This window comes from Micropepsis pineolensis (genome assembly GCF_055392125.1).
Map to the genome: position 1 here is coordinate 2,186,456 of NZ_AP042408.1, position 57,671 is coordinate 2,244,126.

49 protein-coding genes, 1 tRNA gene and 5 pseudogenes (2 of these 55 running past the window's edge) are annotated in these 57,671 nt (G+C 52.5%); 8 read left to right on the forward strand and 47 right to left on the reverse strand.

Annotation, left to right across the window (positions count from 1 at the left end; translation table 11 throughout):
* Positions 1-1,771, reverse strand: the 5' portion of a protein-coding gene (rnr, locus tag ACZ5RI_RS09715; protein WP_464512029.1) for a ribonuclease R. Its footprint begins 482 nt before the window's first position; only the first 1,771 of its 2,253 coding nucleotides appear in the window; the start codon lies at positions 1,769-1,771; the stop codon falls past the left edge of the window.
* The gene (topA, locus tag ACZ5RI_RS09720) at positions 1,768-4,485 is read right to left on the reverse strand and encodes a type I DNA topoisomerase (protein WP_464512033.1); all 2,718 of its coding nucleotides are present in this window, start codon (positions 4,483-4,485) and stop codon (positions 1,768-1,770) included. The genes rnr and topA overlap by 4 nt, the downstream gene beginning before the upstream one ends.
* 240 nt (positions 4,486-4,725) lie before the next feature.
* Between topA and ACZ5RI_RS09725 the strand changes: the two genes are divergently transcribed.
* Positions 4,726-4,968, forward strand: a complete 243-nt coding sequence (locus tag ACZ5RI_RS09725; protein WP_464512037.1) for a hypothetical protein — start codon at positions 4,726-4,728, stop codon at positions 4,966-4,968.
* On the opposite strand, the gene dprA is transcribed toward ACZ5RI_RS09725, so the two are convergent.
* Positions 4,965-6,092 (reverse strand): DNA-processing protein DprA, encoded by a 1,128-nt coding sequence (gene dprA, locus ACZ5RI_RS09730; RefSeq protein ID WP_464512046.1) that lies wholly within the window; start codon positions 6,090-6,092, stop codon positions 4,965-4,967. The genes ACZ5RI_RS09725 and dprA overlap by 4 nt on opposite strands.
* Before the next feature lie 132 nt (positions 6,093-6,224).
* Between dprA and ACZ5RI_RS09735 the strand changes: the two genes are divergently transcribed.
* A complete protein-coding gene (locus tag ACZ5RI_RS09735) occupies positions 6,225-6,992 on the forward strand; it encodes a class I SAM-dependent methyltransferase (protein ID WP_464512054.1) in 768 nt (255 codons plus the stop codon).
* Between the two features lie 5 nt (positions 6,993-6,997).
* On the opposite strand, the gene plsY is transcribed toward ACZ5RI_RS09735, so the two are convergent.
* The 3 genes from plsY to ACZ5RI_RS09750 are packed head-to-tail and all read right to left on the reverse strand — an operon-like array spanning position 6,998 to position 9,884.
* Positions 6,998-7,618 carry a glycerol-3-phosphate 1-O-acyltransferase PlsY gene (plsY, locus tag ACZ5RI_RS09740; protein WP_464512060.1) on the reverse strand — a complete coding sequence of 207 codons (621 nt, stop codon included), beginning with the start codon at positions 7,616-7,618 and terminating at the stop codon, positions 6,998-7,000.
* A complete protein-coding gene (pyrC, locus tag ACZ5RI_RS09745; protein ID WP_464512064.1) occupies positions 7,615-8,904 on the reverse strand; it encodes a dihydroorotase in 1,290 nt (429 codons plus the stop codon). Before pyrC ends, plsY begins: the two co-directional genes overlap by 4 nt.
* Positions 8,904-9,884, reverse strand: a complete 981-nt coding sequence (locus ACZ5RI_RS09750) for an aspartate carbamoyltransferase catalytic subunit (RefSeq protein WP_464512067.1) — start codon at positions 9,882-9,884, stop codon at positions 8,904-8,906. Before ACZ5RI_RS09750 ends, pyrC begins: the two co-directional genes overlap by 1 nt.
* A gap of 327 nt (positions 9,885-10,211) precedes the next feature.
* Between ACZ5RI_RS09750 and guaB the strand changes: the two genes are divergently transcribed.
* Positions 10,212-11,690, forward strand: a complete 1,479-nt coding sequence (gene guaB, locus ACZ5RI_RS09755; RefSeq protein WP_464512071.1) for an IMP dehydrogenase — start codon at positions 10,212-10,214, stop codon at positions 11,688-11,690.
* Positions 11,691-11,770: 80 nt separating this feature from the next.
* On the opposite strand, the gene ACZ5RI_RS09760 is transcribed toward guaB, so the two are convergent.
* Genes ACZ5RI_RS09760 through rfaE1 form a run of 3 tightly spaced genes read right to left on the reverse strand, consistent with a single transcriptional unit; the run spans position 11,771 to position 14,388 of the window.
* On the reverse strand, positions 11,771-12,313 hold the full coding sequence (locus ACZ5RI_RS09760) for a D-glycero-alpha-D-manno-heptose-1,7-bisphosphate 7-phosphatase (RefSeq protein ID WP_464515583.1): 543 nt from the start codon (positions 12,311-12,313) through the stop codon (positions 11,771-11,773).
* Between the two features lie 10 nt (positions 12,314-12,323).
* The gene (locus ACZ5RI_RS09765; RefSeq protein ID WP_464512073.1) at positions 12,324-12,905 is read right to left on the reverse strand and encodes a D-sedoheptulose 7-phosphate isomerase; all 582 of its coding nucleotides are present in this window, start codon (positions 12,903-12,905) and stop codon (positions 12,324-12,326) included.
* A gap of 13 nt (positions 12,906-12,918) precedes the next feature.
* Positions 12,919-14,388 (reverse strand): D-glycero-beta-D-manno-heptose-7-phosphate kinase, encoded by a 1,470-nt coding sequence (gene rfaE1 / locus ACZ5RI_RS09770; RefSeq protein ID WP_464512077.1) that lies wholly within the window; start codon positions 14,386-14,388, stop codon positions 12,919-12,921.
* 177 nt (positions 14,389-14,565) lie between these two features.
* Here rfaE1 and ACZ5RI_RS09775 point away from each other — a divergent pair, with 177 nt between their 5' ends.
* On the forward strand, positions 14,566-16,224 hold the full coding sequence (locus ACZ5RI_RS09775; protein ID WP_464512081.1) for an electron transfer flavoprotein-ubiquinone oxidoreductase: 1,659 nt from the start codon (positions 14,566-14,568) through the stop codon (positions 16,222-16,224).
* 1 nt (position 16,225) lies between these two features.
* Here ACZ5RI_RS09775 and ACZ5RI_RS09780 read toward each other — a convergent pair whose 3' ends face one another.
* The 8 genes and pseudogenes from ACZ5RI_RS09780 to ACZ5RI_RS09815 all read right to left on the reverse strand — a co-directional run.
* Positions 16,226-17,155 carry an NAD-dependent epimerase/dehydratase family protein gene (locus ACZ5RI_RS09780; RefSeq protein ID WP_464512085.1) on the reverse strand — a complete coding sequence of 310 codons (930 nt, stop codon included), beginning with the start codon at positions 17,153-17,155 and terminating at the stop codon, positions 16,226-16,228.
* A gap of 91 nt (positions 17,156-17,246) precedes the next feature.
* A complete protein-coding gene (gene rfbH / locus ACZ5RI_RS09785) occupies positions 17,247-18,605 on the reverse strand; it encodes a lipopolysaccharide biosynthesis protein RfbH (RefSeq protein WP_464512089.1) in 1,359 nt (452 codons plus the stop codon).
* 26 nt (positions 18,606-18,631) lie between these two features.
* A complete protein-coding gene (gene rfbG / locus ACZ5RI_RS09790) occupies positions 18,632-19,708 on the reverse strand; it encodes a CDP-glucose 4,6-dehydratase (protein WP_464512093.1) in 1,077 nt (358 codons plus the stop codon).
* Positions 19,709-19,711: 3 nt separating this feature from the next.
* On the reverse strand, positions 19,712-20,482 hold the full coding sequence (gene rfbF / locus ACZ5RI_RS09795; RefSeq protein WP_464512097.1) for a glucose-1-phosphate cytidylyltransferase: 771 nt from the start codon (positions 20,480-20,482) through the stop codon (positions 19,712-19,714).
* Between the two features lie 45 nt (positions 20,483-20,527).
* Positions 20,528-21,211, reverse strand: coding sequence for an HAD family hydrolase (locus ACZ5RI_RS09800; protein ID WP_464512100.1), 684 nt, complete (start codon positions 21,209-21,211; stop codon positions 20,528-20,530).
* The gene (locus tag ACZ5RI_RS09805) at positions 21,195-23,069 is read right to left on the reverse strand and encodes a thiamine pyrophosphate-binding protein (RefSeq protein ID WP_464512103.1); all 1,875 of its coding nucleotides are present in this window, start codon (positions 23,067-23,069) and stop codon (positions 21,195-21,197) included. The genes ACZ5RI_RS09800 and ACZ5RI_RS09805 overlap by 17 nt, the downstream gene beginning before the upstream one ends.
* Before the next feature lie 86 nt (positions 23,070-23,155).
* Entirely contained in the window at positions 23,156-24,688 is a 1,533-nt protein-coding gene (locus ACZ5RI_RS09810) for an N-acetylneuraminate synthase family protein (protein WP_464512106.1), read from the reverse strand.
* A 92-nt stretch (positions 24,689-24,780) separates the two neighbouring features.
* Positions 24,781-25,118, reverse strand: a pseudogene (locus ACZ5RI_RS09815) (transposase); the annotation flags it as partial.
* On the opposite strand from ACZ5RI_RS09815, the pseudogene ACZ5RI_RS09820 reads away from it, so the two are divergent.
* A pseudogene (locus ACZ5RI_RS09820) lies at positions 25,041-25,985 on the forward strand (transposase). The pseudogenes ACZ5RI_RS09815 and ACZ5RI_RS09820 sit on opposite strands and share 78 nt — an antisense overlap.
* 121 nt (positions 25,986-26,106) lie before the next feature.
* Here ACZ5RI_RS09820 and ACZ5RI_RS09825 read toward each other — a convergent pair.
* The 4 genes and pseudogenes from ACZ5RI_RS09825 to ACZ5RI_RS09840 form a co-directional block, all read right to left on the reverse strand.
* Positions 26,107-27,348 carry a glycosyltransferase family 9 protein gene (locus tag ACZ5RI_RS09825; RefSeq protein WP_464512109.1) on the reverse strand — a complete coding sequence of 414 codons (1,242 nt, stop codon included), beginning with the start codon at positions 27,346-27,348 and terminating at the stop codon, positions 26,107-26,109.
* Between the two features lie 742 nt (positions 27,349-28,090).
* Complete coding sequence (locus ACZ5RI_RS09830) at positions 28,091-29,044, reverse strand: hypothetical protein (RefSeq protein ID WP_464512112.1); 954 nt, start codon at positions 29,042-29,044, stop codon at positions 28,091-28,093.
* A gap of 151 nt (positions 29,045-29,195) precedes the next feature.
* Positions 29,196-29,375 (reverse strand): DUF6360 family protein, encoded by a 180-nt coding sequence (locus ACZ5RI_RS09835; RefSeq protein WP_464512123.1) that lies wholly within the window; start codon positions 29,373-29,375, stop codon positions 29,196-29,198.
* Positions 29,362-30,117: pseudogene (locus tag ACZ5RI_RS09840) on the reverse strand (transposase). The gene ACZ5RI_RS09835 and the pseudogene ACZ5RI_RS09840 overlap by 14 nt, the downstream one beginning before the upstream one ends.
* A gap of 232 nt (positions 30,118-30,349) precedes the next feature.
* Here ACZ5RI_RS09840 and ACZ5RI_RS09845 point away from each other — a divergent pair.
* Positions 30,350-30,661, forward strand: a pseudogene (locus tag ACZ5RI_RS09845) (transposase); the annotation flags it as partial.
* Between the two features lie 12 nt (positions 30,662-30,673).
* On the opposite strand, the gene ACZ5RI_RS09850 reads toward ACZ5RI_RS09845, so the two are convergent.
* The 17 genes and pseudogenes from ACZ5RI_RS09850 to murA all read right to left on the reverse strand — a co-directional run bounded on the left by ACZ5RI_RS09850 (position 30,674) and on the right by murA (position 46,631).
* Complete coding sequence (locus ACZ5RI_RS09850) at positions 30,674-32,062, reverse strand: MATE family efflux transporter (RefSeq protein ID WP_464512131.1); 1,389 nt, start codon at positions 32,060-32,062, stop codon at positions 30,674-30,676.
* Complete coding sequence (locus ACZ5RI_RS09855) at positions 32,052-33,161, reverse strand: glycosyltransferase family A protein (RefSeq protein WP_464512137.1); 1,110 nt, start codon at positions 33,159-33,161, stop codon at positions 32,052-32,054. Before ACZ5RI_RS09855 ends, ACZ5RI_RS09850 begins: the two co-directional genes overlap by 11 nt.
* Positions 33,162-33,166: 5 nt before the next feature.
* A complete protein-coding gene (locus ACZ5RI_RS09860; protein WP_464512142.1) occupies positions 33,167-34,180 on the reverse strand; it encodes a glycosyltransferase family 2 protein in 1,014 nt (337 codons plus the stop codon).
* A 2-nt stretch (positions 34,181-34,182) separates the two neighbouring features.
* Positions 34,183-35,061 (reverse strand): annotated as a pseudogene (locus tag ACZ5RI_RS09865) (transposase); the annotation flags it as partial.
* Positions 35,062-35,246: 185 nt separating this feature from the next.
* The gene (locus tag ACZ5RI_RS09870) at positions 35,247-36,524 is read right to left on the reverse strand and encodes a hypothetical protein (protein WP_464512146.1); all 1,278 of its coding nucleotides are present in this window, start codon (positions 36,522-36,524) and stop codon (positions 35,247-35,249) included.
* Complete coding sequence (locus ACZ5RI_RS09875; RefSeq protein WP_464512149.1) at positions 36,517-37,560, reverse strand: glycosyltransferase family 4 protein; 1,044 nt, start codon at positions 37,558-37,560, stop codon at positions 36,517-36,519. The genes ACZ5RI_RS09870 and ACZ5RI_RS09875 overlap by 8 nt, the downstream gene beginning before the upstream one ends.
* Positions 37,561-37,686: 126 nt before the next feature.
* On the reverse strand, positions 37,687-38,565 hold the full coding sequence (gene rfbA, locus ACZ5RI_RS09880; RefSeq protein ID WP_464512154.1) for a glucose-1-phosphate thymidylyltransferase RfbA: 879 nt from the start codon (positions 38,563-38,565) through the stop codon (positions 37,687-37,689).
* A gap of 2 nt (positions 38,566-38,567) precedes the next feature.
* Positions 38,568-39,470, reverse strand: a complete 903-nt coding sequence (gene rfbD / locus ACZ5RI_RS09885) for a dTDP-4-dehydrorhamnose reductase (protein ID WP_464512158.1) — start codon at positions 39,468-39,470, stop codon at positions 38,568-38,570.
* 1 nt (position 39,471) lies between these two features.
* Entirely contained in the window at positions 39,472-40,533 is a 1,062-nt protein-coding gene (gene rfbB, locus ACZ5RI_RS09890; RefSeq protein ID WP_464512161.1) for a dTDP-glucose 4,6-dehydratase, read from the reverse strand.
* Positions 40,534-40,558: 25 nt separating this feature from the next.
* Positions 40,559-41,347 carry a glycosyltransferase gene (locus tag ACZ5RI_RS09895; protein WP_464512165.1) on the reverse strand — a complete coding sequence of 263 codons (789 nt, stop codon included), beginning with the start codon at positions 41,345-41,347 and terminating at the stop codon, positions 40,559-40,561.
* A 103-nt stretch (positions 41,348-41,450) separates the two neighbouring features.
* Positions 41,451-42,029 (reverse strand): transcription termination/antitermination protein NusG, encoded by a 579-nt coding sequence (gene nusG / locus ACZ5RI_RS09900; protein WP_464512169.1) that lies wholly within the window; start codon positions 42,027-42,029, stop codon positions 41,451-41,453.
* 146 nt (positions 42,030-42,175) lie between these two features.
* Positions 42,176-42,754, reverse strand: coding sequence for a Maf family protein (locus tag ACZ5RI_RS09905; protein ID WP_464512172.1), 579 nt, complete (start codon positions 42,752-42,754; stop codon positions 42,176-42,178).
* A gap of 36 nt (positions 42,755-42,790) precedes the next feature.
* On the reverse strand, positions 42,791-43,009 hold the full coding sequence (infA, locus tag ACZ5RI_RS09910) for a translation initiation factor IF-1 (protein WP_464512176.1): 219 nt from the start codon (positions 43,007-43,009) through the stop codon (positions 42,791-42,793).
* An 87-nt stretch (positions 43,010-43,096) separates the two neighbouring features.
* Positions 43,097-43,573, reverse strand: a complete 477-nt coding sequence (locus ACZ5RI_RS09915) for a UPF0262 family protein (protein ID WP_464512183.1) — start codon at positions 43,571-43,573, stop codon at positions 43,097-43,099.
* 17 nt (positions 43,574-43,590) lie between these two features.
* Positions 43,591-44,892: a histidinol dehydrogenase gene (gene hisD / locus ACZ5RI_RS09920; RefSeq protein ID WP_464512192.1), complete on the reverse strand. Its 1,302-nt coding sequence runs from the start codon at positions 44,890-44,892 to the stop codon at positions 43,591-43,593.
* 42 nt (positions 44,893-44,934) lie between these two features.
* Positions 44,935-45,369 (reverse strand): DUF2948 family protein, encoded by a 435-nt coding sequence (locus tag ACZ5RI_RS09925; RefSeq protein WP_464512196.1) that lies wholly within the window; start codon positions 45,367-45,369, stop codon positions 44,935-44,937.
* On the reverse strand, positions 45,366-46,631 hold the full coding sequence (gene murA, locus ACZ5RI_RS09930) for a UDP-N-acetylglucosamine 1-carboxyvinyltransferase (RefSeq protein ID WP_464512200.1): 1,266 nt from the start codon (positions 46,629-46,631) through the stop codon (positions 45,366-45,368). The genes ACZ5RI_RS09925 and murA overlap by 4 nt, the downstream gene beginning before the upstream one ends.
* Positions 46,632-47,013: 382 nt before the next feature.
* Between murA and ACZ5RI_RS09935 the strand changes: the two genes are divergently transcribed.
* Positions 47,014-47,088 (forward strand) — tRNA-Thr (locus ACZ5RI_RS09935).
* A 224-nt stretch (positions 47,089-47,312) separates the two neighbouring features.
* On the opposite strand, the gene ACZ5RI_RS09940 is transcribed toward ACZ5RI_RS09935, so the two are convergent.
* The 4 genes from ACZ5RI_RS09940 to ACZ5RI_RS09955 form a co-directional block, all read right to left on the reverse strand.
* The gene (locus ACZ5RI_RS09940) at positions 47,313-48,149 is read right to left on the reverse strand and encodes a hypothetical protein (protein ID WP_464512204.1); all 837 of its coding nucleotides are present in this window, start codon (positions 48,147-48,149) and stop codon (positions 47,313-47,315) included.
* A 141-nt stretch (positions 48,150-48,290) separates the two neighbouring features.
* The gene (locus ACZ5RI_RS09945) at positions 48,291-48,857 is read right to left on the reverse strand and encodes a hypothetical protein (RefSeq protein WP_464512207.1); all 567 of its coding nucleotides are present in this window, start codon (positions 48,855-48,857) and stop codon (positions 48,291-48,293) included.
* Positions 48,858-49,024: 167 nt separating this feature from the next.
* Positions 49,025-49,576 (reverse strand): dTDP-4-dehydrorhamnose 3,5-epimerase, encoded by a 552-nt coding sequence (rfbC, locus tag ACZ5RI_RS09950; protein ID WP_464512210.1) that lies wholly within the window; start codon positions 49,574-49,576, stop codon positions 49,025-49,027.
* A gap of 24 nt (positions 49,577-49,600) precedes the next feature.
* On the reverse strand, positions 49,601-51,100 hold the full coding sequence (locus tag ACZ5RI_RS09955) for a capsule assembly Wzi family protein (protein ID WP_464512213.1): 1,500 nt from the start codon (positions 51,098-51,100) through the stop codon (positions 49,601-49,603).
* Between the two features lie 290 nt (positions 51,101-51,390).
* Between ACZ5RI_RS09955 and ACZ5RI_RS09960 the strand changes: the two genes are divergently transcribed.
* Positions 51,391-51,798, forward strand: a complete 408-nt coding sequence (locus tag ACZ5RI_RS09960; RefSeq protein ID WP_464512217.1) for a rhodanese-like domain-containing protein — start codon at positions 51,391-51,393, stop codon at positions 51,796-51,798.
* On the opposite strand, the gene ACZ5RI_RS09965 is transcribed toward ACZ5RI_RS09960, so the two are convergent.
* The 5 genes from ACZ5RI_RS09965 to ptsP all read right to left on the reverse strand — a co-directional run.
* Positions 51,741-53,477, reverse strand: a complete 1,737-nt coding sequence (locus tag ACZ5RI_RS09965) for a diguanylate cyclase (protein ID WP_464512220.1) — start codon at positions 53,475-53,477, stop codon at positions 51,741-51,743. The genes ACZ5RI_RS09960 and ACZ5RI_RS09965 overlap by 58 nt on opposite strands.
* 89 nt (positions 53,478-53,566) lie before the next feature.
* Positions 53,567-54,886 carry a carbohydrate porin gene (locus ACZ5RI_RS09970; protein WP_464512228.1) on the reverse strand — a complete coding sequence of 440 codons (1,320 nt, stop codon included), beginning with the start codon at positions 54,884-54,886 and terminating at the stop codon, positions 53,567-53,569.
* A 54-nt stretch (positions 54,887-54,940) separates the two neighbouring features.
* Entirely contained in the window at positions 54,941-56,620 is a 1,680-nt protein-coding gene (locus ACZ5RI_RS09975) for a PTS fructose transporter subunit IIC (protein WP_464512235.1), read from the reverse strand.
* A gap of 39 nt (positions 56,621-56,659) precedes the next feature.
* Positions 56,660-57,616 carry a 1-phosphofructokinase gene (pfkB, locus tag ACZ5RI_RS09980; RefSeq protein ID WP_464512242.1) on the reverse strand — a complete coding sequence of 319 codons (957 nt, stop codon included), beginning with the start codon at positions 57,614-57,616 and terminating at the stop codon, positions 56,660-56,662.
* A gap of 1 nt (position 57,617) precedes the next feature.
* A protein-coding gene (gene ptsP, locus ACZ5RI_RS09985) for a phosphoenolpyruvate--protein phosphotransferase (RefSeq protein ID WP_464512248.1) crosses the window boundary here: on the reverse strand, positions 57,618-57,671 show its final stretch. It continues 2,463 nt past the right edge of the window; the window shows 54 of its 2,517 coding nt (coding positions 2,464-2,517); its start codon lies off the right edge, out of view; its stop codon occupies positions 57,618-57,620.

Sequence of the window (57,671 nt, forward strand, 5' to 3'; positions counted from 1 at the left end):
CGGTCAGGCCGCCATCACCAAAGCCGTGGGCACGGATCAGCGCACGGTGCACAACAAGGTCGGCATAGCGTCGGATGGGCGAAGTGAAATGGGCGTATTTCGCCAGGTTCAAACCAAAATGGCCGACATTCGCTGCAGAATACACCGCCTGCGCCTGACTGCGCAGCACGACATCATTCATCACCTGCTCATGCGGCCCGCCCTTGACCCGCTCGAGGATCTGATTGAAGGCGGCGGGCTTAATCACCTGCCCCTTTGCAAACGGAATTCCCAGCGTGTGCAGATAATCGGCAAAGGCATGCAGCTTTTCCTGAGACGGAACATCATGCACGCGATAGATCTGTGGCGTGTGATGCTTTTCGAGCGCTTCGGCGGCGGCGACATTGGCCATCACCATCAGCTCTTCAATCAGGCGCATCGATTCAAGGCGGTCTTTGAAACCGATGCCGGTGACCTTGCCAGCATCATCAATCCGTATACGGCGTTCCGGCAGATCAAGGTTCAGCGGGCTGCGGGCTTCGCGCGCCTTGACCATGATGGTATAGCAAGCCCACAAATTGGCCAGTGTTTGACGTGCGGCCTCGGGGATTTCGACCGGCAGGCCGTCAAACGCTTTCTGGGCCTCGGCATAGGTCAGCCGGGCCGCCGAACGCATCAGTCCGCGCATAAACGTATGTTTGCGCAAGCGGCCAGACGCATCAAAATGCATCCGTACCGCCATGCAGGCGCGGTCTTCATCGGGACGCAGCGAGCACAGATCGTTCGACAGCTCTTCGGGCAGCATCGGCACCACCCGGTCGGGGAAATAGACCGAGTTGCCGCGCTTATAGGCTTCCTTGTCGAGGGGCGTGCCGGGGCGCACATAATGGGCCACATCGGCAATCGCCACGATGGCATCAAAGCCATCCCCGGCAGGCTCGGCCCACACCGCATCGTCAAAGTCGCGGGCATCTTCCGGGTCGATGGTCACCAGTGCGATTTTACGAAGATCCGTGCGTTTAAATTCGCTCGCATCGGACGAAGCTGTCTTCAGGGTTACGGGTTTGGCTGCCTTGGCCTCTTTGATGACATCCGCCGGAAATTCCATCGGAATGCCATGGGTGTGCACGGCGATCAGACTGATCGATTTGGGCGCATCCAGACTGCCCAACCGCTCAATCACCCGCGCCCGGGGCAGATGCGCATTGCGCCCCACCGGCTCGGCCAGCACCAGCTCGCCCACCAGTGCCCCGTTCAGATCATTCGGAGAGACAAAGTAATCGTTGCGGGCTTTCTTATCGACTGGGATCAGGCGCATGCCGCCTTCGGCTTTGCGCAGCACCGCCAGAAGACGGCTTTGTGGCGTGGCCAGACGCCGGATGATCCGGGCGGTAAAGCCTTCGTCCAAACGGCTGAGCCGTGCCAGCAGTTTTTCACCAACGCCGACAGTTTCCTCGGTGATCAGGGTGATGCGGGGCGCTGGCGTCTCGCCTTCCCAATTGAGCGGACGGGCGAACAGATCGCCATCCTCGTCACGATAGGTTTCCAGCACCAGCACTTCGGGCAGCGCACCCGGCTCCGCATAGCCGCGCTTGCGGTTTCCTTTTACCGCGCCCTCCTCCTCAAGCTGTTTGAGGACATGCTTAAGGTCAATGCGGTCGGAACCTTTGACCCCCATCATGCGTACCAGATCGCGCTTGGTCGCCCCGGGATTGGCGGCCAAGGTTTCTAAAACCCGCTCTTTTGAAATCAGCGAAGATTTTTTGTGTGGCGTTTTTCCGGGGCGCTTCACGCTTTTTTGCCTGCGGACTTAACCGTTTTCTTTGCGGCAGCTTTTTTGACCGTCTTTTTGACCGTAGCTTTTTTTACGGTCTTGGTGGCGGTTTTTGCTGGAGCCTTCTCGGTGGCCTTCTCGGGGGCCTTTGTCGTTTTGGCAGCAGCCTTTTTTGTCGTCGCCTTCTTCGGCGCGGCTTTTGCCACTTTCTTAGGGGCGGCTTTCTTGGTGGGCTTCTTCTTGACCCCACCCTTGGCAGCGCGCGCGGCAATCAAAGCCAAAGCCTCTTCCAGCGTGACAGCCAGCGGGTCTTTTTCTTTCGGGATGGTCGCGTTGACTTCACCATCGGTGACATAAGGCCCGAAGCGGCCCTTCATCAGCTTGATGTCTTTACCCTCAGCATTCTTGCCGATTTCTTTTAACGGCTCCGGCCCACGGAAAGAACGGCCACGGGCTTTCTTCTCGGCCAGAATGGTGACCGCGCGATTGATGCCAACGGTGAAGACATCTTCCGGCGTCTCCAGCGAGGCATATTGCCCGTCGCACGCCACATAGGGCCCAAAGCGACCGAAATTCGCGGTGATCGGCTTCTGCAGTTCGGGGTGAATGCCAACCTCACGCGGCAGCGACAACAGTTTGATTGCCAGTTCCAGATCGACATCCGAGCCTTGCGTGCCTTTCGGAATACTGGCGCGTTTGGGCTTTTCAGCATCGCCGAGCTGGACATAGGGGCCAAAGCGGCCGCTGCGCAGCGAAATTTCTTCGCCGGTATCGGGGAAAAGCCCCAGTACCTTGGGCTCGCCACTACCCGCTTCTTCTGCCGACTGGCCAAGCTGGCGGGTGTAGCGGCATTCAGGATAGTTCGAACAGCCGACAAAGGCCCCAAACCGCCCCAGCTTCAGCCCCAACCGGCCATTGCCACAGGTTGGGCAGACCCGCGGGTCGGTGCCGTCTTCGTGCGACGGGAAGATGTGCGGGCTGAGCACTTCATCCAGCGCGGTGATAACGTCCGAAACCTTGAGGTCTTTGGTGTCGCCGACAGCGGCAGAGAAATCCGCCCAGAATTCGCGCAGCAACTGCTTCCAGTCGAGCTTGCCTTCTGAGACCTGATCGAGCCGCGTTTCCAGATCGGCGGTGAAATCATATTCGACATAGCGCTTGAAGAAATTGGCCAGAAACGCCGTCACCAGCCGCCCCTTATCTTCCGGCAGGAAGCGGTTGCGGTCCATGCGGACATAGGCCCGTTCGCGCAGCACCGACAGGATCGAGGCATAGGTCGACGGCCGCCCGATACCAAGCTCTTCCAGCTTGCGCACCAGACTGGCTTCGGAATAGCGCGGCGGCGGCTCGGTGAAATGCTGTTCGGGCAGGACTTTGTCGACCTTGGCACCCTCGCCCACCGTAACCATGGGCAGGCGGGCACCATCTTCGTCCGCCTCGTCATCGCGGCCTTCCTGATACAGGGTCAGGAAGCCGTCAAACGCCACCACCGAACCGGTGGCGCGCAGGGTGATCTGTTTATCGGCAGACGTGACATCAATCGTCGTGCGCATCAGTTCGGCGCTCGGCATCTGGCTGGCTACCGCGCGCTTCCACACCAGCTCGTACAGTCTGGCCCCATCTGCATCGAGATATTGGGCCACTTTTTCCGGCGTGCGGGCAAAGCTGGTCGGGCGGATTGCTTCATGCGCTTCCTGCGCATTCTTGACCTTGGAGGCATAGTGGCGCGGCACATCGGGCACATATTTGGCGCCATAGCGCTCGCCAATCATGGTGCGCGCTTCGGCAATGGCCCCGCCATCCATAGTGACGCCGTCGGTACGCATATAGGTGATCAGACCGACGGTTTCGCCACCCAGTTCAACACCCTCATAGAGATGCTGGGCAACCTGCATGGTGCGCTTGGCCGAGAAACCGAGCTTGCGGGCCGCTTCCTGCTGCAAGGTCGAGGTAATAAACGGTGGTGCGGGGTGGCGGTTTACCGGCTTGGTTTCAACCCCGCCAATGGCAAACTGGGCCGCCCGGATCGCGCTGACCGCCGCATCGGCAGCCGCCTGATTGCCAATGGTCAGCTTGTCGAGCTTTTTACCGGCCAGCTGCACGACATGGACCGAGAAGGCCCCACCCTTGGTCGCGACATCGGCGGCAATCGACCAATATTCCTGCGCGTTAAAGCTTTCGATCTCGGTTTCGCGTTCGCAGATCAGGCGCAGCGCCACCGACTGCACGCGGCCAGCCGAGCGGGCACCCGGCAGCTTGCGCCACAACACCGGCGACAGCGTGAAGCCCACCAGATAATCCAGCGCGCGGCGCGCCAGATAGGCATCGACCAGTTCGTTATCGATCTGACGCGGGTTGCGAATGGCATCAAGGACCGCGTTTTTCGTAACGGCGTTGAACACCACACGTTCAACCTTGGCATCGCCCAGCGCTTTTTTCTGCTTGAGCACTTCGAGCACATGCCAGGAAATTGCCTCACCTTCGCGATCCGGGTCAGTGGCCAGGATCAGCTTGTCGGCCCCTTTGAGCGCGTCGGCGATTTCCTTGATCCGCTTGGTGCCACGATCCTCCAGAGACCAGGTCATGGCGAAATCGTCTTCCGGTTTGACCGAACCGTCCTTGGACGGCAGGTCCCGGATATGCCCGAAGCTGGCCAGTACCTTATAATCAGTTCCGAGGTACTTATTGATGGTTTTGGCTTTAGCTGGGGATTCGACGACAAGAATATTCATCAGGTGCAGTACTCTTTAGCTCTGTCTGTAGGGCCGCCTATCGATTGGCGAATAAGCTGGGCCCTGCGCTGTGCGACACTGTTAGATGCGATGGAGCCTTGTCAACGCATGATTTTTCAGTGCCCCTCATACTTAAAATTGTAAAAACCGCTTAAAACAGCGAAATTGTAACTTGCAGTTGCAATTGACGCCTGTTTACCTTATTATGACACACAACAACTTAAACGATGGCTCGGTACAATGTCTGATTGTAACGGTAGTTTAAACGGCTCTGGCGGCGTAAAGTCCCGGCGCGTATCTAAGTCTGGGCTGCCCGATCAACCCACGATCAGCCCGGCGCAGTCGGCAAGCTATACCGAAGGTATGCTGTGTGCCCTCGAAAAAATCGCATTGGCCCATAATCAGCATATTCTGGCACATTTGATCGCCCTGGCCGCGGTGGAAGCCGGTATGCTGGCAAACCCCAAGAACGGCTACTTTTAAGACCACGACACCTTGTTTCCGGGATGGCGGGCGATTTTTCCGGCCAATTCCAGCTCAAGCAGCACGGTCAGCACCGCCCCTGCCGGGTGGTTGCAAAGGCGGATCAGCTCATCAACCGCGACCGGGGCCGGTCCCAGCGCCTCGTTAACGATGCGACGGATTAGCGCGATCTCGTGTTCCGGCCATTCGGTCACCTGTTTGGGGCCCTGTTTTGCGCCGATAAGCCCGCCACCCGCCCCGCTGGCCGGATCATTAAAATCACTGCGCAGCATTGGGGCCAGCACGCCCAGTACATCCGCAGCACACTCGGTCAGTGTGGCCCCCTCGCGAATCAGTTTGTTGGCCCCCTTTGCCCGGGGATCGAGCGGCGAGCCGGGTACGGCAAAGACCTCGCGGCCCTGTTCCAGCGCATAATGGGCGGTGATGAGCGAGCCGGAGCCTTCCGCCGCTTCGACCACGATCACCCCGCGCGCCAGCCCCGAGATGATGCGGTTGCGCCGGGGAAAATGGCGTGCCTGCGGGGCCATACCCAACGGCATTTCTGATACGATGACACCCTGCGCCTTGATCTGCGCATAAAGCGCGGCATTTTCCGGCGGATAGATATCATCAACGCCCCCCGCCACCACGGCAACGGTACCGGTGGCCAGCGCCCCGTCATGGGCGGCGGCATCAATGCCCCGGGCCAGACCCGACACCACCACCAGTTCGGCGGCACCCAGATCGCTTGCCAGACGCCAGGCCAGCTTACGCCCCAGCGCCGAGGCATTACGGGCCCCGACCATCGCGACCATCTCCCGCCGCATCAGCACGCCATGGCCGAGGATCGACAATATTGGCGGTGGGGCTTCCAGCGCTTTCAGTCCGCGTGGGTAATCGGCTTCGCACGATGCCAACATTCGCCCGCCCAGACGGGCCAGCGCCTCCATCTCGCGCTCGGCCTCGGCTGCCGGGCACGGCTTCAGCTCGCCCCCGCCACGACGGGCAAGGCGTGGGGCAGCCTCCAGTGCGGCTTCCGCCGTACCACAACGTTCAATCAGATGGGCAAAGGTCACCGGGCCGATTTGGGGCGTGCGCGTCAGCCGCAACCAGGCAAGCCGTTCGGTAGTGCTGAGTTCGGGCATGGCAAAACCAACAAGAAGGCAGCGTATCGGTAAGCAACAGAATTACAAGTAAAGGTAGTTTCATCATGGTGCAAGACAGCCCCGGCAAACAATCCTATGCTCCTGCCGGAAACACATCATTGTGCTGTGCCCATGCTCAATGTTCATCCGGCTGCCGCCGACGGCTTTGCCAGTGCCGCTGACACCTATGCCAGGGCGCGCCCCGAATATCCCGCCGCAATCGATCCCTGGCTACGCGATACGCTGGGTTTAGGCGAAGGGCGTACGGTGCTGGATCTGGGTGCGGGCACCGGCAAATTCACCAGATCCCTGCTGACAAGTGGGGCACGGGTGATTGCAGTCGATGCGGTGCCAGCGATGCTGGAACAGTTGACCGCGCGCTTTGCCACCGTTGCAACCCATGTGGCTATTGCAACCGAACTGCCATTGCCAGATTTGTCTGTTGATGCAGTGGTTTGCGCGCAGTCCTTCCACTGGTTTGCGACGTCTGAAGCCCTTGCGGAAATCCACCGTGTGTTAAAACCCGGTGGCCTGTTGGGGCTGATCTGGAATGTCCGGGATGAAAGTGTTGACTGGGTTCGGTCCCTGACCGAGATCTTCGCCGCCTATGAAGGCGATGCTCCGCGCTACCGAACCATGCAGTGGCAGCAGGCCTTTGCGGATGCCGCTTTCGGACCGTTATCAGAATGTGTTTTTGCCAACGACCATCACGGTCCGGCGGAACAGGTGATCCTGGGGCGGTTTCTTTCGACCAGTTTTATTGCCGCGTTACCGGATGCAGAACGCGCCATTGCCACAGACAAGGTCCGCGCCCTGATTGCGGCCACGCCGGCACTACAGGGGGCAGACGCGGTCTTTCCCTATCGCACCCACGCCTTTCACTGCCGCAAAATCGGCTGACGATTTCAGGCCTTTTCGATGCGTCGGCCGATGCGCGGCTCAACACCCCGCCACAGCCGACCGATATTCTCATGATGGGTGGCGACGATCACCACGGCCATAATCAGCCCCAGCAATGCGGCCGAGAATTCCCCGAACCCGATGGCATAGGCCGGGGCCATCAGCGCCGCGACCAGTGCCGCCAGCGACGATATGCGGAACAGCAGTGCCATCACCAGCCAGGTGACAAGCATCGCCAGCCCTGCGGGCCAGCACACCGCCAGCATCACCCCCAGCGTGGTCGCTACGCCTTTGCCGCCCCTGAATTTGAGCCAGACCGGAAAGATGTGGCCGACGATAGCCCCTAACCCGGCGATATAGGCCCCACCGGGACCAAACAAAGCCCCGGCAACCAGCACCGCCGCGGCCCCTTTACCGCCATCAAGAATAAGGGTTGCCGCTGCCGCCCATTTCTTGCCGGTGCGCAACACATTGGTGGCGCCAATATTGCCGGAACCGATCTTGCGCACATCGCCTGCCCCGGCCAACAGGCTGAGCAACAGGCCAAACGGAATCGTGCCGAGGAAATACCCGAGCGCCAGTGCAATCAGGCCGGGGATAAGTGCGATCGGCGCGCCGACAGTCATGTGCTGACTTCCTTGGAAAGATCGAAGACGGAAACGCCGTCAACAAAGCTGGCGACGGCACGGCCACGGAACAGACGACCATCGAACTGGGTGTTACGGGCCCGCGAATGTAAAACGTCCTGCGTCACCGTGAAGGAGCGTTCCAGATCAATCAACACCAGATCCGCGGGGGCGCCTTTGGCAATCTTGCCGGTCCCCAGACCAAGCAACTGGGCCGGGGTCGCGGTTACCGCCTTCAGCAGATCGGCCAGCGAAACGCCCTGATGATGCAGGCTGAGCACCACCGGCAGCAAGGTTTCCAGCCCCACCGCGCCAAAAGCGGCCTGCGGGAAGGGTTGGCGCTTGGTATCGGCGGCTTGCGGATCATGGCTGGAGACGATCACGTCAATCGCCCCGCTCAACACCCCTTCGACCATGGCCTGACGGTCGGCTTCAGCGCGCAGCGGCGGCTTGACCTTCATGAAGGTATAATACGGGCCGACATCGCGTTCGTTCAGCACCAGATGGTGGGCAGAAACCCCGCAGGTGATGGGCAGGCCGCGTTTTTTAGCGGCCATAATGGCTTCAAGCGAGGCTTTGGTCGAAATCTGGCCGAAGTGATAGCGGGCACCGGTCATCTCGACCAGGCGAATATCGCGCTCGACAATGATGGTTTCGGCCAGCGGCGTCGCACCGGCAAGCCCCAGACGGGCGGCAAACGCACCAGAGGTGACCGACGCCCCCCGGGACAGATCCGGGTCTTCGGCATGGCCGACCACCAGCGCGCCAAAGGTGGCGGCATAGTTGAGCACCCGGCTCATCACCAGACTGTTGGACAGGGTGCGATCGCCATCGGTAAAGGCCACCGCGCCCGCTTCACGCAGCAGGCCCATCTCGGTCATTACCGCGCCATCCAGATGGCGGGTCAGCGCCGCCATCGGCGCGACATGCACTTTGGCGGTCGCGGCCGCACGGCGTTTGATGAAATCGACCAGCGATGGCTCGTCAATCACCGGATCGGTGTTGGGCATGACGATCATGGTCGTCACGCCGCCTGCAGCCGCGGCAAGGCTGGCAGATTCCAGGGTTTCGCGATGCTCGCTGCCCGGCTCGCCGGTGAAGACGCGCATATCGATCAGACCGGGGGCCAGAATTTGCCCCTGACAATCGACGATCTCTGCGCCTTCCGGACGGGGTAAGTCCGCACCGAAATCGGCAATCCGGCCATTTTCGACCAGCAGACTGCCTTTGACATCCAAACCGCTGGCCGGATCAATCAGGCGGGCATTGGTGAAAAACAAAGCCATTATGCGCCCTCGCCTGTTCGATACCCGCTCGGTTCAGTCTTTTCCGGCGGCAGGCCCCGTGACAGGGCGTCAAGCACTGCCATGCGGGCGGCAACCCCCATCTCGACCTGTTCATGCACCAGACTGACATTGATGTCGTCGGCCACAGCAGAATCAATTTCGACACCACGGTTCATCGGGCCGGGATGCATCACCAGTGCGTGCGGTTTGGCAAAGCTGAGCTTTTCGCGGTCCAGCCCCCAGAAATGGAAATATTCCCGGGCCGACGGCACGAAAGCGCCGCTCATGCGTTCGTTCTGCAGGCGGAGCATCATGACGATATCGGCGTCTTTCAGCCCGGTGCGCATATCATTATAAATGCCAACCCGTTCGTCCACCGTGGCGGGCAGCAGGGTCTTGGGTGCCACAAAGCGCACCGTAGCGCCCATTTTCAGCAGCAGGTGAACGTTGGAACGCGCCACCCGGCTGTGCGAGACGTCGCCACAAATCGCCACCGTCAAACCATCAAGGCGACCGAAATGCCGCCGCATGGTCAGCGCATCCAGCAGCGCCTGCGTGGGGTGTTCGTGACAGCCGTCGCCAGCATTGACCACCGAGCAATCCAGCTTGCGCGCCAGCATCTCTGCCGCACCGGAATCCTGATGGCGGACAATCAGAATGTCCGGCCGCATCGCATTCAGGGTGGTGGCGGTGTCGATCAGGGTTTCGCCCTTGGTCACCGACGAGGTGCGCACCGACATGTTCATCACGTCGGCGCCAAGGCGTTTGCCGGCCAGCTCGAACGAGCTTTGGGTCCGCGTCGAGGCTTCAAAGAACATATTGATGACCGTGCGACCCTTAAGCCGTGTGGTCTTCTTCTCTCGTGCCCGGCCAAGAACGGCATATTCTTCCGCCAGGTCGAGGAGCGCCACAATCTCGCCCACCGAAAGATTTTCGATGCCAAGCATGTGGCTGGTTTTTAATATGGGTGCCGTGTTCATGGAAACCTGGCTTATAGGCAGCAACGGGGGTGGGGGCAAGCGCGTCAGGCGAACTGTTTACAATATTTTAGACAGATTCGCGTCAGCCGCCATAGACCAAGTGTAAGTCCGTTACATTCCACCCCTGATGCGCAAAACCGTTAATTTTGTGCAGAATAGACATGTTTTCCCGTACTTTACGCAAAAATCCGCCGGATCGACAGTAATCTGTCCAAGTGGCTTGCCATGTCGCGGACACGCTGGTAAAGCCTCTCGGCTTCCAAGGAGCGGGCGCGCAGTCCCGGTTTCCCAATGGCGCGCTCCTCTATAATAGAAGGATCGTGCGCTATGAACTTCCGTGAAGCCCTGACTTTTGATGATGTGCTGCTGGTGCCTGCGGCTTCAGATGTTCTGCCCACCGAAGTCGATACCCATACCCAGCTGACCAAAACGATCCGGCTCGGCATTCCGCTGATCTCCTCGGCCATGGATACGGTAACCGAAGCGCCAATGGCCATTGCTATGGCCCAGATGGGCGGCATCGGCGTTATCCATCGCAATCTTGAGATTGAAGAACAGGCCGAACAGGTTCGTCGGGTGAAAAAGTTTGAAAGCGGCATGGTGGTCAACCCGGTGACCATTGCCCCCAACTCCACCCTGTCAGAAGCCCTGATGCTGATGGAGCGGCATCATATTTCCGGCATTCCGGTGGTGGAAGGTGCCCATGGCACGTTGGCGGGCAAACTGGTCGGCATTCTGACCAACCGCGATGTGCGTTTTGCGACCGACCCCAGCCAGGCAGTTGACGAGCTGATGACCAAGGATGGGCTGGTCACCGTCAAAGAAGGCGTGCACATGGAAGAAGCCAAAAAGCTTCTGCACAAGCACCGCATTGAAAAGCTGCTGGTAGTCGATGGCGATTACCGTTGCGTCGGCCTCATCACTGTCAAGGACATCGAAAAGGCCCAGAAATTCCCGCAGTCCTGCAAGGACGAGCGTGGACGTCTGCGTGTTGCCGCCGCCACCACCACCGGTGAAAAAGGGTTCCTGCGCGCGCAGGCCCTGATCGATGCCGAATGTGATGTCATCGTCGTCGATACCGCCCATGGCCATTCCAAGGGCGTGCTGGAAGGCGTGGCGCGGATCAAGAAGCTTGCTGGCAAGTGTCAGATTCTGGCCGGGAATGTCGCCACGGCCGACGGTGCCAAGGCGCTGATCGATGCAGGCGCCGATGCGGTCAAGGTTGGTATTGGGCCGGGCTCGATCTGCACCACCCGCATTGTGGCCGGTGTTGGTGTGCCGCAGCTAACCGCCGTGATGGATGCCGCCGAAGTCGCCCACAAGGCGGGTATTCCGGTGGTCGCCGATGGCGGCATCAAATTCTCCGGCGATCTGGCCAAGGCGATTGCTGCCGGTGGTGATGTCGGCATGATCGGCTCGCTGCTGGCCGGTACCGAAGAAAGCCCCGGCGAAGTGTTCCTGTATCAGGGCCGCTCCTACAAGGGCTATCGCGGTATGGGCTCGCTGGCCGCCATGGCACGCGGTTCGGCCGATCGCTATTTCCAGGGCGAAGTTAAAGATGCTGGCAAGCTGGTTCCGGAAGGCATCGAAGGTCAGGTGCCGTACAAGGGTTCGGTCTCGCAGGTTGTGCACCAGATCATCGGCGGCCTTCGCGCTGCGATGGGCTATACCGGGGCTGCCAGCATCGAAGACATGCACAAAAAGGCCCAGTTCGTACGCATTACCAACGCCGGTATGGCCGAAAGCCATGTCCATGGCGTGACGGTAACCCGCGAAGCGCCGAATTATCCTGGCGCGGGCCAGTAAGAATTTGTTTGGACGTTAAACCAAAGACAAAGGCCGGAACGAAACCGTTCCGGCCTTTATTTTATTTATATCACAATAGCTTATCGTGTTACTTTAAACGATTGCGCAAAATCGGCCAGATCCCGGCACACATCATAGCCATGCTGTTTTGCCCAGGATGCGTGTTCTGCCCCCTCGCCGGTTTCGACCAGAAACCCGGTGGCGCCAACCGCATCGGCCAGCTCCAGATCCGACAGTTTATCGCCGACGACAAAGGAATGCGACGGATCAAGGCCATGCTCGTGCGCAGCCCGGTCAATCATGCCGGGGCGCGGTTTGCGGCAGCTGCAGTCGTCCTCAGCCACATGGGGGCAGAAATACCAGTCGAGGATAGAGATCCCCTCCTCTGCCAGTAATTCGGCCACCCGGGCATTGACCGCGATGGCATCCTGCGCGGTAAAGCGGCCCCGGGCGATACCTGACTGGTTGGACACCACCACCAGCGCATAGCCCATGTTGGCCAGCGCCTTTAAGCCCGCCACAGCACCCTGCTCCAGCTCGACGCCGGCCGGATCACACAAGTAATGCTTATCAACAATGATGGTGCCATCGCGGTCGAGAAAGATAGCGGATGTGCCAATCATATCGGACACGTCATACGTAACCCATTTCTGCCTCGACCGCACCGCACAGCATATGGCCGATCAGGATATGACATTCCTGAATGCGCGCCGTTACCGGCGACGGTACAATCAGGGAAATATCGCAGACATCCGGCAGCTTGCCGCCGGTGCCGCCACCAAAGCCCACCGTCACCAGCCCCATGTCACGGGCCAGCTTCAGCGCCTTCAGCACATTCGGGCTGTTGCCCGAGGTCGAGATGCCGATGGCAACATCGCCCTTGCGGCCCAGACCTTCAACCTGACGGGAAAACAGATCCTCGAACCCGTAATCGTTACCGATGGCCGTCAGTGCCGAGGTATCTGTCGTCAGCGCAATTGCCGCCAGTGACGGACGGTTCTTGCGATAGCGCACCACCAGTTCGGTGGCCAGATGCTGAGCATCGGCTGCGCTGCCACCATTGCCGAAGAACAATACCTTGCCACCGGATTTCAGACTGGCCACGCTTGCAGCCACCAATGCCGCAAACGGGGCACGCAGACTGCCCTGCACCGCCGTTATGATCGCGGCATGATCGGCCGTTTCGCTATCGAAAAGCTCTTCTACAGCAGTCATCCTATGCTCCTGTTCAGACCTTCTGGCGGTCGATGCGGGAAATGATTCCGGTGGTGCTCTGCCCCTCGGTCAGATTGACCAGAACGACCTTGCCGCCATAGCTTTGCACGAAATCGGCCCCGACCACCTGATCAATCCGGTAATCGGCGCCTTTGACCAGCACATCGGGGCGAATTTTCTCGATCAGCTCTTTCGGGGTTTCCTCACCGAACAACACGACCATATCGACCGAAGCCAGCGCACCCAATACCACGGCGCGGGCCCGTTCATCCTGCACCGGGCGGGTCGGCCCTTTGAGCCGCTGTACCGATTCATCCGTATTCAGGCCGACGATCAGCCGGTCGCATGCCCCGCGCGCCTGCGCCAGCAGCGAAACGTGACCGGGATGAATTAAATCGAAACAGCCATTGGTGAAACCGACACGTAAGCCCTGGTCGCGCCAGGCTTTGACCTGGGCCTGTGCTTCAGACAGATCGGCATTCTTGGCCACCATCTGGCCGATTTCTTCCTGACGGTACTCCGCCATCAGTTCCTCGGCCCGGACTTCTGCCGTGCCGCGCTTAGCCACCGCAATGCCGGCCGCGGCATTGGACAGATCCACCGCTTCGGTCAGATCGGCCCCGGCCGCCAGCGCCAGCGCCAGTGCCGCCACTACAGTATCGCCAGCACCCGAGACATCACTGACCTCGCGGGCGGCAACCGGAACATGGCGGATGGGTTTACCCCGCTCGGCCAGGCTCATCCCGTCGGCACTGCGGGTGATGACCACGGCGCCAAGAGCCGGCGCGGCGGCCAGAATGGCCCCGGCCATAGCTTCGGCGGCGGCATTGTCGCGCCCCGTAATGCCGGTGGCCTTGGCCGCCTCGCCAAAATTGGGCGTGATGACACTGGCCCCGTCATAACGGCTGATGTCGTCACTTTTGGGATCCGCCACGATGGGCTTGCCCGCGGCGCGCGCCAAAGCGATCACCTCGTGCAACACCTCTTTGGTCAGTACGCCCTTGGCATAATCGGACAGGATGACGAGGTCAGCTTTGGCAACCTGCTCGGCAAAGCGGGCAATCAGGGCTTTGGCCGACGCGCCCAGACCATGGCGGACCTCGCTGTCGACGCGGACGATCTGCTGGTTTTCGGCGACCAGACGGGTTTTGGTCGTCGTCGGTCGCTCGGTCACAACCAGCAGCTGGTTATCTATGCTGAGATTCTGCGCCAGCAAATCGGCCAGTATGCGGCCATTGCTATCGTTGCCCATCACCCCCATCAGGATGGCCTTGCCACCCAGCGAGGCAACATTGCGCGCCACATTGGCCGCCCCGCCCGGCATGGCATATTCCTTGACCACAGACAGCACCGGCACCGGCGCTTCGGGCGAAATGCGCTCCACCGCGCCATAGATGAAGCGGTCGAGCATAACATCGCCCAGCACAATAATGGTTTGCCGGGTAAAAGACGCGACGAGTTGTAAGGAACGTATCTGTGTCATTGGCGACCAAGCATCTCTCAAGATCATGCTAAGCGATAGCAACAGGCTAACATTTCAGGCGCGATTAGTGGCAAACCAGAGCGTACCTTGCAAGCCTATGCTGAAAAGTTTGCAATCCATGTTGTATCTTGCGGATGCGATGACAACAGCTTGGCCCAAAAGTAAAGCTGTGCCTTAATGACGTTCATGGCGGATGATTTGCAACGCGAAACGATGCAGTATGACGTGGTCATTGTCGGCGGTGGACCGGCCGGGCTGGCAGCGGCCATCCGGCTGAAACAGTTACGGGGCGATGCGGTCAGTATCTGCCTGATCGACAAGGGGGCCGAGATTGGTGCCCACATTCTTTCCGGCGCGGTGCTTGACCCCGGCTCGCTATCGGCGCTGCTGCCCGATTGGCAGGGTTTGGGCTTTACACATACCCCGGTCAGCGAAGACCGCTTTTATTACCTCACCGCCCGGCATCACGTCCGCATTCCAGAAATGCTGTTACCGCCACTGATGCATAACCGGGGCTGCTATATCGTCAGCCTGGGCGAGGTCTGCCGCAAACTGGCCGAACGGGCCGAAGCGATGGGCGTAGAGATTTATCCCGGCTTTGCCGCCGACCAGATGCTGTTTGGCGCGCATGGTGAAGTGACCGGCATTATCACCGGAGATATGGGGCGGTCGCGCGATGGGGCCAAGAAAGCAAACTTCACCCCCGGTATGGAACTGAGGGGCCGCTATGTGTTGCTGGCCGAAGGTGCCCGCGGGTTCTTAAGCGAAAAGATTATTGCCCGGTTTGATCTGCAGAAAGATTGTGAAGCGCAGAAATACGGATTGGGAATTAAAGAGCTCTGGCAGCTTACCCCGGATCGGCATCGCCCCGGACTGGTGTTGCACAGCATGGGCTGGCCACTGGACGATAAAACCGGTGGGGGCGCCTTTATGTACCATTGGGGCGACAGGTTATGTTCGTTCGGTATGGTGGTGCACCTCAATTACCGTAACCCGTGGCTCTCCCCCTTTGATGAAATGCAGCGGGCTAAACTGCATCCTGTCCTGAAACACTTTTTCAAGGGGGCTAAACGCATTGGCTATGGCGCGCGCGTGGTCAGCGAAGGTGGTTATCAGGCGGTGCCGGTTTTGAGCTTTCCTGGCGGCGGATTAGTCGGTGATGCGGCCGGGTTCCTCAATCTGCCACGCATCAAAGGTATTCATAACGCCATCGCTTCTGGCGTTGCCGCTGCCGAAGACGCAGCCACGGCACTGGCCCATGGGCGTGGTGGCGATGTCCTGACCGGTTATCGCGATGGGTTTGCTCTCGGCGCCATAGCGGGTGATTTGAAGCCGGTGCGCAATGCTAAACCGTTATGGTCACGTTTCGGCACCTGCATTGGCGCAGCCCTGGCTGGTATCGACATGTGGTGCCACACGCTTTTCGGTGTTGGGCCTCTTGGCACGATGACGCTAGGGGCCGCCGACCACCTGCTTACCCCCGCATCGGCAAGCAAACAGCGCCCGACAGTGAGGCCCGATGGTGTAGTGACGTTTGATCGGTCGAGTAGTCTGTACCTGGCCAACATGGCGTATGAGGAAGATCAGCCCGTGCATTTGCATCTGGCCGATGCCGATGTGCCGCTCAAAAAAAACTGGCCGGAATACAAAGAACCCGCCCAGCGCTACTGCCCGGCGGATGTCTATGAAATCATTGAAACAGATAATGGTCTAAAATTTCAGATCAATGCCGCCAACTGCCTGCACTGCAAAGCCTGTGAAATCCAAGACCCGGCACAAAACATCCACTGGGTTCCGCCCGAAGGCGGGAGTGGACCAAATTACGGACCGACGTAACCTATGCGCGTAAGAAATTGGCCGTATCGATAATCTGCTGGCGTAGCGTACGGTTAGTGAAGCCAAACGACGACAACAGTGCCTGCATAGCCGCGGAATCCCCGACATAATAGTCATCGGCGCTATCGCCCAGCGCGGGGCGGCGGATTTCCTGACAGTCAGGCTGTAACGTCTCAAGAACCAACTGCGCCAATTCTCCCACTTCGACGGCGACCTCGCCCGCCGTATCGAAATGATAGCGCTGCCCAGCACCACCCTTTTGTAGACAGGTCAGAATGAGGCGCACCAGATCATCGATATGAATGTAGGAACGAACGACACGATGATCGGCCCGCAGTGTCACAGGTCTGTTGTTCAGGGCGTCACTAATGATGCAGGCTAGCGCATAAGAACCCGTTTTATTGATATAGGGGCCCGCCAGGTTGAAAACACGCGTAATAACTGCTGGGCAGCCGATGGTATCTGCAACCTCAGTAAAGCGCAGCTCGTCGTGGTATTTCATCACGCCATACGGATTATTTTCGAGATCTTCATCAATTTTATGCTCGCGCGTATAGACCGCACCAGATGATGGAACGAAGACCCCGCGCGCCTTAAGGCGCAACGCAGCCTTCGCCACCAGATCGGTTATTGCGTTATTGGCTGCAATATAGTCCTGCAGCGACATACCGCTTACTCGGTCACGTGTCAGAAATGCGTTATGTAAGACGTAATAATCGCCTGCTGGCAAATCGTCAATTTTGGCCAGTTCATGGCAAGATACTCTCTGCCCATTACGCAAAACCAATTCCCGATCACAACTTGCGAAAGCATGAATTCGACCAGAGAAGGTCGGCCCGAGCTGTGCAGCGAGATAATCGAGCGTGGCACTGCCGATCCAACCGGTTGCTCCGGTTACGATGAAATGAGCCTGTTCCGCAAAGGCAAACATATTGATTCCAGTATTTCAGGTCATGGTAAAAAATTGCCGGACCGGAGGAAATCCTCACAAATCCGGCAACAATTCGGCTCAGACGCTCCGTTTATTTCTGCGCGACGAAGGCCGACATTTTCTCAATAATGTAATCGAGATGTGTATCCTGCAACGCTGGAAATACGCCGATCCAGAAGGTGGCGTTCATCACAAGATCGCTGTTGTCGAGCGAGCCAACCACGCGATATTCACGATCTTTCATATAAGGCTGACGGATCAGGTTACCAGCAAACAAAAGACGGGTGTGAATCTGCTGATCGTTGAGATAGTGTACCAGATCGTCACGACTGAATGGCGCGCCAGGCTTGACGGTGATCGGAAAACCAAACCAAGACGGATCTGACTTCGCAGTCGCTTCCGGTAGAATGAGGAACTCTTCCAACGGCTTTAACGCCTGCTTGAGATAGGCGAAATTATGCCGACGCGCAGCGATGAAGCCCTCGAGACGATCCATCTGTGCCAAACCGACTGCGGCCTGCATATCCGTAATCTTTAGATTATACCCCAGATTTGAATAGGTATATTTGTGATCATAGCCCTTGGGCAGATCGCCGAGTTTCCATTGATAACGCTTCTTACAGGTATTGTCTTTGCCTGGAGCACAATAGCAATCGCGGCCCCAGTCACGTACAGACTCTAATGCGCGCTTGATCAAACCATCATGTGTGAAGACCGCCCCGCCCTCACCCATAGTGATATGGTGGGCCGGATAGAAACTTAAAGTGCCGACATCCCCGAAAGTACCGACATGCTGACCATTATAGGTCGCCCCCAAGGCATCGCAGCAATCTTCAACAACAAGAAGGTTGTGTTTTTTTGCCACTGCCATGACAGCATCAATGTTAAAGGGGTTGCCCAGTGTATGTGCCACCATGATCGCGCGTGTCTTTTCACTGACCGCCGCTTCAAGCATATCCGTGCGAATATTGTAAGTCGGAATATCTACGTCAACAAAAACCGGCACGAGACGATTCTGGATCACGGGATTAACCGTCGTCGGAAACCCTGTGGCGCAGGTAAGGACCTCGTCACCAGGCTTAAGCTGGCGGGCACCAAGATGTTTCGTCGTCAATGCGCTCAAAGCAATGAGATTAGCAGACGAGCCAGAATTGCACGTCAGCGCAAAACGGCGTCCTATGAAAGAAGCAAGGCGGGCTTCGAACGCATCGTTGAAGCGGCCTGTAGTCAGCCAAAAATCCAGCGAGGCATCGACTAGGCTCCGCATTTCTTCCGCACCATATACCTTACCTGAAACCCGCACCGGCGACACACCGGGTACGAAAGGTTTCGGGGTATGGGCAATCTCAGCGTAACGCTCAACCAAATCCAAAATTTGCGCCCGCAGGCGTTCGGCTTCAGTCTGATCAGCGTTTGCCGTTTCGTTTTCGGTAGCCAAAGAAAACTCCATTATAAAAAACTGACGGAAGACAAAATTTATACAAGTACCGGCGATGCCGCATAGATATCCATCTGCCGACGCGTAAACTCGGCCATATCTGTGCCATCCTTATAAGCGCGATACCATTCAACCGTATGACGCACAGTGTCAGCGAAACCCCAGCGTGGGCCCCACCCCAGATACGTTCTCGATTTGATTGAATCCAGTTTAAGTAATGTCGCTTCATGCACAGCATTGGGATCGGGCTGAATGACCAGCGCATCTGGTGCACCCCACGTTTCGCAGGCAAGGCGGGCTAGTGCGCCGACATTCCTTTCGCTTTCGGTATTGGGGCCGAAATTCCACCCCTCCCAGGCAAAGGGACCATGGCTTACCAAACGCTCGGCGACTGCAAGATAACCATGCAGTGGTTCCAGCACATGCTGCCACGGACGAATGGCATCAGGACGACGAATGACGATCTTTTCGCCTGCAATTAAACCGCGCGCCAGATCAGCCATAATTCTGTCCGCCGCCCAGTCACCACCACCTATGACATTGCCAGCACGCACCGACGCGATGGAAGCACCGCCCATAGAGGGCTGGAAATAAGAACGGCCATAGGCTGATGTCACCAGTTCGGCGCAGCCTTTGCTGCTGCTGTAGGGATCATAACCGCCCATAGCATCGGTTTCGCGATAGGGCCAGATCACCTCGCGGTTTTCATAGCATTTGTCGCTGGTAATAACGACCGCAGCCTGTACTGAATGGGTTTTCCGCACGGCTTCAAGTACATGCACAGTCCCCATGACATTGATGTCGTAGGTCTCAACTGGTTCTGCGTAGGACAGACGCACCAGAGGCTGTGCGGCCATATGGAAGACGATGTCCGGAGCAAAATCCGCCATCGCCTGCTCCAGCGTTGCGGCATCACGAATGTCACCCACATGATGGGTGATGCCTGCATCAGCTTTTACAATCGTGAACAGACTAGGCTCTGTCGGCGGCGGTAAGGCATAGCCTGCAACCTTGGCCCCAAGACGCTGCAGCAGGAGCGTCATCCACGCCCCTTTAAAACCGGTGTGACCGGTCAGGAAAACCTTTTTCCCAGTCCAGAATTCCTTAGCCATCAACGATCACCAGACCTTCCACGGCGCTTTGCCGTTGTCCCATAAGGTCTCCAGATGCTGCTTGTCACGTAGTGTATCCATTGGTTGCCAGAAACCTTGATGTTCATATGCAGCCATCTGTCCAGCGGCAACAATCCGTTCCATAGGTTCCCGCTCCCAGATTGTGGTATCGCCATCGATATAGTCGAGAACTTTGGGAGACAGCACAAAGAAACCACCATTTATCAATCCACTCTCATTTAATGGTTTTTCTTCGAACCGCTGAACTCCACCATTCTGAATTACCAGTGCACCAAAGCGCGCCAACGGGCGCACTGCAGTGACCGTAGCCAGTTTCTTCTGCGTCTTGTGCAGGGCAATCAGCTTATCAATCGGCACATCTGAAACGCCGTCACCATAGGTGAAGCAGAAGCTTTCTTCATTCTCAATATATTTGCGTACCCGGCGCAAACGCCCACCAGTCATTGAACCTTCACCGGTTTCGACCAGCGTTACCTTCCATGGCTCCGCATAACTCTGATGCACGGTCACGTTATTCGTCGCAATGTCGATCGTCAGATCAGAGGACTGTGTTCGGTAATTAAGGAAGAATTCTTTAATTTTGTAGCCCTTATATCCCAGGCAGACCACAAAGTCATTGATACCGTAATGGGAGTATATCTTCATGATATGCCACAGGATCGGGTGCCCACCAACCTCCACCATTGGCTTTGGTTTTGTCTCAGTTTCCTCGCTTAAACGCGAACCAAGTCCGCCGGCCAGAATTACGGCTTTCATGACACCAACTCCCTAATATTTTTGCAGATCAATACGCTTTATATCTCAGCGTTTCGCCAGAACATTTTCGACTGCATCGGGTAAATCGGAGAAACGGTCAATTTTTTTCTGGCAAACAATCGCGTTGATGTCACCAACCGGATAACCAAAGCTAACAAGGATAAAGGGAAAACCTGCCACTGCGGCTGTTTCCGCATCCACTTCGCTGTCACCAACAAAGACGATCGCCCCACCTTGATAGCCGATCCGCTCCAACGCTAGATCTGCCAGAAAACGACTGGGCTTCAACGTGTGTCCCGGTGCACCACCAGCCACACCATCAATCAGATGGTCAATACCAAGATCTCGGATCAGTGGATTGGCGATATCCTCCCGCTTATTGGTGCAGAGGGCTATTTTGTATCCCTGCTGCCGCAATGCCCGCAATGCCGCCGCAACACCAGGAAACAAATCCGATGGATTTCCCTTCTGCTCACGAAGTATGCTGCGGAATTCCGCAATGTCGGTTTCGGGATTCCCGGCCTTATCCCCTAACGCGCCCCGTATCATCGTCTCACCGCCCAAGCTGATCCAGCTGCGCACTTCGGCATCTGATACCGGCGCGCCTCCGCGGCGTTGCACGAAAACATTCAATCCTCGTGTGAGAGATGGCGCACTATCGATCAGGGTGCCATCCAGATCAAACAGGATGGCGCCCCGCACATTCGAAGCATCAGGACCGAGTGACATTCTGCGACGTCCTGATCTGCTCTTCGGTAATGTTATCTGATGCCGGATCAAGAGGAACCAACATATTCGCGCGGAATTCATCTCGCGGCAGAAGTGGCGACATGTCTTCCAAAGGCATTGAACGCATGGTGCCGTCCGCTTGCGGAAGTGCTGCAGATTTGGGCCATAGGGCTTCATTTCTCATCAGCTGCACGTCAACAAGTAACGGACCACGTTTGGACAGCGCAAAACGCACACCATCGACCAGTTGTGACGCGTCTTCTATACGGAAAGCTTCGATACCGAACGCCCTCGCGACTTCCACAAAATCCGGCATTCCCAACCGGCCTTCAGGTCCGCAAGCGACATAGCGACCGTTGAAATAATTACGTTGGGTGTTACGGATTGAGGCATAACCACCGTTGTTCAGCACAAACAATTTCATTGGCAGGTTCAGGGTAAAAAGCGTCTGCAGTTCCTGAATGTTCATCATCAGGCTGCCATCGCTTTCCACCGCGACGAACGAGGATGCACCAGAAGCAACACCCGCGCCGATCATGGTAGGTAGACCGTACCCCATGGCCCCAAGACCTGTGTTGAGAAAAATCCGTTGCCCAGGCTTAGTGGCAAAGCCAGTATAAAAAATCTCAATCGCCAGACCAGAACTACCAGTAGCAATTAGCGTGTTTTCTGGAATCTCGTCAGACAAAACCTTGGTAATATGATAATGGCTGATCGGACCACTCGTCGCAAAAGACTGACCATCATTAAGCGGATAACGCTTTTTCCATTCCGTGCACTGTGCCAGCCAACCTGAACGATCAATCGATGTAAGCTGTTTTTTCTGTGCAATGAACGCCTTAAAGAAATCGCCCGCATCAGCCTTTATCGCCTTAGCGATGTTCATTTCCGGAGAAAACTTCTTTAGTTCGTTCTGATCAATATCAATCAGAATTTTTTTGGCATTGCGACCGAACTTTTCCGGATTGTACGCAGTCACCAGATTATCCAGACGCGCACCAACAACCAGCAGCAAATCGCTGTTCTGCACAGTGAAATTAGCGCCGCGCAGCGCAACTACGCCTGGTTTACCCATCGCCAGAGGATGTGTTTCCGGCAGCAGATCCATGGCGTTCCATGTCGTCAGTACAGGAATGCCGAGCATCTCGCAGGTCTGACGGAAAACTTCGCCAGCATTCGAAAGACGAACGCCATGCCCTGCCAGCAGAACAGGCCGTTCAGCCTTATTGAGCAAATCAATCACACTGGCGATCTGCTCAGCCAGATCCGAGGCAGGCGCAGCTTCGACCGGCGGCGTGACCCCTTCTAACTCATCCCAATCAATAAGAGACGCTTGCACATCAAGCGGAATATCGATCCATACCGGCCCCATGCGCCCAGACAACGCCTCATAGGCAGCTTTTTCCATATGATAACGGATGTCTTTGGCATCCATTATCATAACGGAATATTTTGTGATGGGTCGAACGACGGAAGCAATATCTACTTCCTGCACCCCCATTTGACGTACACCGCGGTCCCCCACCAGATCAGAGCGCTTAGCCTGGCCGGAGATAATCATCAGCGGGATGGACTCTATCCAAGCACCTGCGACGGCGGTAAGAGTATTAGTACCGCCAGGCCCCGTTGTCACAAGCGCACAGCCGAGTCCCCCGCGGATACGAGCATAGGCTTCTGCAGCAACCGCTGCAGCCTGCTCATGATGAGTAGGAACAAAACTGATATTTGGATTCTGCCCCAGCGCATCAACAAGATACATCGCCCCACCGCCAGGAACCAAGAACACCTTGTCGACACCCCGCGATGCAACGAAATCAAAAACGCAATCCGCTAACCGTTTACTCTGAGACATAACCATCCCTTAGAATTCCTACAAAAAAACTGCCTGTCTTCCTGCGTTGGCAACCTTAAATGCCGACGGATACACCGCCGGCATTTGCTCTGTTACGACATCCAGTAGGTCAAGAATGTTTTCCGCCCAGCATACTGACCGATTGTCGGGTCTGTATAGAACGTATCATCTTTAGCGTAGGTTGAGGAAATTTCCTCAATAATCGCACCGCCATTCGAAGTAAAACCATGACGAACTTCGCGTTCGACTGTCACGACGCCACCAGCATCTACCGTCTGTGACTTGCCATCCAGCGTAATGGTGACGTCACCATACAGAACATGGAAGGTCTCTTCCTTGAGCTTGTGATACTGTTCCGGATGTGTTTGCCCCGGAAGCACAATGATCAAACGCTTGCAGTACTCGCGATTAACTACGGTAATAACCGTGATACCATACTTATCAAACTGGTCTACCCCATAGTGGTGCGATATTTCGAGCGCAACTTCCCCTGGCAGCTTGATGTTGGCGTCTTTTAGTATCGCCTTCACCTTCTGCACAATATCATAAATTTTTTCGCGCTCTTCGACCTGCCGACTATTCTCAATCGTCACGGCGCCATTTTTCTTAATGTCTGCAGTCGCATAAAATTTGGCGTATTTCGACCAATCTTGCGCGAGCACACACCCTTCCGGAGCTGGAATTGACATAAAAACATCTTCCAGCGACAACGCTTCGCCAGCCTTGACATCCCGCTTGACGAAAACGCCACGATGCAACTCACTTAAGCTCTTTTTTTCTGCAACAGTAGATTCCGGACGAAAACCTTCGGCACCATTGATCAGGCGGGCAAGTTCCGCAGCTTTTAACCAGGCTCGCACCTGATCAGGATTCGCTGAATAGCTATTCAGCGTGATTGTTTCCGTCGGCACACCAACATGTTTTTCGAAAATGGAGCAGCCTTTAGTAATCGCCATAGAAACTGGCAACGTCTCTGTTGGTGCCTCATGCGTTGAATATCCAATACGCACTCCAGGATAACGCTGTTGCAGGTATGCAAGTTGGTTGAGCTGCAGCTTTTCGTTTGTGGTCGGATATTCTGCGACGCAGTGCATCAACACGAAATCTTTTTCACGATGCTTGAGAAATGCCACAACATTATCGATCTGCTTGATGGATGCACCGCCACAGGAAATAACAATTGGCAAATCCGTTTGCGCTGCCTTTTCAAGCAACGGCCAGTCCGAGAACGAGCAACTGGCAATTTTGAGAATGTCATAGCCGTCCGCAACAATCTCGTCGACAGAAACTTCGTCGAACGCCGTGCACATACTGATGAAGCCCGATTCCTTAATTGCATGCAGTAATTTTAACCGTTGTACTTTTTCAAGGTGCGTCTCGGAAAAGCGCTTTACTAAGCGAACATCATAACGACCACGGTAGTCGGGGTGAATAAACGTTTTAATATCGCGATATTGCAGCTTAAATGCAAAATTAAAATTAAATTCTTTGGCGACCTCTGCAAAATCATGAACAATACGAACTCCATGGTCGATATCGCCCATATGGTTATTGGCCATCTCTAAAATGAACAGCCAATCAGGAATCAACCCTTTTGTATGAGTCTTTTGTTCCATCTCATCCATCTTTCTTTCCACAGTTACTTACTCCGTCAATTAATTAATGACGCCAACAAAAAACACATATAGATAGACTAACAGTCTCACAACTACCACAGTTAACAATTAGAAAACAAACATATTTTACTCTTAAGGTGACAATAAAGGCTATGGTACCACATCCGTAAAGTCTTGAGGAGATTTGTGGTTGGACGGTAGTTGAAGCGCCATTCGCACTCCTTGAGGAAAAGCGGAAAGCTGTGGCGGGGTATGCTATTATAACGCCGCAGATGTCGTTTGGCTTGGTCCCAAAAAATCTCGATGCCGTTGATGTGGTTCTTCTCCTCGACGAACTTTTGCTGTGATTGATGCGGAGGTGATGGAACTCGGAAGCGCCGAGTACGTCGTAGCTGCAAAGCCTGTCGGTATAGACGATACTGTCAGGCTCGACGGTCTGAAGAAGGCCCTGGCCGAACGGATGCTGAATGCCGAGATGGACCATCATCTTTCGACCGGCAATCAACGTTGCGATCCGCACTTGATCGCCAAATATCAACGGCGGTTTTCCGGCTTCGACGACAAGATCGTCTCGATGTATGCTCGCGGTATGAGCACGCGCAAGATCACGGGCCACCTGCACAACTCTACGGCATCGACGTCTCGCCCGACCGGATCAGCGCGGTAACCGATGCGGTTCTGGATGAAGTCGCTCTCAGGCAGGTCGGCCCCCTGGAGCCGGTTTACCCGCTATTTCGGCGAACAATCGATCCACCGGATCGATTACAGTTCCGCCTCAATCTTCGATGGGATCAAGGATATTTTCGGCCTTTGGATTGAACTAAATGAAGGCGCTAAGTTCTGGTTGCGGGTCATGAACGAGATCAAGAACCGTGGCGTCGAAGATATTTTGATTGCCGTCGTCGATGGTCTGAAGGGCTTTCCCAACACCACCGTGCAGACCTGTGTCGTCCATCTGTTGCGCCAGAGCCTGAGCTTTGTCTTCTGGAAAGATCGCAAGGCCGTGGCCGCCGCGTTGAAGGACATCTACCGGGCCGTGCTGGCGGCGAGCCTGGGGCGAGGCCATTCCGGCGAGGTACGGCGATTGCTCTATACGACCAATGCTATTGAATCGATGAACGCGAAACTGCGGCGCGCCGTCCGCGCCAGAGGGCACTTCCCGAACAAAAATGCCGCGATGAAATTATTGTTTCCGGTCTTGAACCGAACCGAGAAAGAATGGACCTCGCCTGCTCGTGCGTGGTGCATGGCAAAGGCTAAGTTCGCTATCCTCTTCGGGACGCGCTTCACAAAGGTAATGGCCTAATTATGTTCAACCGCCCGCACGCACAAGAAATTACTGACACTCCCTGAATACTTGCCGCTAACCGGCTACGGCGCCTATCTCTAACCATCTGTCTCTCACAAGGTTTTTACCTTATCTGCGCCTACCCTGTTACTTTTGAAGTCGTGGGCAGCGCATTTATAATGCGTTTAGCTTCAAAAAAAACGACTTTGGGAGATATGTTTTTTATACAAACCATATTATCGCATCCTTTACGGTAGCACGGAGCGCATGGCGTAGCATATGTAATAATGGTAGCTTTAGGATTTGCTGCCCCCCATTGTTTGGGATTATTCGTCCCTGTAAACAAGCAGACCGTAGGTATTTCGAACAGAGCACCTGCGTGGGCCGCAGCTGTATCTGGACAGACAATTAAGGATGCGTGTGCTAAGATTGATAGAAAATCATTCCAATTTGTTTGACCAGCTAGATTAGTAACTCCCTCAGTTGAGCCTAACACACGGCTCACGATAGAAGTTTCGCGGCTCCCCGCTCCTGTAATTACTACCTTATAGCTCGCTAGTTCAGCATCTTGCTGAAACAGCTCAAGCAGCACCCGCCAATTATTGTCCCCCCAATCACGAGTAGTTGACCCGGCCCCAGGATGTATAACAATATACTTACTTTCAAGATTAATAGTGTGCGGTAAATGTAAAAAATCATGTTTATTCAATGCAGGCTGTAAATCCCCCGGTTGCTGAAACCGTTTAGCATTAAGCACCCTTAAAATATCTCGATTATAATCCGACATAAAACGATCTTCATCTAGCCAGTCAATGTGGTGTGTTAAAAAAGGCCAAAAACCACATGATGAAAAACCAATTCGACAAAAAATAGATGCCAAATAGAAAAAAAAATTTACTGTTGGAAAAAAAGGATATGCATTAATTGCTATGTCATATTTTTCACTTCGGATATTGCAAAGCGCTACCTTCCTAGTAGTGAAATAGTGTCGAACTTTATTAAACCAACACGTATTTGATCGGTTAAGCATCCAGTGATCAACAATATGGACCCGATCTACTAAACCACTAACTTTTGCTACCTCACTCCCCCAGCTACCTACTAGCATATCTATCTGCGCATTAGGGTATAATTCACGAATAGCACGCGTGAGACCAAACGTAATAATGACATCACCTGCATGCGCCCAATTAGCGATCAGTATTTTTTGGGGGTGCAGAGGAATACTTACATTACCTCTCAATTTAAAAAGAAGGTTTAAAACCGTATCAATAAAAAACATTACCTCGGATAATGGCACGCGTCGGAACATGTACTTTCCACGCATTGATTTTTTTCGCCAATGATCTTTTTTTAACTTAATAGAATGCCAAAATAGCACTTGATTTTCCTCATCTTAGAACCAGATCGAAAATAGTTAATCAACCTCAATAGGTTATGCTTCTATAATTTTGCAAAAACACAGTCTAAAATAAACGGTTGTGGACTGAGATTACAGCCCGCTAATATCGACGAGAAGGCTTACAGACGAACATAAAAAAAGGGGGCCGGTAGACTTGGTCGCCCTAAGGGGGGGGAGTCCCAAGGTTTAAAGCAAGATATTATCCTTCGCATAGAAGGAGCCATATGGAACAAGTTCTACTTGGCGTCGCCACAACGACAACTGCGGTGCGTCGAGCGATACAAAAATAGTCAAGAGAGCCTGAGAACGCATGAACCGACCATCAAGGATGGCCTCTGTCAAGCGCTATCACTCTGCAAGATCTGAATAAATGAGCCGAAAGGCTTCATCTTAAATCCACTCCACAAAATGCCGGGACTCAACACTTAGAACAACCGAGGTCGCGAGCCGTTGTGAATGATTATCTGTATACAAAATCGACAGACTATCAGTAGGCCAATATCACGAAAGACTACCTTTGGGGTATACAATCGCTTTTATAGAAATCGATTGCCGATCATGCGATATCGTAAATTACGCACTGGCGCTAGGCCTTGAGTGAGGCATTTTTTATTTATCTTCCACAACGAGATGCGTAAAGCGCTCTACACTACCAACGCCAAAGAAATCGCTGTCTATTTTTATACTAGTATCAACCTATGCAGGCTCTGCCCGAAAATCGTTATTTAACTCTAACCTGGCTAGAAAAAATATCCTTTTTATACAGGATAAATGACACTAAACACACCCAGATTAAAAATGATAAACCGATACTTAAAGCGACGTAATAACTAAGACCATGAGAGACCGGCATTAACGAAGCATATGGAGGTATTATTAAACTTATTGCAAATCTAGGATCAACTTCAAGCATCATTTTCAATTGCTCTTGCCCAGAAATAACTGATATCAACGCTTCACGTTTATCTGTTAGAACTTCATCTGCTGTTAACTTATTTAAATATCTCAATCTAGAACAAACATTATCATGCAAATCGCCTCTTATAATATTATCGGCCTCCGCTAATATTAAATTTAGTAAGTATACAGCGGTATCATGGTTTTTATATTTTAATGTAACTGTTTGATATGAGGAACCACTAATAAGAGAAGATGCTTTTGACTTTTTATTAGTAGTAGAGGGTTCTACGCTTAGACTACGCTCCAAAAAAGAAACTACATCATCTACATCAGGAGTTTCCTTTGTTGGAACACCTATTTTTTCTTTAATAATTGCAATATAATTACGGTTACCTTTTTTCCAACTGTGTTTATTCTCATCCCATTTTTCATAATATAAAATTTGTAAAATGTGATCTTTTTGTATTAATACATTTGCAAGTTTAGTAGACGTTAGTAGCTGCAAATATTCGTTAAAATCATCGCTATTATTTGAAGAGCCGCCAAGTATTTTTCTTGCTATACTCCCAGACGATATTGAATTACTGTTACTAGACATAAAATAATCTGTTGGAGATTGCCTAGGTGGCCCAATAACTGCAGATGCGGAATAAATCATAGGAGTAGAATAGTATATGTATAGAAAAAGAGAAAATATCGGTACTAATATTAAAATAAACAAATGAATGTTGCGCAAAAGCCCCTTTAATATAATTAATAATAATGAAATATTCATTTGATTCTCCACTGAGGTATCCTTTTTTTATCGGAATACAACATATCACTCTATGTTTCTTGAGTAACAGAATTTAGTACGCCTATTAGGCAGGATGCCATGTATAGCACTTATACGGCCACACATGAGCCCTAGCAGGCTGTTGAAGAAGTCACACTCTCAATTCCTTGACGAGTCTTATCAGAAGTGCTGCCAATTCAAGCGCTTCTTCTTCACCTAATTCGACGGGATCGCCGTGTGGGTCACATGTTTTGATGTGAACCGAACCTGTTTGCTCGATCCAGAGGGGGATATGGTCAGCAATCGTATAGATCGTTTTATCTGTTGCCATTGTTGCCTCCTGGAGCGGTGATCAATTTCGGAAGCCGGACGAGATTGTAGGCCGCTGCCGCAAAGGTGAAGGCCCATCCTACCTTCTCCAGCCCGCGATGGCCTTCATCCAACCGAAGCCTTCCTCGATCCGCTTGCGAATGCCCAGGCTGACCGCATATACGGGGTGACACGTCGTGCGTCCATCAATCGCCGAGTGGCGGCTGGTGTTCCGGGCAATGTGCGGTGTCACGTTGATCTCGCGCAACTCCATTACAATGTCGACGGCATCAAAGCCTTTGTCACCTCCCAGCGTGATCGCATGCGGTCAGTCCGCTCGTGGTTCTCCATCTCAAGGAGTGACCGATGAAGCACTGCTTAGCTTCCATGCCAGCCCCCTTGCGCAGAGCATGGCGTCGGAATCACTGGTCGAGGCATGGGTCTCGTTGTCGCCACCGTTCCTGGGCTTGAAGCTCTTCATGCTCGCCCAAGCTTCCACCAAGGTGCCGTCAACCGAGAAGAGTTCTGAGGACAGCAGCTTTTTTGACTTTAGGCAACGCCAGGATCGCGTTCAGGAACTTCACCGCTATCTTACCTTCGAGCAACCGATTGTGGTTGATCGAGAACACCGAATAGTCCCACACCGGATCATCGATCTCTAGCCCAACGAACCCGCGGAACAGCAGGTCGAACTCCAGCCGCTCGGAGCAGATCGTATAGAAGGCCTGCAGCAGTAACGCCCGCAGCGGATGGCTCTTCGGCACCCGAGTCTAAAAATCAACGTAGGAAAATAGTGATCTAGACAGTTCGTCAGCCCCACGCATTCTTCAATCCCCGGCGCAATCCAACACCGAGAGAATCACTTAAACGCGATTCTGCTAGTGGTTTTCCAACAGCCTGCTAGGGTTCGGACCTATAAAAGTTGTATTTGATTGAACGGAAATATGATTCAAGGTCTCTGATTTTGGATCGCGCGTATTTCTGGCTGACGCCTGCCGGCCCATCGCCTTCCTGCTGACGGGCGGCAACCAAGCCGACTGTACGGCGGCAGATGTTTTGCTTGATCAGTTGCCAGAAACCCGCCTGGTGCATGGCGACAAAGGCTATGACAGCGACAAGGTTCGACGAAAGATCGAAGGCTCCGGAGCGGCGCCGAACATTCCGCCCAAGGCGAACCGACGCTGGAAGAACTGCTTCTCGCCCTATCTCTACCGAGACCGCAACGCCATCGAACGGACCTTCTATCGGCTCAAGGACTTCCGACGCCTCGCCGCCGTCTGCATCGTCGCTACCCTCTGCTACTGGTTAGGAGTCCGAACCCTAGGACGCAAGAAAAAAACGAAGGAGAGGGTTCTTAGTATTTTCCGTGCTGTTTTTTTTCACCTTGCAAACTAGATTGAAAAGCAACGGAGAAAACCAGACTGGAATTGCAATATAAGATATGAGTATACCAAGAGGAACTCCAATCACTCCATATTTCTTTGCAAGATACCACTCACCAAAACCAGCAATAACGGCTTGCAATGGTGTCAATATAAGCGCTGGGACAAGCACATTCATGCTAATAACAGCTGTATGAAAACTTCCTGTCCACAATATACAAATTTGTAGAATTGTTAGTAAAAATACAAACCAAATTGTTGCATTTATACCTTTACCAGGAGCCAACAAGTTGATCAACCACTCACCATTAATGTAAATAAAAGCACCAAAAATAATCATAATAGTTATCGATGTTATAATAAAAGATCTAAGTATACGTTTCATTTCAGTCCATTCTTGTTTTGCGGCGAATGCAGAAAAACGGGGCCATAAAATACCAAGCGGTGTGGTGATAAGAACATTAATTGCATTAAATAATTTCATATAAATTCCGTACACAGATATATCGTGCGATGACAAACATTGCGAAATAATAAAAGTGTCTGTAGAGACTGTCATTAATGTCAGTAAATTCAATCCTAAAAATTTTAAAGACACTAAACTAATATCTTTCAAAAGAGAAATCTTTGGAAGTATGAATTTCAGCCCTTTACATGAATATATAAGAGAAAACATACCAATGATAATTTGAGGGATATATGTTAGGTATAATATTGACATAACAGATCCACGTATAAAACCAAATGACAAGAAAAAAAGTAGTATAAAAGACACCGATGTTGAGCACATATAAAGAAAATAATATAAATTAACATGCTGCTCAGCAAATAAAAGTCTACAACCGATATTTCCTACACCAATAAATGATAATATAATAGCAGTATATGTTAGCATTAATATGTGGTCACCACCCTTTAGCGCAGATAAGTACCCATCAGCTATCATTGGGCATATTAATACGGACACAGAAAAAAATACGACAGATAAAACGATATAACATAATACAGACAAACTTTTTATACTATTTAAATCTTCCCCCTTAGCAATAGATACAGAAACAGAATTCATAATACCATAAGAAAATCCAAAATCTGAATTGTTCAACCATGACATCAAACCAGTTAATAGTATAATTGCAGCATAACCATCCATACCTAGTGAATTCATAGTAATACGAACAGAAAAAAATTGAAATGCCATCTGAAGTATTCTAGATGACCAACCAAGGGTACTATTTTTTAACAAACTAGATTTTTTATACTTCTCAAAAAAAATAAATATTATACTCTTCACACAAAACAACACTTTATATAATTTAATCGACATTAAAGCCACCAAAAAAAACCAATGAAATCTGCGCAGCATTTACAATATCTACACAACTATCAGATATTATTATTTTTTTTCTTAAATTTCTTCTGCAAAAAAAGTGTCTAAGTAAAAAAAGTCCAATGTGTTTTAAGTATTTCCATTGTGACATCAGTAGTAAAATTTCTCTAAAAGCATGCAAGGATTCTTTATTTTTGGGGTTATCATTTAGAACCTCTCTCAAATGGCGGAATAAAAATTTATGGCTAATCTTTATATTATTAATACCTAATTTTGAAAGAACTTTTAAATAACTTTCAAGAGAAAAATTAGAAAAAGACACATTCTTAATTGGCGATAGAAATAAAGAACTGTCATGGTGGGTAATTAAACTTCTTCTATCCCTGCCCTGGATCTGTCCATAGTTATTTAAAAACCGAATTACACCAATTGGTCTTGGGATGTAGTCGTAGAATGTAACAAAATTCATTGCTAACCCAAGCCCAACATCACCAAATGGGTCCACAAGATACGTGCCGTATGTATCGCACAATTTGACTAACAAATTACGACTTAAAAAAATAAAACTTACGTGGCTTTCTGGCGTGTCAAGTTCAGTACCTTGATCAACTCCCCGAATGTAAACCCCACCACAATTATAAGAGTTCCAAGCCAATGATTTTTTAAAATCTAGTCTTTGCTTTGTAAGGTCTGTCCGTATAATTGGAGATAATAGCATCCTTGATTTTTCATAGAAATACGTAATCCCACCAACTACATAATCAGCAAGATTCTTTTGTGATGCAATATATTTGAGTGCACCAGGCACCATATAATCATCGTCTGCCATCATGTTAAAATAATCAAATTTCTCTTCTAAAATATGTCTGCAAATAATGCGGCCATGTTCAGTACCAGTAACATGTTTTTTTTGTCGAATTAATTTAATTCTCTTATCTTTTAACCTATCACCAAGCGCTTCTTCAGCTGCGATATCAGATAAATTATCTGATACAATGATAGTCCAGTCTTCGTAATTTTGAGATATGACACTATCAACAGCATTTAGTAAAAGGTCTGGCCTGTTATAGGTGGGTATTGCAATTAAGAAATGCATACTAGCTACTCCGTAACTTTTTTACATTTTAGCCACTTAACAACTTTAATAAAAAAACTCAGTCCTGGTAAATACATAAAAGGTATACATATAAGCCAAAATTCAAGAAGATCGCCATAATCTTCTCGTAATATTATATACGTTTTTTTTCTATTAAATATCTTACGACTACGCTCATAATGAATACGTCCCAGCGCATGATTTATTAGTAAGCACCTCTTTCTACTTTTAAAAAAAACGTTAGGCATAGCGTTTTGCTCAATCGCATAACGCATTGTCTCAACACCGCCATGTAAAAACCATAAAAAATAATCATGTCTAAAATCACCATCTTGTCTAGTTTGTAAACATGGTTCAGATAGTACTATTCCTTTTGGAAAGGTAGAGATACCTACGTATCTGTCAACCTGTATTGACATCCCCCATTGTGAGAAATGCTTATATTTATCTAATGGAACAATATTAAAAAAGTCTCGCCGTGCAACCCATAGACTTATGAATCCCATAATCATTGCACTTATAACGTTAAGACAGTCTTCTTTTGTTTCAATTATAATGTCATTTGTTATGTTAAGTACATTATGTATTAGGCATTTTTTAAATTTAGGATCAAAAACATTAAAGTTAAGTATTAAGTAATCGGGACTTGATTTCAATTGAGTTATAATACGTTCCAGCACACCAGGTATTAATATATCATCATCACCTATCATATGTATGTACTTTCCACTACAAAGTGTAGGCAGCAAATAAAAATTTCCTTCCCCTCCAATGTTTTTATCATTATAGTTTACATAAATAGGAAATTTATTTTCTAAAAAATTCAAATATTCTATTGTTCCATCATTACTATGATTATCAGATACAATTACTTCAACCCTATTCCATCCTATGTATTCGGCTTGTGCTATAATTTCAGGTAATGATATTTTCAGCCAATGCAATCTATTATATGTAGGAATAGCAATACTTAGTAAGGGAGTGTCAGTAATTTCTTGTGCGTGCGGGCGGTTGAACATAATTAGGCCATTACCTTTGTGAAGCGCGTCCCGAAGAGGATAGCGAACTTAGCCTTTGCCATGCACCACGCACGAGCAGGCGAGGTCCATTCTTTCTCGGTTCGGTTCAAGACCGGAAACAATAATTTCATCGCGGCATTTTTGTTCGGGAAGTGCCCTCTGGCGCGGACGGCGCGCCGCAGTTTCGCGTTCATCGATTCAATAGCATTGGTCGTATAGAGCAATCGCCGTACCTCGCCGGAATGGCCTCGCCCCAGGCTCGCCGCCAGCACGGCCCGGTAGATGTCCTTCAACGCGGCGGCCACGGCCTTGCGATCTTTCCAGAAGACAAAGCTCAGGCTCTGGCGCAACAGATGGACGACACAGGTCTGCACGGTGGTGTTGGGAAAGCCCTTCAGACCATCGACGACGGCAATCAAAATATCTTCGACGCCACGGTTCTTGATCTCGTTCATGACCCGCAACCAGAACTTAGCGCCTTCATTTAGTTCAATCCAAAGGCCGAAAATATCCTTGATCCCATCGAAGATTGAGGCGGAACTGTAATCGATCCGGTGGATCGATTGTTCGCCGAAATAGCGGGTAAACCGGCTCCAGGGGGCCGACCTGCCTGAGAGCGACTTCATCCAGAACCGCATCGGTTACCGCGCTGATCCGGTCGGGCGAGACGTCGATGCCGTAGAGTTGTGCAGGTGGCCCGTGATCTTGCGCGTGCTCATACCGCGAGCATACATCGAGACGATCTTGTCGTCGAAGCCGGAAAACCGCCGTTGATATTTGGCGATCAAGTGCGGATCGCAACGTTGATTGCCGGTCGAAAGATGATGGTCCATCTCGGCATTCAGCATCCGTTCGGCCAGGGCCTTCTTCAGACCGTCGAGCCTGACAGTTAACGAAGCACGAAGATGATCTGCTTCTCATCCGCCAACGAAGTATCCCATGTGACAGTGGGATACAGGGCTCTACCCTGTGCATTTATCCCTTTGAAGCCAGATCAGATTACTCATCGCGGTACTCCTTTGCACCGCAAATGAATCAGGCAGTTAAATATCCATCGCAACAAAAATTAACGGGTCCTTAACCTAATTATCTGGATTAAAAAAGCTCTATTACAAATAGAGTAGATAATCAAAGAAATAGAAATCGCAGTAACTCCATAATAATAAGATGCACCTCTAACAAAGTGTGCATAAAATGAGAAATAGAAAGCTAAAAACACAAGATTATACATCCCACCAACATTTCTTTCTTTAATTTCTTTAACAAATCCGTACATAGAAATAATGACAAATATAAAAAACAATATACCCATCTCACATATCCCTTTAAATAAGAGAGACGCGCCATCTGCTGAATTTAATTCATAAGTATAATCTGAAAAATATGAAATAATTGATTGGGGTGCCAGTATTTCCATATTTAAAAAAGCAACACCTAACGGGAAGTGGCCTATAGCATAAGACGTCATCTGAAAACCTTTTATAAAAGCTAATACAGAATACTGACTATCTACGACAGATTGCGCGATAGCTCCTGTAAAAACTCCTCTAAAACGTTCTGAAAATTGCGGCACAGCTAAAATAGAAGCAAAGAAAATAGCCAATGCACTGAATGCTAATAAAGCAACTTTTATGTTTCCTGAAAAAATTTGCTTAATAACAACTATAAAAAACGATAGCCCCAAAATCATAAACAAAGTCGATGAAGGGCATAATACAAACAATCCAACAATCAAAAATATACCAGCAGATCCCATGTGTTTTTTATATAATTCATAATTGTATACAAGCATAAAAATATATGGCGATAAACCAAGTGCAATATGTGATGGCTCTTCAAAAAAACCTGACAGAGACTTTGTTCCAAAAAAATAATTTCTTTGTGTGAATCCTGGTGATACTGGGATTCCTACAAGATCTAACAACTGCTCAATAGCGACAGATAAAAAAATACACCATAATAATATACGCAACCACTTCCCTAACCATTCATCTGAACAATTTTTAAGTCCTAAAAATGCTTCTTTAGTTACAGGCATAATAAATGAAAATGCAAATAAACCCATCACTCCCTTTACTGTAAAAATGAAATTACTTTGCAAACACTTTAAAAATTCGTATGTAATTAAAAACATGAAAAGCAACACTATTTCTTTTACTACATCTTTATTTAACATTAAAAAAATAACAAATGTAAAAAAAACATATAGTGGCACATTGTTAAAAACTGATAACGGAATAAAAAAACCTGACGTCACCCACACACAACTTAAATACAACGCAAAAAACACAACTTTGAAATCATGTGTTTTATTTGTTTTAAGTAATAAATCCGGGTTAACCATCCATGGCAACCTTTTTCAATAACTGTAATGTTTCGCTTGCTGTTAGAGACCAACGAAATTTTTTTGACTGCGCCAGCCCTAATTTTATCAATTTATTCCGAGTGTCATTCTCAAAGAATAGGCATTTTACCGCTTTTGCGATTTGGGAAACACTATTTGGATCTATCAATATACCTGCATTACCTACTACTTCTGGTATTGCAGAGCAATTACTTGAAATGATAGGCGTACCACACGCCATCGCTTCTAGGGGTGGTAAGCCAAAACCTTCGTACAGAGATGGGTAAACGAATAACTGTGCCCCCGCCAAAATAGCAGGCAAATACTCATCCGAAATATGTCCAGAAAAAAATACTCTTTTCGGTAAATTATCCATTTTCATTTGAGGGAAAACCCGTTTTACCCCTACATTACCAACTAAAACAAGGTAAACGTCTTCTGGTAGTGAATCAACAATCTCTTTCCATGCATCAATTAGTCTAGAAATATTTTTCCTGGGTTCAATAGAGCAGACGCTCAATATATATTTTGAAGACGGCAGACCGCACGCGTACAAAGCTTTATTAATAACTTCTGGTGATTGCGGACAAAAACGGTCATCAACACCATTATAAATAACTGATACACGATTTTCAGGTATCCTAAGCTCGGAAATTATTTGGCTCCGAGTAAAGTTCGAGATCGCAATTATATGCGCAGCATTCCTAAGTAGTCTAGGCAACATATAGCGGTACCATCCACCATAGCGCTTACTGACCCATTCAGGATGGTCAATAGCTACCAAGTCATGAACTGTTACTACTTGTCTTCTAAGCGATATAGGGCCTGAATTCGTTGGGCTCCATAATAAACGATCGCCTATTTTTGAGGGTAATATAAATTGTTCCCACAAATGGCCGATGATCCCGCGCTGAAAATGCGATGGGAAAACTATATCAATATCATTTCGTACGTGTTTTTGAATTTCGGTAATATAACGCTGCACACCTGTTAAGTGAGTTCCAAGTGAACGCGTATTACAAATGACGTCAGCCATTACACACCATTATTAGAAACCGAAAAAGTAGATGAGTGTCAGGAGTTGCAACCGTGCTATTGTGTATTTTATATCACTGTGGCCACACGGAATGGTGGCTCAAACAATCGAAGCTCTATCTTCACATCACGTCTCTGGATTAATCAATTTCAATAGATACTGTCCGTATCTATTTTGTTTTATTGGTGCCGCCAAACGTGCAATAACTTCAGTATCAATCCATTTCTGTATTAACGCGACCTCTTCTGGACATGCAACCATAAGCCCCTGCCTTTTTTGTAAGGTGGCGATGAAGCTCGCGGCATCAAGCAAACTGTCATGAGTGCCGGTGTCAAGCCAAGCATACCCACGCCCCATTGTCTCTACATGCAAATCGCCGACTTCAAGATAGCGACGATTAATGTCAGTGATCTCCAACTCTCCGCGAGTGGATGGTTTTACTTCTGAAGCAATATCGCAAACCTTTTCATCATAAAAATATAGGCCTGTGACAGCAAAATTAGATTTCGGCTTTATAGGCTTTTCTTCAATGCTGATAGCATTGTGGTTGGTATCAAATTCGACTACTCCATAGCGTTCGGGATCCTGCACGTGATAGGCAAAGATACTCGCACCGCATTGACGTGTATCAGCCACAGTAAGCAGCTTCCCAAGATCATGGCCGTAAAAGATATTATCACCCAGCACCAATGCACTTAGGTGCCCGTCTATGAACTCTCGACCAATAAGGAAAGCCTGAGCCAGCCCGTCTGGTGAATGTTGCACCGCATAAGAAATATGTATGCCCCATTGACTGCCGTCTCCTAAAAGATCGGAAAAACGGGGGGTATCTTGTGGCGTCGATATCACGAGGATTTCACGAATACCACTGAGCATCAAAGTTGTCAGCGGATAATAAATCATTGGCTTATCATAAACTGGTAACAATTGCTTTGATACCGCCTGTGTTGCTGGATAGAGCCTAGTACCAGCCCCGCCAGCCAAAATGATACCTCTGCGCGCCATAGCTAAAGCCCCCCCTTAACAATTTCTGTTAGCACGTCATCAACTCCATCGTGCCAATCCGGTAAGGTGATACCAAACGTCATCTGGAGCTTATGGGCGTCAAGACGTGAATTGAAGGGGCGCATTGCAGATGTCGGATAATCCGCTGTGGCAATTTTTTCAACATTTTTAGGACAAGCCTTAATAGACAAACCATGATACGTGGCAGCTTGATCGATCACATAACGCGCCAACGCATTCCAATTTGTCTCACCGCTTCCAACCAAATGGTAAAGTCCCCAACGTGGATCAGCTGCGGGCACATCCTGCATTTGCTTGAGTATATCACGCGAGATTTCAGCCAACAGCTTAGCTGACGTCGGAGCGCCGAACTGATCGGCGACAACACGCAATTCTTCATGCTCTTGCGCTAAGTGCAGCATCGTACGGATAAAATTCTTGCCGTGCGCACCAACAACCCAAGATGTCCGGAAAATCAGATGCTTGGGCGCCTGCGTTGCTGCAATTTCACCGTCGCGCTTTGTGCGACCGTAGACCGAGCTGGGGTGTGTCGGGTCAGTTTCGACATAGGGACCAGTCTTCAATCCGTCGAAAACGTAATCTGTAGAATAGTGCACAAAGATCGCCCCTAATGCAGCGGCCTCGGCAGCAAGCACACCGGGTGCTATGGCGTTGATGGCCACAGCACTGGCTTCATTTGTCTCGGCCTTGTCCACTGCGGTATAAGCGGCAGCGTTGACGATAATGTCAGGGCGGAGCTGGCGCACCAAGGAGCGCAAAGACTCGGGCTGCGAAAAATCAACCTCCGGGAAATCGAGCGCGACCACCGTACCTAGGGTGGGTAGCGTTCTCTGCGATTCATACCCGAGTTGGCCGTTGCAGCCCAGAAGCAGGATAGTCTTCACCTCAAGCTCCGTACTGGGTGGCGACCCATTGGAGATAGGTACCACTAACCACCCCTTCCACCCAATCCTGATGGGCGAGATACCATGAAACCGTCTTGCGAATACCGGTTTCGAAGGTTTCCGCCGGCTTCCAGCCAAGCTCACGACTGATCTTGCTAGCGTCGATGGCATAGCGGCGGTCGTGACCGGGGCGATCCTTCACATAGGTGATCTGCTCGGCATATGGTTTCCCGTTAGCGTGCGGTTGCAATTCATCAAGAATTGCGCAAACGATTTTCACCACATCAATATTGGCTTTTTCGTTATGGCCGCCGATGTTGTAGGTTTCGCCGACACTACCCGACTCCAACACACGAATGATTGCATGACAATGATCCTCGACATACAACCAGTCCCTCACCTGCATGCCATCACCATAGATTGGCAACGGCTTACCGGAAAGCGCGTTGAGAATAATCAGTGGAATAAGCTTTTCAGGAAAATGGTAAGGCCCATAATTATTGCTGCAATTGGTTGTCAGCGTCGGCAGACCGTAGGTGTGATGCCAAGCCCGCACCAGATGATCACTTGACGCCTTACTGGACGAATAGGGGGAGTTTGGTTTGTACGGATTGGTCTCAGCAAAAGGCGGATCATCCAGCGACAAGGTACCGTAGACCTCGTCTGTGGAAACGTGAAGGAAACGGAACGCGTTTTTTTCTTGCGCGGGCAACTCGCTCCAATAACTCCGCACCGCTTCGAGGAGGTTGAGCGTTCCCACGACATTAGTTTGTATGAAATCGCCAGGACCATGGATCGAACGATCAACATGGGATTCAGCAGCGAAATTCAATACGGCGTGCGGCCGATGTTCGCTCAGCAGTCGACCGACCAGCGCACGATCACCGATATCTCCATGCACGAAGATATGACGCATATCGTCCTTCAGATCGGCCAAATTATCAAGATTGCCTGCGTAGGTCAGCTTATCCAAATTGACGACAGCTTCCTGCATTTGCCTCAGCCAAACATGGACAAAATTACTACCGATAAACCCGGCACTGCCAGTGACAAGAATGGTCAAAATTTAAACCCTTCAGCAGGCGAAATCAGGAATTTAACTGGGTGCGTATTCGGTAATAGGTCAACGCATCCTTGAGGTGAATGCGCTGGGATTTACTGGAAAATATATCCATCAGCCCGCCATGGCTGGCACGAACACCATCAGCACGCGCGATTACGGATCTGGTTACGGCGTTTTTTTTTCCAATATTTTTCAGGCGTCGGCTAATTTCGATATCCGCCATAAACAGGAAAAAGCGCTCATCCAGACCGCGAACCACATCCCAATCGGCCCGCCGTAACATAACGAAGGAAGACTGTGCCCAGTCAGGATACACCAACTCCGGGCCATTATCAGTCCACAGCGGGGCCAGTAAGTCATCATCACCATACCTGCCGGGACGCAGGCGACGCAGAACTTGACGTAAAAAAGATGGGTATCTGCGGGCAACTTCTACCCGGCTGCCATCATCATTTTTCTGCAGCGTAGCGAGAAGTCCAATGTCTGGCCTTGCATCAAGAATGCCTGACATTTTTTCCAGAGACGCCGGATCTTCCAAAATAATATCCGGGCTGACTAGTGCAATAAAATCAGACGTACCAAGCGTACGGACACCTAGATTGACTGCTTTTGTATAACCTAGATTTTCCGAAGCTATGATCAGTTGTGCCGGAGGTGAGACCGCTCCAGCCAAAATGGAGGCTTCTGCGGCATCTACTGAATTGTCAATGATACAAATCCGGCAAACATTAGCCAGTGTTTGCCTCTGCAACGCGGCAAGACTTTCCGAGGCTCGGGTAGCTTTATGATAATTAACGATGATAATGGAAAACAAGTAGATACCCTAGGATACAGATTGCCTAATTTCTACGCTACCGCCGTTTGGGTGAAAGCGGTGGCTCTCATCCATTACGCAATAACGTTAACAACGCAAAGGGTTACCCCACTGCGGAAAGTAATTCAATCCTAGTAGACACGGCAACACCGCGCCCCATGAGATCCAGCAAAACACGCACACGCCCCTGTTCATCAAGGGCTTCAAGCCGTCCGACAAAATCCGTAAACGGACCTTCAGTTAACTTCACATCCTGCCCCACCACGAACTGCGGCGTAAAATCGACTACCCCTTCACTATCCGTGCGGGACAGCAAAGCCTCGACAATGCCAACAGGGACCGGCTCGGGATGTTCATCCTGCATGATAATGCGCGCCACGCCAAAGGTGCCGTTCACACTGCGCCAGCGCTCCTGCTCGATAGCAAGATTCAAAAAAAGGTAATTGGGAAACAGTGGCGCCAGACGGCTCTCGACTTTGCGGGCGTGCCGGATAGTTTTACGCGTGAAGGGGCAAAATGTGCGAAATCCCTGCAGGCGCAGATGGAACAGCGCCCGGCTTTCGTTGTGAGGACGCGTGTGCACCACATACCAGCGTGCATCGCCCCACTCAGCTTCCGCATCTACCATCTTCACAGACAGCTCTTCCGGATTAGCACTTGGGCAGTTCAACGGATCCGTCAAAACCGCCCCCAAATCGGTTTACACATTTCCGCGCCCCAAACAGCATGGCGACAGGGAAAATGCAACCTTAAATTAGAGAGAAAAACACGTAAAAAGAACCACATAGGGTATACGATTGTATCGCCGCGCAACGCGTCGTCAATCGTTTACGTCTTAAGAAAATTGGCCCCGCGCAGCAGCATGGCAGTCTCAGTCAACGGCAGACCAACGATGGCGCTATAGGAGCCACAGATCGCTGCGACAAAAGGCGCAGCCCGCCCCTGAATGGCATAGCCACCCGCCTTACCGACACCCTCGCCACAGGCAAGGTAGGCACCGACTTCAGCGTCCGACAGGCGGCGGAACCGAACGGTACTGGTCACCACACGGTGACGCGCCTTCCCGTCCGGGGAAATCAAACAGATTGCGGTGATGACCCGATGGCGGCGGCCTGATAGCAGGGTAAGACACGTCTTAACCTCGGCCGCATCAGCCGCCTTGGGCAGGATGCGGCGACCACAGGCGACCACCGTATCGGCGGCCAGCACAAAGCCGCCACCATCCGGACGTGCAGCCACCGCCTGCGCCTTGGACACAGCCAGTCTGAGCGCCAGGTCTGCCGGTTTTTCCAGCGGCAGCGGTGTTTCGTCGAGATCCGCTGCGATGACAGCATCGGGCACAATACCTACCTGGCCCAACAACGCCACACGGCGCGGGCTGGCACTGGCCAGTATCAGTTTTGACATCGCTTCGTTCTCGGCAGCCTGTGCAATGACGAGGGGTTACTTAAACCGATAAGTAATCCGACCTTTGGTGAGGTCATAAGGCGTCATCTCAACCATCACCTTATCACCGGTTAGCACGCGGATGCGGTTCTTTCGCATCTTGCCAGCGGTGTGGGCAATGATCTCGTGGCCATTTTGCAGGGTGACGCGAAAATTCGCATTCGGCAGCAATTCGCTGACGACACCTTCGAATTCGATTAGGGCTTCTTTAGGCATTCGTTCCCTTGTAGGAGACTGTAAAACCAGGCGGGAGAATGCACCTAACCGCGTCAAAAGCAAGGCTTTTAGACTGCGGCAGGCGAATTATCCCTTTAAATGCAACATACAGATCAGTGTAAACAGCCTTCTTGCGGTCTCCAGGTCCATTTCGACCTTGCCTGTCAGCCGTTCCATCAAAAGTTTCGAACCATCATCATGCAAGGCGCGTCGCGCCATATCGATAGCTTCGGTCTGCTCCGGCGTACGTCCGCCGCCGTCAGCAAAGGCAAAGCTTTCACACATTCGAAAATACTGCGCGATGATTCGCCGATAGGGCGAAATCGACAGCAATGCTGTGCCATGCGGTGTGCCGTCCTGCAGGAACAGATTAAGCGCTAACCGGTTATCTTCGATGCCGATGGTCAGTTCATAGGGGCCACCGGGGGACCCCACCGGGTGAAAATGATTATCCGCCAGCAGGTCACGAATCGCGACTTCCCGCTCGGCCTCAATTTCAGGCGTCAGGCGCCCCTTCACCCGTTCGTCGAGTGCGACCGCCGCAATGCGAAAATTCCCGCTCATGACCGCCCCTTTGGCTGCTATCCCCGTGCCGCCGGCATCCGGATGCCGATCGATCGGGCATGGGCATCAAGCCCCTCGCCTTCAGCCAGCGTCATAGCTGGCCGCCCCAACACCGACAATGCTTCGGGCGATACCGCCAGCAAGGTAGACCGCTTGAGGAAGTCGAGCACCGACAGGCCCGAGGTAAAGCGTGCTGTGCGCGCCGTGGGCAGCACATGGTTGGGCCCGGCCATATAATCGCCCATGGCTTCGGGCGTGTAGCGGCCCAGGAAGATCGCTCCGGCATGGCGGACATGGGTCAGCAACGCCTCGGGGTCTTTGGTGGCAATTTCCAGATGCTCTGGCGCAACCCGGTTGGCGATCTCTGCACCAGCTTCCAGGTTCGGCACCACAATAATGGCGCCGTTATTGGTCCAGCTCGCCTCAGCAATGGCACGGCGTGGCAGCTGGGTCAGCTGCGCCGCCACCGCGTCTTCAACCTTGTGGGCAAAGGCGGCATCATTGGTGATCAGAATACTCTGCGCCGAAACATCATGTTCGGCCTGCGATAACAGATCGGCGGCAATCCATTCGGGGTTATTGGCCCCGTCGGCCAGCACCAGAATTTCTGACGGCCCGGCAATAGAATCTATACCGACCTGCCCGAACACCTCGCGCTTGGCCGCGGCGACATAGGCATTACCCGGCCCGACGATCTTGTCGACCGGGGCAATGCGTGCCGTACCATAGGCCAGCGCCGCCACCGCCTGCGCCCCGCCGATGCGATAGATCTCTGACACCCCAGCCCGGCGGGCAGCTTCCAGCACCAGCGGCTGGATTGCCCCACCACTGGCTGGCGTGACCATGACAATGCGCTTAACACCGGCGACCTTGGCCGGAATGGCATTCATCAGCACCGAGGAAGGGTACGCCGCCGTACCACCCGGTACATAAAGCCCGACACTGTCCAGCGCGGTCCAGCGCCAGCCCAGTTTTGCCCCGGATTCATCCAGATAGAAGGCATCCTTGGGCAACTGACGGACATGATAATTTTCGATGCGGCGGGCCGCCAGATCCAGCGCCTCGAGCGCCTCGCGGGTGCAGGATTTCTGCGCCCCCGCCAATTCATCGCCGGAAAGCCGGATCGTATCCGGAGTCAGTTCCACATGGTCAAAACGGGCGGAATAGTCGATCAGAGCAGTATCGCCACGCAGGCGCACATCGGCGATGATGCTGCGCACCGTGGTGGCGACATCCGCCCCGTTTTCGCGTTTTTCCGCCAGAAGCGCCGTCAGCGATGCTTCGAAATCCGCATGAGCGGCGTCAAGCCAGCGAGCCATGTTTCCCATTCCCTGATAAAATTACGCTGCGAACGAAAGCCCTCAGGCGTCCACTTCGTGGCTGGGCCGCCCACGGGCCGCCCATTCACTGCCCTCGTCCGCCAGCGCGGCTTCCAGACATTCGACCTCAAGACGGATCGCACCACCACCGGCAAACACCAGTTCGATGGTACCAGCCGGATCCCCGGCCCCCTTCGGGGTAAAGCGGATCGCCAAAAGCTCGACCACCGCACCCGGCGCACCCTGGCGCAAATTGCTGCATTGGGCAGCCAGCACGCCTTCGAAATGCAGTCCGGAACGGACGCGGACATTTGTCTTCTCGCCCGCTTCCCATTTGAAGCGGCTGAACAGCCCAACAAAACGGTGCTGCTTGCTGAGGTAGGTCAGTTCGCCCACCACCGCCACGGCATCTTGCAGCTTGGCCGAGATAACGTCCAAATCCTCGGCGTCGCGTGCCGCCAATACCAGTTCGCTCATTCGTGCAGCCTTTCGACAACAGCCCCGACACGGGAAAGCTTTTCTTCCATCCGCTCGAAACCGCGATCCAAATGATAAACCCGGTTCACGATTGTTTCGCCTTCAGCCGCCAGCCCCGCCAGAACCAGCGACGAGGAAGCCCGAAGATCGGTTGCCATCACCTGAGCACCTTTAAGACGGGGCACGCCACGCACCGTAGCGCTTTTACCATCCACCTTAATATCGGCCCCCATACGGGCCAGTTCCGGCACATGCATGAAACGGTTCTCGAAGATCGTTTCCTTTATATGGGAAGTCCCATCGGCAGTTGCCATCAGCGCCATCAATTGCGCCTGTAAATCGGTGGGGAAACCCGGAAAGGGTTGGGTTTCGACCGACATGGCCCGCGGTCGCACCCCGTTTCGGGCCACTTTCAGGCCGCGTTCGGTGGTGGTGAACTCCGCGCCCGATGATTTTAGGATTTTAATCAGCGAGGCAATCAGCTCTGGCTGCGTTCCCGTCAGCTCGACCTCGCCACCGGCAATTACCACCGCCAGCGCATAGGTGCCGGTCTCGATCCGGTCCGGTAACACGGAATGCGACGCATGATGCAGCGCGGGAACACCCTCAACCGTAATGGTCGAGCTGCCCAGCCCTTCAATCTTCGCCCCCATAGCAATCAGGCAATGGCCCAGATCGACAATTTCCGGCTCACGGGCGGCGTTTTTGATCACGCTCTTGCCCTCGGCCAGACTGGCGGCCATCAGGGCATTTTCGGTCGCCCCCACGGAAACCAGCGGGAACGAAATTTTCGCCCCCTTCAGCCCCTGTGGCGCACTGGCGATGACATAGCCCTCGGTCAGCTCGACCTTGGCCCCTAACGCCTCCAGCGCCTTTAAGTGCAGATCCACCGGGCGGGCACCAATGGCGCAGCCACCGGGTAACGACACCTTGGCATGGCGCGCACGGGCCAGCAGTGGGCCCAGCGTAAAGAAGCTTGCCCGCATCTTGCGCACGATGTCGTAATCGGCGGTGGTCGAGGTTAGCGCGCCCGCATCCAGCTTATAGCTGCAGGCCACACTGTCCCATTCCACGGCCACGCCAAAGCCTTTGAGCAGCGCAGCCATCGACCGGATGTCGGCCAAATTCGGAACATTGGTCAGCGTCAGACCTTCTGCACTGAGAAGAGAAGCCGCCATCAGCGGCAAAGCCGCGTTCTTGGCACCGCTAATGGGAATCTCGCCGTTAAGACGGGCCCCACCCACAATCCTGATTCTATCCATAAGTCCTCTTGGCCATACGCCCACTTGGCCTTAACGCCACCAATGACTAGCCGGGGGTTGCTTTCGAACCGGCGGCTTACGAAGCCGGCCCTTTTAACGCGGGCTGCGCCGCGGTCAAACCTGATTCCGGGGGGGTACCCTCTGATTCTGTTCCTGAACCGGTCAGGACAGGGTCAGATGGCACGTTTTGCGCGAGTTCCCGCACCCGACTTTTACGTTTTTTAAGATTTTCACGCAGTGCCGCGGCCAGTCTTTCAGCATTTTCTGGCGATGAACCCAAATTTCTCAAAAAAGACCCCTTTTCTTTTCTATTCAGCTTAGGCTATAGCACCGCGTCCGCGGAACGGGGAACCACTAAAACCCCGTTCGCTAAAGCGACAGTGCCGGTGTAGCGTAGTGGTAGCGCAACCCCTTGGTAAGGGGTAGGTCGTGAGTCCGATTCTCACCACCGGCACCATCTTTTTCAATTAAAACAGATGGTTAGAAATTCCGCTTTCGTTCTAAAAACGAACGAAACGGAATTTAGGCGAAGAACAAAGCATGATTTGCACCCACGATCCGTGCAAAATCCGTGCAGTCCTCCCCCCCCCTCCCTCACCGCTCAGAGCGTAACAGAAAAACCGCTAACGGGATCGCCAACGGCTTTAAATGTATTTGGCATCACGGAAGGCAGACAGCATTTCACATACTCAATTCCATTACCCACTCGGCACGGATAGATGTTATGGCAGCTGGCGTGATCTGCTCATACAGATTACTCCGTATCGTGCCGTTGATAGTAACATCAACACTATCAAAAGAAACAACATAGCAAGCCTTATCGCCACCGCGAGCCTTACATGTCTCAACGCCTTTGATTTTTGATATGTCGTTTAGCGATAGTATCCATTGGCTACAGGTCAGTTTTTTGTGCTCATCGCACTTCTCTGGCATCAATCGCCCGAACTTCACCGCATCAACAGCCATATGAAACATGTTTACTGCGCGAACAGCATCTTGGTCACTCGGAACTGAGAACCAAGTTGCTAAATCATCTGGGTTATGCGTGTCGCAGGGGATTTTTTTATAACTAGTTCCTGTCCCGAATTCAGGAACAGGCAAGCGCTCAATGTGATATACACGTTGAGATACAACGCCATCAGGCCTAGACTGCCCTCCTAACTTTTTCCCATATGCATCAAACACTTCCTTTAATCCGTACTGAAGCGTGACGCGGTCACTGCGGCACGTATAGCGAAATTCTGTATCGCTTGGCTCAGTGTAAAATATAGCGCTTGCTACATTATGGCTGCTATCAATCGTGAACGTACCGGACGGCTTAAGCAGCGACAGAAGATCATGAGTTGCAGCCCGCCTCGCCTCGTCGGGTGATAACGCCAACAATTCTTTGGACCTATCATCCTGTTCGCCTACAAGACCCGAGACAATCTTTGTTTTTTGAGCGTGAGCCTCAAACAGTATGAAGAAGAATGCGCTAAATACGGTAGCCGCGAAAAAACAACGTTTCCCAATAATCATCTTCCTGCCCCCCCCAAAAAAAATATTCCATCAGCAAGAATACAGATAGGCACGCCACTACACCACCAATAGCTGTACAAAGGCGCTTAACACCCAACAGAAAATCCGCTGACGGGATCGCCAGCGGCTTTAAAAAGCCCCTTAACGGGGCGCTTTAAGAAAGAACCATACGAATGCCAGCAAGCAAAAAATCGGCGCCAGCCCAATTAAAATAATCCATTGGGATTGAAACGGTTTCCATTCACCACAGTGGGGACAGCGAGGCGATTTTTTGTTGACGTATTTACCGCAGGAACGACACGGAACCTCTATTGTTTCAGGCCAGCCCTGGGATGCCCGTTCTGCCAACCGGATAGAACAATATACGAAAAAACTGTCGAACAGAATGACCAAGAGAGCACCTGCCCCTCGCGTTCCATGCCCATAGACCAACGGTGGCAAATCCGAAACGAAGGCAATGCCTGCCGCATGCAGTGCAGCTAGACCAACGACGACGAACCAGTACCAAGCATGGTTCCTCAGATCGCGAAAGTACCAAGCCACCCCAGCTATTGAAAGAAAGCTTACAAACGAGAAATCAAGTTTTCCTTCGTTAACGTTTCCCCATAAGGCAATTGAAAAATATACAGAAAACAGCGCGATACCAATTCCCCACCAGACTTTTTTAGATATGCAATCAAAGGCACCGCTACGGTCAACATCCCTCATCCCTGCCGCTCCCCTTAATTAGATTGAGGAATGTAAGACGCTGTTTATATTTTACCAGTGATGTTTTGTTCGCTTGCGCAAAGGCTGGGCTAGCACAGATACGTGCACCGAATTTGTGCCCAACGCACCGTACGAAAAAGGCGCCCGAAGGCGCCTTTTTACTTGTGTCAGTCGAAGGTTTCACCGTCGGCGAGCAGACGCCCGTGCTGGTCTTTTTCGGCCAGGATCGGCTGCCCGGTAAGCCCCCAATCAATTCCAACCGTGGGATCAGACCACAGCACACTGCGTTCAAATTCCGGATGATAATAGTCGGTCGCCTTGTACAGGAACTCGGCCGTCTCGCTTAAGACATAAAAGCCATGTGCGAACCCTGGCGGGATCCAGAACTGCTTCTGGTTTGATGCGGAAAGCACCACCCCAGCCCATTTGCCGAATGTCGGCGATGAACGGCGCAGATCTACCGCCACATCAAACACCTCGCCGGCTACGACACGGACCAACTTTCCCTGCGCATGTTGGATTTGATAATGCAAACCGCGCAAGACACCCCGCACCGAACGGCTATGATTATCCTGAACGAAATCGGGCTTCAGCCCGGTCGCTTGTTCAAACGCACGTGCATTATAGCTTTCGAAAAAGAAGCCACGTGCATCGGCAAAGATCTTGGGTTCCAGTACCAGAACACCCGGCAACTCAGTCTGCGTAACGGTATAAGGCATAACACTAAAGTCCTTGAAATTACACTACAGTTTCAAACTCAGGCGTGCTTCGGCGGAAGCAAGCCAACCATGGTCCGGACGTGGGCGATCATCCTGCACCCGACCAATCAAGCTGAGCTGCACATCGAAATCGCGCCATTTCAGCGGCAAATCCGTCCGACTCTCGGCCATATTGATAATGACGGGGCCGGTTGAAACGACATTATAAGCGTTGGTAGTGTTTGAAAGCGCAGGCCGATCAATCTCGGCATGATGATAGGTGAAGCTGTAGCTCGTACCATCATCGCGCTGATAGCTGGTCTGTAACGACAACAGACGCGAATTACTGTCCAGACTGAAACCCATAGAACGACCGCGATAGCGCATGCCGTCAGCATAGCGACCATTGTTGTAGGAAAAGCCCGACATCGTACCGCTGCCCCACAGATCGTAGGTCGCAACACTATCGGCATATTCCAGCGTCATCCGTCCGGTACCACCCGGAACCGGCATCCAGCCGCTGGCACCATACAGATGACTGGTACCGGAATGCTGGATCGGGTTGGTATCCTCGTTCATGAACTGAACATAGGCTTCATAGGCAAAATCCTGATAGCTGTTGCTATAGCGGATATCGATATTACCCTGATCGTTACTGTTGTTGACGGTCTTGTTGTCGTTGAGCAAACTGAAATAGTCTTTAAACGGTTTGCATTCATGCCCCGAACCGCACAGCTCCGTCGTGCGCGCCAGACCGATTTCCAGATGTGGTATCGGATTGAAAGCCACCCGTGCCCCGACATAGTCGGTATTTTCCGCCACACGCGGCCCGTCAAGCAAACCGACAAACACCTCCGCCTGCCACGGCCCCAGCCAGCTCAGCCACGGCGTTTCAAAGGCTTCGGTTCCGGCGCGGGAAATGCCGATCTGCGGCATCGGGCGGGCATTATTGGACAGCGACATCGCCGAGAACCAACCCGGCCCCCACCAATGGGTTTTATAACCGGCGTAAATCACAGCACCACCGATGCGTTGCGCAACATAGGTGTCATCCAGCGCAATCGACTGCCGATCCGTGCCGAACACGCTGCGCCCGCCGACCGACAGATTGAGCGCCGTGGTGTTCCACATATATCCGAGGGCAACATTACCACTTAAGCTGCTCTGGCCCTGGGCGGCAAAGCCCTGCACCAACCCAGGCTCGCTGGCGGCGTCGACTGTTGCCGTGATCGTCTTACGGTGTAATTTTTCCTGTGCCTGCGCCTTCTTAAGAACCCTGTCGGCAGCGGCACGCACATAGGCTGGCTGATCCGCCAGCGTACTCCCCCGCTCCAGCCGCTCCATAATGCTGGCCCACGGGATCGGCCACTGCATTGTCACATCATCGATGACCCCGGCCGATGCCAGAATTAGAATGTCCGAACGCAAAGATGCATCCCCAACCTCGGCCCACGGCCCGGCTTTGGCGGCCACCACGGGCATCGCCAAGGCAAAACAAACCGAAAAAACCGCCTTTGCCCCAACCAAAGACTTTGCTTTGCGCATCTTTTCCCTCTGAATATCGCATTTTCCACGCCACAGGCGGCCATACCATCGGCCAAGCGACGCGACGCTAAGGTGGCAGATTACACAAACTTCGCGCCACACAACATAGCAAGCTCAAATACTTAAGGCCCGGAGGCCATAAACACAAACGCGTACCACCTTCGAGGGGAAATCCCCCTTTTGCCCCATAAAGCCTACCCGCACCCATAGCAGCAACGCCTTTACCACATGTATTTTCCGACCAGAACCTGTTAAAAGCCGGACATAAGGTCATCTGTGGGGGGATCAACATGCGCCGTTTCACCATCATCGCACTGGCAGCGGTCAGCCTTGCGGCGCTATATCCGCAAACGCTGAGCGCCCAGACCATGCCACCGAACATGGCCGCGGCCGAGCCGTCGGTGCCGACGGTAAGCGTCAGCGCGTTTCGGAAACTGACCAGGACCAAGACGGCGTATTTTCTGGTGGATGTCCGCCAGCCCGACGAATTTGCCGCCGGGCATATTGATGGCGCCATACTGATGCCGCTGGATCGGTTGCCCACCGAATACACCCGCATCCCCAAGGGGGTGAAGCTGGTGGTCTACTGCCGGTCCGGCCATCGCAGTGCCCAGGCGGTATCGTTCCTGCGCCGTAACGGTTACGACAAGGCCGTCAGCCTTGATGGCGGATATACGGCCTGGTCAGCGGCACGTTGAGCGGCATTAAGATCAAGCGATATTTCCGAGAAGATCTTCAGATCCTCGATCAGAATATGCTGAATAATATACTCAAACATCAGGAAGTGAAACAGTTCTGCGGTGTCAATCTTGCTTGCCCGGAAAAGGTTTTTCAGATCTTCCAGCCGTTTCAATAAATAATAGTGCATACGGATATGGTTCTGCACCGCATAATTTTCTACCATTTGCAGCAAAAACTCTTCATCCGCCAGATGGTCTCGGACCTCTGTCAGCAGGGGCTCCAGCAAAGCCAGAACCGCCTCTTTATTGCTTTCCGAAGCACCGAGCAGGAACAGCATATTCGCCTTTTCGAAGATCGCCTGATGCTGCGCATCAATATTGCCAATGCCGGTTTCATAGCTCTTACTCCAGCGTAATTGCATCATATGGCAAACATCCTGAGCACCACCGGTCAGAATGTTATCGAAATTTTCGATGGCAATCCGATTATTCCCGGATAATTTTGCTGTGTTTAAAGCTGTTTCGGCACGATCATACCATAAATCCCATGTATCGACGGAACGACAAATCGCGACCCCAAGACTGACCGTTGCGTGATAGCCAAACGGCAATTTTCTATCGGCAAAGCCAAGACGCAATTTATCGGCCAGCATAGCGGCATCGGTAAAACCGGTGGAGGGCAGAATGATGGAAAAGGTTCCCCCTTTCACGCGACCGATAATATCCGTTGCCCGAAGCATTTCACGGACGACTTTGGTAAAGGCAAGGATGGTATCATCACCCGCACGATGACCAAATTGCCGATTGATGGATTTTAAATCTTCAATATCTGCCAGCAACAGCGCAACCGGGTGGCCATAACGTGCAAGCCGCATACGCTCTTTTTCAGCCACTTCAGCAATACCAATGGTGTTCCAGCAGCCGGTCAATGGGTCTTTCATCGCGGCGCAGCGTAACTGATGTTCCGAACGCTCCTTGACCATGAGAACAAAACCATTCGACACCAGCAACATGGCGACGAGTACCGTTATAAAGGTCGTGGTCTGCACCAGGTTGGTCTGAAAATGTGCGGCCAGATTCTGCGGATTGAATAACGCCGTACCGATCCGCCATACAAAAATGGCAGTCAGACAGCCCATACTGAACAGGATCATATTTCGGCCGCGATGTGAAAAGGTGAACCTGTGGCCGATCAGATAAAAACAGATCACCAAACATTGCGCCGCAAAAATACCGTTACCGGCCATGACGCGGATCGTATAATTCGGCATCACGAAATAATACAGCACCATCATCATGATGGTTGGTGCGACAAGCAGAAAATAGTCAATGGGGCGGCACAGGAACTTTAAGATCGCCCAGAGAAATAAGGAGTAGGACAGCGAAATCAGACCATTGGCGATAATGATCGAAAATAAATCCGGTATCTGCCCACGCAAGACGAACAGCGCATAAGCGGCACCATGCGCCAGAAGTGCGGCGGCGCAAATTTGCAGACCGTCTTTGTTATTGCGCCCCGCTGCATAATACACAGATGACGCCAGTGTCACACACGCACAAACAACCATCCAGAAGACCGATGGCATATGCATAATACGCACTCCGCCATACTTGCCGGACGAATATTCTCTAAATACGCACAACCCACAAGCGAGAGCTTTAGAAAAAGCCTGTAGTTTTAACAGGCTAATTAACAAAACATAAATTCATTCCGGCGATTTACAAAAAAAGGGAGAGTGTGGTCACACCCTCCCCCAAGTCCATGGAACGCATGTATTCGGCGGATTTAGCCGTTTAAATGCAACGCGTCGGCCAGATTGACGTCAAAGCGGAAGCCGACCAGGAAGGTGTTCGGCAGGTTCTTCGCGCGGGTCGTATCGTCCATCTGGTCCGGATGGATGATGTACTGAATGTTCGGCTGTAGCTTGATCTGCGGTGTCAGATAATAGCTGTAGCTCAGCTCCATCATCATCTGATCCCAGTGCGGCGAACCGGTGCCGCCCGCGGCCTGACGTGTCAGGAACAGGTTCTGGATCTCGGTGCTGGAATAGCCCTGACGGGTGAAAACAAATGCGACGTTATCGTTGGGGCGCGATTCCAGCGGTCCCTTATAGGAAAGCCCGATCATCTGGTAATCGTTTTCGACCAGATGGCCATAGCCTTTGCCCATCAGGGCGCCAAACAGCGTCAGCCCGCGATGGCTGGTCGTATCCGGCCGCCAGATCATCTGTTCAAAGCGGGCGAACAAACCGACGCGGCCGTTATGCGTGGCATAGGGCAACCCGGTCTGTGCCGCGGCATTGCCGTTTTCGTCACGCAGCGGATCGGTATAGGTCGAGCTGTCATACCAGCCACCGATTTCATATTTGCGCGGCAGCGTGTCGGTTTCAAACGTCGTTTTATAACCGAAATTAAACGGCGCGATGACGCCGGTGGCACCATCCATGCTCCAGTCCGTGCCGTGATCGCTGTCCACCGTGCGCTTGGGGTTCACCTCATAGACACCGGCGTGAAAATAAATTTCCTTGGTCAGCCAGGCCGTTGCCTGCGCTTCCCAGCTTGATGTCGGCCACCAGGTGAAATTACTGGTCTTGAACACGAAGGTCGGGTTGCCGCAAGCCGAATTGATCTGGAAATACTGGCACAGATCGGAGCCCAGGAAGCTGATATTCGCCGGGGCATGGCCAATTTCCAGCACCAGCCGGTCATCGAGCAGTTTCTGGACAAGTGAAACCTGCGCCAGACGGGTGTTCTGACCACCATAAATTTCCTGCACCGACGTGCTGTTACCAATACCCTTTTCCGACAGGTTTTCGCCATGGCGGTTGGTGGCATAGACGTGCAGCGTCGCGCCGGTCCAGCCCAGCGCCTTGTCGAGATCGACATCCGCGCCCAGCATGATCTGACCGGCATAGGCACCACGTTTATCCAGACCACCATCCACCACTTCCGCAGCTTCACCTGTGTAGCTCATCTGCCAGGTGACGGAGTCCAGATGGGTGTTTACGTCGGCAGCAACGGCAGGTGCCGTGAACATCGTGGCTGCACTTAATAGTAAACAAACTGAAAACGTTTTCAGTCGAGGGTACAGTACGGGATTCAACATGTGCGAGGCTCCTGGGTTGTTTTTATTCTACTTTTTGGGGACAGCGTTTAACGTTTAGTCCTGCCGGCGCAGCGTCAGGCGTAACGCTACGGCCGAGACAATGGTACCGATGATGATCGCCAGTGCGTACATCAACACATGGCTGACGGCGTTGGGGATCAGCATAACGAAGATGCCGCCATGGGGGGCACGCAGCTCGGAACCGACCGCCATGGAAAGCGCACCGGCCACCGCGGAACCAACGATCAGCGGCGGGATAACCCGCAACGGATCGCGGGCAACAAAGGGCAAGGCGCCTTCGGTGATGAAGGCAAGGCCAAGCAGACCGGTTGCCGGGCCGGACTGATGCTCCGCCGACGTGAAGCGGTTCTTAAACAGACGTGTGGCCAGAAACAGTGCCAGCGGCGGGGTCATACCACCGGCCATGGTCGCCGCCATCGGGGCAAAGACATTGCTGGTCAGCAAGCCGGTCGAGAAGGCATAGGACGCCTTGTTAACCGGACCGCCCATATCGACGGCCATCATACCGCCCAGAATGGCACCCATCGCCCAGGCAGTGCTGCCCTTCATGCCCTGCAGCCAGTTGGTCAGCCAGGCCAGAATTTCCGCCGCCGGGGTGCCGACAACATAGACCATGGCGAGCCCGGTAATCAGTGTACCGAGCAACGGCAGCACCAGCACCGGCTTTAAGCCATCAAGGCCTTGCGGCAGTTTGATATAGCGGTTGAGGTATTTGACGGCATAACCGGCGATAAAACCGGCCAGAATACCACCAAGGAAACCGGCACCGATCGAACCGGCCAGCACACCACCAATCATACCGGGGGCCAGACCGGGGCGGTCGGCAATCGAAAAGGCAACATAACCGGCCAGTGCCGGCACCATCAGGCTGAAGGCTGCCTTGGCACCAATTTCAAACAAGGCGTAGGCAAAGGTGCCTTCGGTCTTGCCGGCATAAATACCGCCAATGGCGAACGCCAAGGCGATCAGCAGACCTCCGGCCACCACGAAGGGCAGCATGAAGGACACGCCGGTCATCAGATGCTTATAAACACCACCGCTCTGGCCTTTATTGCTGTCAGCGCTGCTGGCCTGCTGGACCTGCCCCTGGATCTGGGCTTCGGCCAGCGCCTTTGTGATCAACGCGCGGCCATCACCGATGGCGGGCTTGGTGCCACTGCTAAACAGCCGCTTACCGGCAAAGCGCGACAGCGCCACCTGACGGTCGGCGGCAATAATCACAACATCAGCGGCCGCGATTTCGGCGGCGGTCAGCGTATCGTTGGCACCAACCGACCCTTGCGTTTCAACGCGAATGTCATAACCGAGCTTCTTGGCCCCCTGCACCAGCCCTTCGGCGGCCATGAAGGTGTGGGCGATACCGGTCGGGCACGAGGTGACCGCAACAATGAAGGGCCGCTCTTTGGTCAGCAACGCCCCGGCAGAGCTATCGGCCTTCATATCGGCGAGGACTTTAGCGGCATTTTGTAAGACCGCTTCCAGGGTAACGCGATGCACCACCGTTGCCTTGGGCAAATCGCCCGCCGGCGCACCTACGACCAGCAAAAGATCGTACGACGCCGTGGCATCCTGTGCACCGAGGACGGCGCCTTCAACACGCACTTCGATAGCCAGATCCAAACCAACAGCCGCTGCGGCCTTGCGTAAGGCTTCTGCCGCCAGCAAACTTTGTGTGGTGTGTTCAGGATCTCCGACAATGACGGCAAAACCCATCTCGCGTCTCCCTAAATTTAAGCCTCGACAACCGTCGGACTATTTTTGAACCCAGTTATTGGCCTCTTCGGCAACGACTTTTTGTGCCAGCGCTTCCACCTCGGACCGCGGCGGCAGATGCGGCCCAACGCGATGCAGCTTGGCGGCAGCAAAAGCGGTCGACAGCCGGGCAATACGTTCCAGATTTGCCCCTTCGGAAAGGGCCGCAACGATACCGGCAACCATGGCATCACCGGCCCCGACGCTGGAAACCGCATCGACCCGTTCGGTGCGGGCATAGAGTGCCCCTTCCGCGGACAGGAACACCGCACCGCCCTCGCCCATCGACACCACGACCAGCCCGATACCCCGGGCCAGCAGCCGTTTGGCTTCGGCCAGCAGGCCCGCGTTATCGAGCGGGTGGCCAGCGGCGGCACTCAGTTCTTCGCGGTTGGGTTTGATCGCATAGGGCATCGCGTCGGCCCGGGCGAAAACCTGTTCCAGCGGGGCGCCACTGACATCCAGCAGCACCCGTGCACCACGGGCCCGCCACTCTGCCGAGATGTCCGCCCAGACATTGGCCGGAACACCAGCGGGCAGACTGCCGGACAGCACCAGTAATGTGGGGTTCAGATGGTGCAGCTGGGTATTGATCGCTTCCAGCATGGCGGCATCAATCTGCAAACCCGGCAGGTTGATATCGGTGGTGCGCCCGCCCGGCTCGGTCAGTTTAATGTTGAACCGTGTGCGCCCGGCGATGCGTAAGAAAGCATCTTCCACGCCCTTGGTCGCAAACAGGGTCTGAAACACTTTGGCGTTTTCTTCACCCAGAAAACCGGTGGCGGTGACCGGCACGCCCCAGTCACCCAGACAAGCCGCAACATTGACGCCCTTGCCGCCCGCATTGGTCCCGGCGCTTATGGCGCGATGCACCTCGCCGGGGACCAGCGCATCCAGACCGACCGTCATATCAATGGCCGGATTAAGCGTCACCGTGACGATCTTGTTCATGCTCATCTTATTTGACCTCCAGCGCGCGCACTTCGGCAGCGGTTGCCAGCGTCAGGGCTTT

What these genes read in the sequence shown, in the direction of transcription:
- ACZ5RI_RS09875 (WP_464512149.1), bottom strand. Translation starts at nt 37,560, where the DNA reads ATGGCTGACGTCATTTGTAATACGCGTTCACTTGGAACTCACTTAACA.
- ACZ5RI_RS09860 (WP_464512142.1), bottom strand. Translation starts at nt 34,180, where the DNA reads ATGTTCAACCGCCCGCACGCACAAGAAATTACTGACACTCCCTTACTA.
- ACZ5RI_RS09905 (WP_464512172.1), bottom strand. Translation starts at nt 42,754, where the DNA reads ATGTCAAAACTGATACTGGCCAGTGCCAGCCCGCGCCGTGTGGCGTTG.
- ACZ5RI_RS09850 (WP_464512131.1), bottom strand. Translation starts at nt 32,062, where the DNA reads ATGTCGATTAAATTATATAAAGTGTTGTTTTGTGTGAAGAGTATAATA.
- rfbA (WP_464512154.1), bottom strand. Translation starts at nt 38,565, where the DNA reads ATGGCGCGCAGAGGTATCATTTTGGCTGGCGGGGCTGGTACTAGGCTC.
- topA (WP_464512033.1), bottom strand. Translation starts at nt 4,485, where the DNA reads ATGAATATTCTTGTCGTCGAATCCCCAGCTAAAGCCAAAACCATCAAT.
- ACZ5RI_RS09970 (WP_464512228.1), bottom strand. Translation starts at nt 54,886, where the DNA reads ATGTTGAATCCCGTACTGTACCCTCGACTGAAAACGTTTTCAGTTTGT.
- hisD (WP_464512192.1), bottom strand. Translation starts at nt 44,892, where the DNA reads ATGGCTCGCTGGCTTGACGCCGCTCATGCGGATTTCGAAGCATCGCTG.
- ACZ5RI_RS09780 (WP_464512085.1), bottom strand. Translation starts at nt 17,155, where the DNA reads ATGTTTGCCTTTGCGGAACAGGCTCATTTCATCGTAACCGGAGCAACC.
- ACZ5RI_RS09855 (WP_464512137.1), bottom strand. Translation starts at nt 33,161, where the DNA reads ATGCATTTCTTAATTGCAATACCCACCTATAACAGGCCAGACCTTTTA.
- ACZ5RI_RS09830 (WP_464512112.1), bottom strand. Translation starts at nt 29,044, where the DNA reads ATGAATATTTCATTATTATTAATTATATTAAAGGGGCTTTTGCGCAAC.
- ACZ5RI_RS09915 (WP_464512183.1), bottom strand. Translation starts at nt 43,573, where the DNA reads ATGAGCGGGAATTTTCGCATTGCGGCGGTCGCACTCGACGAACGGGTG.
- ACZ5RI_RS09945 (WP_464512207.1), bottom strand. Translation starts at nt 48,857, where the DNA reads ATGAGGGATGTTGACCGTAGCGGTGCCTTTGATTGCATATCTAAAAAA.
- pfkB (WP_464512242.1), bottom strand. Translation starts at nt 57,616, where the DNA reads ATGAGCATGAACAAGATCGTCACGGTGACGCTTAATCCGGCCATTGAT.
- ACZ5RI_RS09800 (WP_464512100.1), bottom strand. Translation starts at nt 21,211, where the DNA reads ATGTCACTCGGTCCTGATGCTTCGAATGTGCGGGGCGCCATCCTGTTT.
- ACZ5RI_RS09960 (WP_464512217.1), top strand. Translation starts at nt 51,391, where the DNA reads ATGCGCCGTTTCACCATCATCGCACTGGCAGCGGTCAGCCTTGCGGCG.
- ACZ5RI_RS09775 (WP_464512081.1), top strand. Translation starts at nt 14,566, where the DNA reads ATGACGTTCATGGCGGATGATTTGCAACGCGAAACGATGCAGTATGAC.
- ACZ5RI_RS09750 (WP_464512067.1), bottom strand. Translation starts at nt 9,884, where the DNA reads ATGAACACGGCACCCATATTAAAAACCAGCCACATGCTTGGCATCGAA.
- guaB (WP_464512071.1), top strand. Translation starts at nt 10,212, where the DNA reads ATGAACTTCCGTGAAGCCCTGACTTTTGATGATGTGCTGCTGGTGCCT.
- ACZ5RI_RS09805 (WP_464512103.1), bottom strand. Translation starts at nt 23,069, where the DNA reads ATGGTTATGTCTCAGAGTAAACGGTTAGCGGATTGCGTTTTTGATTTC.
- rfbF (WP_464512097.1), bottom strand. Translation starts at nt 20,482, where the DNA reads ATGAAAGCCGTAATTCTGGCCGGCGGACTTGGTTCGCGTTTAAGCGAG.
- murA (WP_464512200.1), bottom strand. Translation starts at nt 46,631, where the DNA reads ATGGATAGAATCAGGATTGTGGGTGGGGCCCGTCTTAACGGCGAGATT.
- ACZ5RI_RS09735 (WP_464512054.1), top strand. Translation starts at nt 6,225, where the DNA reads ATGCTCAATGTTCATCCGGCTGCCGCCGACGGCTTTGCCAGTGCCGCT.
- ACZ5RI_RS09725 (WP_464512037.1), top strand. Translation starts at nt 4,726, where the DNA reads ATGTCTGATTGTAACGGTAGTTTAAACGGCTCTGGCGGCGTAAAGTCC.
- ACZ5RI_RS09975 (WP_464512235.1), bottom strand. Translation starts at nt 56,620, where the DNA reads ATGGGTTTTGCCGTCATTGTCGGAGATCCTGAACACACCACACAAAGT.
- ACZ5RI_RS09940 (WP_464512204.1), bottom strand. Translation starts at nt 48,149, where the DNA reads ATGATTATTGGGAAACGTTGTTTTTTCGCGGCTACCGTATTTAGCGCA.
- ACZ5RI_RS09870 (WP_464512146.1), bottom strand. Translation starts at nt 36,524, where the DNA reads ATGGTTAACCCGGATTTATTACTTAAAACAAATAAAACACATGATTTC.
- rfbH (WP_464512089.1), bottom strand. Translation starts at nt 18,605, where the DNA reads ATGGAGTTTTCTTTGGCTACCGAAAACGAAACGGCAAACGCTGATCAG.
- plsY (WP_464512060.1), bottom strand. Translation starts at nt 7,618, where the DNA reads ATGACTGTCGGCGCGCCGATCGCACTTATCCCCGGCCTGATTGCACTG.
- infA (WP_464512176.1), bottom strand. Translation starts at nt 43,009, where the DNA reads ATGCCTAAAGAAGCCCTAATCGAATTCGAAGGTGTCGTCAGCGAATTG.
- dprA (WP_464512046.1), bottom strand. Translation starts at nt 6,092, where the DNA reads ATGCCCGAACTCAGCACTACCGAACGGCTTGCCTGGTTGCGGCTGACG.
- ACZ5RI_RS09925 (WP_464512196.1), bottom strand. Translation starts at nt 45,369, where the DNA reads ATGAGCGAACTGGTATTGGCGGCACGCGACGCCGAGGATTTGGACGTT.
- ACZ5RI_RS09810 (WP_464512106.1), bottom strand. Translation starts at nt 24,688, where the DNA reads ATGGATGAGATGGAACAAAAGACTCATACAAAAGGGTTGATTCCTGAT.
- ACZ5RI_RS09760 (WP_464515583.1), bottom strand. Translation starts at nt 12,313, where the DNA reads ATGATTGGCACATCCGCTATCTTTCTCGACCGCGATGGCACCATCATT.
- ACZ5RI_RS09765 (WP_464512073.1), bottom strand. Translation starts at nt 12,905, where the DNA reads ATGACTGCTGTAGAAGAGCTTTTCGATAGCGAAACGGCCGATCATGCC.
- ACZ5RI_RS09835 (WP_464512123.1), bottom strand. Translation starts at nt 29,375, where the DNA reads ATGGCAACAGATAAAACGATCTATACGATTGCTGACCATATCCCCCTC.
- rfbC (WP_464512210.1), bottom strand. Translation starts at nt 49,576, where the DNA reads ATGCCTTATACCGTTACGCAGACTGAGTTGCCGGGTGTTCTGGTACTG.
- ACZ5RI_RS09955 (WP_464512213.1), bottom strand. Translation starts at nt 51,100, where the DNA reads ATGCGCAAAGCAAAGTCTTTGGTTGGGGCAAAGGCGGTTTTTTCGGTT.
- pyrC (WP_464512064.1), bottom strand. Translation starts at nt 8,904, where the DNA reads ATGGCTTTGTTTTTCACCAATGCCCGCCTGATTGATCCGGCCAGCGGT.
- rfaE1 (WP_464512077.1), bottom strand. Translation starts at nt 14,388, where the DNA reads ATGACACAGATACGTTCCTTACAACTCGTCGCGTCTTTTACCCGGCAA.